A 57,671-nucleotide genomic window follows, 5' to 3' on the forward strand; every position below is an offset into this window, starting at 1 on the left:
CATCTGGTTCGAATTCCTGGAACCGATGCTGGGTCTGGACAAGCGCAAGGCGCACAACGTCGACGAGCAGCGCCGCAAGGACCGCGTCAAACAGAGCTTCGACAAAAAAAAGAAGTAAGCTCCATCACTTACATACTGGCAACGAAATTATTCCTATTCGTTGCCTTAGATCAACTTCAAAGGTAACCAGGTGGCTTTATAATGCCCGCCTGAAGTGCCACGCCCCACCAACTTGGCACTGAAGCATATGGGCGCCCTTGCATCACAGCTGGACATGAATAACGCCGTGGCCATGGCCTCGCCGGACGCGACCAAAGCCAATCTTGAGAACATCGACAAGAATGTGGAACAGGTCACCAAGGTATGGAACGCCTTCATGGGCTCCACGCTGACGGCGCGGGAAGCGGGAATCGCCAAGGCTTTCCAGGAGGCGCGCGCGCGCTACCTGGACGGCGTGGTCAAGCCCGCCATGGCGGCGATGCGGACCAACAACCTGGAGACGCTGCGCGCCATCCTGGTCGAGAAGGACGCCGCCACCTATGCGGATGTGTGCAAGAACATCGTCGACCTGACCGACCTCCAGCTCACCGTCGGGAAAGAGGAATACAACGCCGCCCAGGACCGCTATACCACCGTGCGCAGCGTGTCGCTCACGGCCATGATGCTGGGCCTGGCGCTCGCCGCCCTGTTCGGCTGGACCATCGTGCGCGGCATCACCCGTTCCCTGTCGATGGCCATGCACACCACGGACGCCGTCGCGGCCGGCGACCTGACCACCAAGATTGTACTGGAAGGGAAAGATGAAACAACGCGCGCCAGGCCAATGTGCTGGCCCAGGCCGCCTCGGGCGTGGCGATCCAGGGCGGCCAGGTGGTGTCGCAAGTGGTCGACACCATGAAAGGCATCAGCGAGTCGAGCCGGCAGATTTCGGACATCATCAGCGTGATCGACGGCATCGCATTCCAGACCAACATCCTGGCGCTCAACGCGGCAGTGGAGGCGGCGCGCGCGGGCGAACAAGGCCGTGGCTTCGCCGTCGTCGCCACCGAGGTGCGCAACCTGGCCGGACGCAGCGCCGAAGCGGCCAAGGAAATCAAGGAATTGATCAATGCCAGCGTGGAGCGGGTCGAGCAAGGCACCAGCCTGGTCGATCAGGCCGGCAGCACCATGGAGGAAGTGGTCACCGCGATCCAGCGGGTGACGGACATCATGGCCGAGATCAGTTCGGCCAGTGCCGAACAGAGCGCCGGCGTCACCCAGGTGGGCGAGGCCGTCACGCAAATGGATGAAAACACCCAGCAAAACGCGGCGCTGGTGGAGGAAATGGCGGCCGCCGCGTCGGCCTTGAACGGCCAGGCGGCGGAGCTGGTGCAAGCCGTGGCCGTGTTCCGGCTGCAGCCTGGCGCCGCCGCGCGGAGCCAGGCGCCGGTGCTTCTTAACGCTTGAGCTGCGACAGGTCGCGCACCGCGCCGCGATCAGCGGAGGTGGTCAGCGCGGCGTAGGCTTGCAGCGCTTGCGACACATAACGGTCACGGTTGACCGGCTGCCATGCCTTGTCACCCTTGGCTTCCATGGCCGCGCGGCGCGCGGCCAGGTCGGCATCGCTGATGCGCAGGTTGATTTTGCGGGCCGGGATGTCGATGTCGATCATGTCGCCCTCTTCCACCAGGCCGATGGCGCCGCCTTCAGCCGCTTCCGGCGAAGCATGGCCGATCACCAGGCCCGACGAACCGCCCGAAAAACGGCCATCCGTGAACAGTGCGCACGCCTTGCCCAGGCCCTTGGACTTGATGTACGAGGTCGGGTACAGCATTTCCTGCATGCCGGGGCCGCCCTTCGGACCTTCGTAGCGGATGATGACGACGTCGCCTTCATGCACGGTGTCGCCCAGGATGGCTTCCACCGCCGCGTCCTGGCTTTCGAACACGCGCGCCTTGCCGCTGAATACCAGAATGCTTTCGTCCACGCCGGCCGTCTTCACGATGCAGCCGTTTTCCGCCAGGTTACCGTACAACACGGCCAGGCCGCCGTCCTGCGAGTAGGCGTGCGCCTTGTCGCGGATGCAGCCGGTGGCGCGGTCCGTGTCCAGCGTGGCGTAGCGTTCCGATTGCGAGAACGCGACCTGGGTCGGCACGCCACCCGGGGCGGCGCGGAACAGCTCCCGCACGGCCGGGTCGTCGCTGACCTTGATGTCGTTGCGGGCGATGGAGTCGCCCATGGTCGGCGCGTGGATGGTCGGCAGCGACGTGTCGAGCAGGCCGGCGCGCGCCAGTTCGCCCAGGATGGAGACGATGCCGCCGGCGCGGTGCACGTCTTCGATATGGAATTTGTCCGTCATCGGCGCCACTTTGCACAGGCAAGGCACTTTGCGCGAAATGCGGTCGATGTCAGCCATGTCGAACGCCACGCCCGCTTCATGCGCGGCAGCCAGCAGGTGCAGCACGGTGTTGGTGGAGCCGCCCATGGAGACGTCCAGCGCCATCGCGTTTTCGAACGCGGCCTTGGTGGCGATCGAGCGTGGCAGCACGGAGGCGTCGTCCTGCTCGTAGTAGCGCTTGGCCAATTCGACGATCAAACGGCCGGCGCGCAGGAACAGTTGCTTGCGGTCGCCGTGGGTGGCGACGATGGTGCCGTTACCGGGCAGGGCCAGGCCCAGCGCCTCGGTCAGGCAGTTCATCGAGTTGGCGGTGAACATGCCGGAGCAGGAACCGCAGGTGGGGCAGGCGGAACGTTCGATCTCGGCCACGTCGGCGTCGCTGACGGTGCTGTCGCCGGCCTTGATCATGGCGTCCACCAGGTCCAGCTTGATGACTTTCTGCGCACCGTCCACCACTTTCAGTACCTTGCCCGCTTCCATCGGGCCGCCGGAGATGAACACCACCGGGATATTCAACCGCATGGCGGCCATCAGCATGCCGGGGGTGATCTTGTCGCAGTTGGAGATGCACACCATGGCGTCGGCGCAGTGGGCGTTGACCATGTATTCGACCGAGTCGGCGATCAGGTCGCGCGAGGGCAGCGAGTACAGCATGCCGCCGTGGCCCATGGCGATGCCGTCGTCCACGGCGATGGTGTTGAATTCCTTGGCCACGCCGCCGGCCGCTTCGATTTCGCGCGCCACCAGTTGGCCCAGGTCCTTCAGGTGCACGTGGCCGGGCACGAACTGCGTGAAGGAGTTCACCACGGCGACGATCGGCTTGTCGAAATCGCCATCCTTCATGCCGGTGGCGCGCCACAGGGCGCGCGCGCCTGCCATGTTACGTCCGTGGGTGGTGGTGCGTGAGCGGTATTGCGGCATGATGGATCTCCTGAGTGAATTCAATTGCAGTTGCTAAGGGCTCTCTAAGCCCAGCGTAGTAACGTAGGGTGCCTTGCGCCGGGGGGCCTGTCAAATATATGATGCACCTGTCTGTGAGTCGAAAAACATATCGAACCGTCTAAAACACTTAGAAACGCATATCAATGAGCCTGGAATTGCGGCAACTACGCTATTTCGTCACCGTGGCCGAGGAACTGCACTTCGGCAAGGCGGCGCTGCGCCTGCACATGACCCAGCCGCCGCTGTCGCAAACCATCCTGGCGCTGGAAGAATTGCTGGGCGCGCCCCTGTTCGAGCGCAACCGCCGCGGCGTGACGCTGACGGCAGCCGGCGCCGCCCTGCTGCCCGAGGCGCGCCGCATGCTGGCCCAGGCCCAGCAACTGCCTGATCTCGTGCAGCGGGCCGCCGCCGGCGAGGTGGGACGGCTGTCGCTGGCCTTCGTCTCGTCGGCCGACTATAGCGTGCTGCCGCCATTTTTGCGCGCCTACCGGGCCGCCTATCCGCAAGTGCAGATCAACCTGCAGGAAGCGACTTCCGACCTGCAACTGGACGACCTGCTGCACGGCCGCATCGACGCCGGCCTGCTGATCCCGCCCCTGCCCGACAAAAGCCGGGCCGAACTCGATTACCTGCCGGTGCTGAACGAACCCTTGATCCTGGCCGCGCCGGCCGGGCTGGATGCGCTCAAACATCCCGGCCCGGTGGCGCTGGCCGAGCTGCCGCCGCTGCCGCTCATCATCTTCCCGCGCGCCATCGCGCCGGCCCTGTACGACGCCGTGCTGTCCGTGTTCGGCGCGGCCGGCATCACGCCCGAGATCGGCCAGCAGGCGATCCAGATGCAGACCATCGTCAGCCTGGTATCGGCCGGCATGGGTCTGGCGCTGGTGCCGCAATCGGTGTCTAACCTGATGCGGCCCGGGGTAGAATACCGCTCGCTGCGCGACCCCACGCCGCTGGTCGAAACGGGACTGGCCTGGCGCCGCGACCACGTGTCGCCCGTGCTGCAAGGCTTTTTGGATTTACTACGAAAGAACACACCATGCTGATACACCCTATGCCCGATCCGGTCGCCGTTCATCTCGGCCCGGTCGCCGTCCACTGGTATGGCCTGATGTACGTGCTGGCGTTCGCGCTGTTCATCGCGCTGGGCCGGCTGCGCATCAAGCAGCCGCACATCGCCGCGCTGGGCTGGAAAAACGAAGACCTGGACGACATGCTGTTCTACGGCATGCTGGGCGTGGTGCTGGGCGGGCGCCTGGGCGAGGTGCTGTTCTACCGGCCCGCCTTCTTCTTCGCCAATCCGATCGAGATCCTGGAAGTGTGGCATGGCGGGATGTCGTTCCATGGCGGCTTCCTCGGTGTGATGGTGGCCATGTGGCTGTGGTCGCGCAAGGCCGGCCGCAACCTGATGGACGTGTATGACTTCATCGCGCCGATGGTGCCGCTTGGTTACGCGGCTGGCCGCCTGGGTAACTTCATCAACGCCGAACTGCCGGGCCGCGTGGTGGCCGATCCGTCGCTGCCATGGGCCATGATGTGGCCGGACACCAGCTACCCGCTGCTGCCCAATCCCGTGTTCCTGCAAGGCTTGCGCCACCCGTCGCCGCTGTACCAGATGCTGATCGACGGTATCCTCGTGTTCGCCATCCTGTGGCCGTACGCGCGCAAGGCCCGGCCGCAACTGGCGGTGGGCGCCATGTACACCCTGCTGTACGGCTGCGCGCGCTTCTTCACTGAATACTTCCGCACGCCGGACTGGGAAGTGAACTGGGGCGGCATCCCCATCACCTCGGGCCAGATGCTGTCGCTGCCGATGATCATCGGCGCGCTGCTGATCCTGATGTGGTCCTACAAGCGCAACGTGGTGATGGGCGCCACGCCCGCGGCCCGCAAGCCGGCCTGACAGATCAGCCCAACCTTCAGCGCAAACGTCAGCGCAAAGCCTTCCACAGCATGTAAGCGGCCAGGCAGTACAGCACGGCCGCGAACACCTTCTTGAGCGACTGCACCGGCAAGCGGTGCGCCGTGCGCGCGCCCAGCGGCGCGAGCGTCACGCTGGCCGTCGCGATCACGGCCAGCGCGGGCAGGTAGATGAAGCCCAGCGAATACTGGGGCAGCCCCGCCACATTCCAGCCGAAATAGATATTCGACAGCGTACCCGCCAGCGCGATGGGGAAGCCCAGCGCGGCGCTGGTGGCCACGGCGTTATGGATCTTCACGTTACACCAGCTCATGAACGGCACGGAGATGAAGCCGCCGCCCGCGCCCAGCAGGCCGGCCAGCACGCCGATCACCCCGCCGGCCGCGAACATGCCGGCGCTGCCGGGCAGTTCGCGGCCGGCGGCCGGTTTGCGGTTGAACAGCATCTGCGTGGCCGAGAACGAAATGAAGAGGGCGAACACCAGCGCCAGCGTGGGCGACGGCAACTGCTTGCCTATCCACGGCCCCACCCACGAGCCGACCAGGATGCCCGGCGCCAGCAAGGCCACGATGGGCCAGCGCACGGCCCCGTGCAGGTGATGGGCGCGCACCGACGATAACGAAGTAAACAATATGGTGCCTAACGAGGTGGCGATCGCCATGTGCACGATCACCTCGGGCGGGAAGCCCTTGGCGCTGAAGATCATGGTAATGAAGGGCACCAGGATCATGCCGCCACCAATGCCCAGCAGGCCGGCGCAAAAGCCGCCAAAGGCGCCCATGGCCAGCAAGGCCGCGATCAAAGTCCCATCCATCAGGCTTCCTTGTCCAGCAGCGCGACGATGGTCTTCCACTGGCCCGGCGTGACGGGCGTGATGGACAAGCGGCTGCCCTTCTGCAGCAGCACCATGTCTTCCAGCGCGGGGATGGTGCGCAACTCGGCCAGCGCCAGCAAGCGGGTTTTCTTCGTGGCGCGCACGTCGATGGAAATCCAGCGCGGCTGTTCCGGCGTGGCCTTGGGATCGTGGTATTTGCTGTGCGGGTCGAACTGGGTGGCGTCCGGATAGGGCGTGCCCACCACTTCTGCCAGGCCGGCGATGCCCGGCTGCGGGCAGCTGGAATGGTAGAACAGCACCCCATCGCCGGGTCGCATGGCGTCGCGCATGAAGTTGCGCGCCTGGTAGTTGCGCACGCCGAACCACGCCACCGTGTGCGCGGGCGCGGCCAGCACGTCATCGATACTGACTTCGTCCGGTTCGGATTTCATCAACCAGTATGCCATCGGAGCTTCCTCTCAAAACGTACGGACGTAAAAAAGCGGCTGCGCACACGACATGCTCGCAACCGCTTTTTCTGAATTCAAGCCCCGCCTGTGCCGTTCTGCCGGCATCCCGAACCTGATGGTTCAAGGTGGTCACAGTTAGTTCAATTTCGGGTTCGTCGGACTAGCGACGCTCACGCCCACCAAACAAAATCCCGCGACCGATGCACATAAATGGTTCAAGGAATATATGGCATTCGCGAACACTGCAGGGTGACACGGAGTTTACTCTCTTTACCCCGTTTTGGGGAAGGCGTTTCGCAAACTAAAATAAGGTTTCTTGCGGCGTCAGCGCGCTATCGAGCACCTGGTTCATGGCCGCGATCTTCTGCTGCACTTCCAGTATAGACAAGTCCGACAATGGTCCCTGCGGCGCTTTCACGGACAGGAATTCAGCCGCCACGCCCAGCGCCGCCATCACGGCGATCCGGTCGTTGCCCTTGACTTTGCCGGCGTCGCGGATGGCGCACATCTTCTTGTCCAGGAAGGCGGCCGCCTCGCTCAACGCACGCTCCTCGTCGGCCTTGCACATCAGCCGGTAGGACTGGCCCATGATCGTGACGTCCAGCTGCTTCATTGATTGTGCTCCTGGTCAGGCATCGCGCTGGCGGCGTCGGCGTCGGCGTCAGTTTCACCGGCGGCGTCGAGCGCGGGGATCTGTTCCAGCAGGGCCGAGACGCGGCTGTGCGCTTCGCTCAGGCGCTTCTGGTAACCGATGTTCTCCACCACCAATGCGGCGTTGGCTTGACGCAACTGGGCATTCTCGCGGCGCAGGGCCTGGGTCATCTCGGCCAACTGGTCGATTTTGTGGGAAAGTTCTTGGAATTCTGAAATCATCCCGTCACTATAGGATGGCTTGCGAAGCTGCGTCAACCGCTACACGGTAGAGAACACGCATATTTTTGAGGCAAGGCAGGAAAGGGAACAGACGGCAACACACGGGCCGGGGGCGGCATCGCTGACGCGCGCCGGCCCGGCCCGAAAAGTTGCTGTTTCAATCAGAGCCCGGGTGACCCACCCGGGGGCGTACTCAGGGATACACTCAGGCGTGCACCCCCACCAGCTGCACCGCGCTGCTGCCGCCCGTGAGCGACGCTTCCAGCAGGTCGGCGAAGGTGTGCAGACGGTCGGCCGTCCAGGTGGTGGCCATGTCGTACGGGCTGCTGCCATGGTCGGCCTGCGCGATCAGGTCGGCCATGGCGAGCGCCGCCACCAGCTTGCCCGAGGCGTCCACCAGATCCAGTTCGCTGACATTGACCTTGGCGTAATCGAGCACCGTGAACTGGGCATACGATTTGCCGCCGTCCACATAGTTGATCACCAGGTCGCTGCCGTCGATGTTGGCCTTGACGTGGTCGGCCGCGATGGCCACGGTGCTGAACAGCTTGTTGCCGGTGAACTTGAGCACGTCGTTACCGCCGGCCACTTCGTGCACCGTGTCCTTGCCGTCGCCCATCGACATCACATAGGTGTCCTTGCCGCTGCCGCCGTACAGCGCATCGTTGCCCATGCCGCTGTAGAAGGTGTCGTCGCCGTCGCCGCCGAACAGGCGGTTATTGCCCGCGTACTTGTAACCGAGCGCATAGGCCATGGCGCCGGCGAGGAAGAAGTCGGCACCCTGGAAATCGCTCAAGTGCAGGTTGACGCCCAGGTTCTTGGTCAGCCAGTCCACGCCGTCGCCGCTGGCGTTGGAGGCCGTCTTGAGCGCGCCGCCCAGCCACGACACGGCGTCCGACAAGGCCGTGCCCACGTCGGCGTCGGCCACCGCGTCCACCCCGGTGCTGATGCCGTTGATGGCCGTGTTCAAGCCGCTCTTGGCCGAATCCAGCGCCGATTTCAGCGGGGTGGCGATGTCGAAGTCGGCCGAGCCCACGCCGGCCGTCTTGGTCACGGCCGACAGGGCACTGTTGGCCGTGCTGTTCAAGCCGTCGACCAGTTTGCCGGCGTTGGCCGTGTCCTTGGCCAGTTCCGCCTTCATGCTGTCGGCCATGCCGCTCCACTGCTTGGCGATATCGTCGGTCATGCCGTTCAGGTATTTGCTGACGGCGTCGAAGCCCTTGCCGGCATCGGTCCAGGCGGCGTTGAGCGCGTTGGCCTTGCCCACCAGCAGATGGTCGATCACGCCCCAGCCCAGACCCATCATGGTGTCGTTGCCCTTGCCGCCGCCCACGTAGGAACCGGCGTTGGTGGCGAGGATGGTGTCGTCGCCGTCGCCGCCGACGATCACATTGCCCACCAGGTTCAGCTTGCCCAGGTCGCCGCTGGCCAGCGACTTGTATTGCGAGCGGATGAAGTTGGCGTTCATGGCCGCGCTGACCCAGTCGCCGGCCGACTCGTAGTCGTTCTCCACCACCGCCTCGGCCGCGTTGAACACGGTGATCTCGGCCAGGCCGATGATGGTGTCGTTGCCGGCGCCGCCAATGGCCACGTTGTTCTGGCCGGACGAGACGATCAGGTCGTCGCCGTTGCCGCCCATGCCGATGGTGGTGGTGCCGGCCAGGATCACGGTGTCGTTGCCGTCGCCGGCGTGCACGAAGTTCATGCCGGTGTCGATGCTGACTTTGGTGGAACTGGTCTGCACACTGTCGCCACCTTCCACGGCCTGGGTGGTGCTGCTGTTGTAGCTCAATTTGCTGCCGCTGTTGAGCACCACCAGGAAGTCGTCGCCGGCGTCCGACAGCACCACGTTGTGCTGGCCGTAGACCACGGCCGTATCGTTGCCGGCGCCGGTCCAGGCCAGGTTCAACTGCACGTTGCCCTTGGTGGTGCTGGCGGTGGTCAGGTCCGAGCCTTCCGGCTGGCTGGTGTTGGTGCTGGTGCCGTCGCCGCCCACACCGATCATCACCAGCGTGTCCTTGCCGCTGCCGCCGATGACGGCATTGTCCGCGCCCACCACCGTCACGACGTTATTACCGTCGCCCGTCACCAGCAGGTTGCCGTTGACGTTGACGTTCTTGGCGGCCGAACCGAACGACAGCGCCGTCAGCACGTCGTTGCCGCTGCCGCCTTCGATCACATTGCCCTTGCCGATCGCCGTGACGACGTTGTTGCCCTCGCCCGCCGCCACCACGTTGTAGGTGCCGGCCACGGTAACCACATCGTTGCCGCTGCCGGTGACGATGCCCGACTTGCTGCCAATGGCCGTCACCACATCGTTGCCGGCGCCCGTCAGCACCAGGTTGTTCACGCCCACGGCGGTGGCCACCGTGTCGGCGCTGCCGCCCACCAGCACATTGTTCTTGCCGAAGGCCGTCATGGCGTCATGGCCGGACTGGCCGCTGGCCGCGCCGCTCAGGCCAGCCTTGCCCACCAGGTCGGTGGCGGCCACGCCGGAGGCGAGCGCATCGACCAGGCCCACGGCGGTGGCCGCCGTTTCCTTGTAGTCGCCGCTGGCCAGCAGGTTGTTGGCACCCACCGCCGTCAGCGTGTCGGCGCCGGCATCGCCCCACAGCACGTTGCGCGCACCGAAAGCCGTCACCACGTCGTTGCCGGTGCCGCTCCACACCACGTTGTTGGCGCCGATGGCCGTCACCACGTCGCTGCCGCTGCCGGTGTAGACCACGTTGGTGGAGCCGACCGTGCTGACCACGTCGTTGCCGTCGCCGTGGGCCAGCGTGCTGCCGATGAAGGTGGCTGCGGCCTTGGTGACGGCGCCGCCGGCGGCGCTGGACAGCTTGCTGCTCACGTCCGCCAGGCCATCACCGAGGCCGGTGACGATGACGTTGACGGAGCCGGCCGCCGTCACCACGTTGTTACCGGCCGTGTTGACGACGATGTTATTGCCGCCCAGCGCGGTGGTGATGTTGTCGCCGCCATTGGCCAGCACGATGTTGTTGCCGCCAGCCGCCGTCACGATATCCTTGCCGGCGCCCGTGTAGACCACGTTGTTGCCGCCCACGGCCACCACCACATCATTGCCGGCGCCGCTGTTGATGCCGGCCGCCAGCTTGGCGGTGGCGTTGCTGATGGCCTTGGCCGCACCCGCGCTGGGCATGACATCGGCCAGCACTTTACCCAGGCCGCCGGTGGCCGCCTTGACCATGCCGCCCAGTTCCGTCAACACCACGTTGGTGCCGCCCAGCGTGACGACGGTGTCGCCGCCAACGGTGCTGGCCACCAGGTTGGCGGCCCCCAGGCCCAGCAGGGTATTGCCGCTGCCGTTGGCCAGCAGCGCGTTGTTCACGCCCAGCGCCGCTTCGATATTGCCGCCCTGGTTGCTGACCAGCGCATTGCTGTCGCCCAGCGCGGCCACCTTGTTGCCGGCGCCGCCAGTGTAGGCGATGTTGAGCAAGCCACCCAGCACCAGGTTGCTGTTGCCGCCATCGTCGATAACAACGTTGGCGCCGCCGCCGGCCACCAGGTTGTCGTTACCGTCATTGGCCGTGATAACGTTGGCGCCGCCCAGCGTGACGATGGTGTCGTTGCCCGTGCCGGCCGTGACCACGTTGGCGCCACCGGCGGCCAGTACGTTGTCGTTGCCGCCGCCGACGGTCAGCACGTTGGCGCCGCCGTACGCGGTGACCTGGTCGACACCGGCGCCGCCCTTGTAGACGTTGGCCGCACCGTTCAGCTTGGCCGTATTGTTGCCCGCGCCCCCGTCGATCACGTTGGCGCCGCCGTTGGCGGTGATCGCGTCGTTGCCGGCGCCGGCGTTGAGCGTGTTGCTGGCACCGTTCAAGGTGACGTTGTTATTGCCCTCGCCCACGTTGATGATATTGGCGCCGCCGTTGGCCGTCACCACATCCCAGCCCGTGCCGGTGGTCAGCTTGTTGGCCGCGCCGCCCAGGGTCACGTGGTTGTTGCCGTTGCCGGCCTGGACCTGGTTGGCGCCGCCGTTGGCGGTGATGGTGTCGTCACCCGCGCCGGCCGTGATGTTGTTGTTGCCGCCCTCGGCGTTGACGGTGTTGGTGCCCTCGCCCGCGTCGATCACGTTGCTGGCCGCCTTGACGGTGATGGTGTCGTCGCCGCCGTTGGTGTGGATCACGTTGCTGGCGCCGTCGGCCGTCACGTTGTCGGCATCCTTGCCGGTGTTGATGACGTTGGAGGCGCCGCCGGCGTGGACCACGTTCCAGCCGTCGCCCGCGTTGACCACGTTGGAAGCGCCATTGACGGTGATGTTATCGTTGCCGCCGTCGATGGAAACGTTGTTGGCGCCGCCGTTGGCGGTGACGGTGTTGTCGCCGCCATCGAGGTCGATCTGGTTCCAGCCGCCGTTGGCCGTGACGCGGTCGTTGCCGTTGCCGCCGTTGATGTGGTTGTAGGCGCTGTTGATGGACAGGCTGTTGTTGCCGTCGCCCAGGTCGACATCGGCCGCCGCGCCGGCCGCCACGGTCACCGAGTCGTTGCCGGCGCCGCCGCTGATCTTGTTGTAGGCGCCCACGTCGACACGGATGGTGTCGTCGCCATTGCCGCCGTCGATGCGGTTGTAGCCGCCCACCTTGACGACGATGGTGTCGTTGCCGTCGTCGCCGTACAGGTTGTTATAGGCACCGGCCGTGACGGTGATGGTGTCGTTGCCGCCGTCGCCGTGGATGATGTTGGCGCCCAGCGAACTGGCCGTGTAATTATTGTCGCCATTGCCCAGGCTTTTCTTGGTGTAGCCCAGTTCGCTGATCTTCTTGGCCACGTCCGCCATGTCGTTGCCGATCTCGTCGAACGCGTCACCGATGCTGGTGAGGTCGCTCCCCAGGTCCTTGACCGTGTCGCCCACCTTGTCGACCGCCTTTTCAATAGGCTTGACCACATGTTTTTTCAGCCAGCTGCCTACACTCATCTATTTCCCCTTGTAAGTGGTTTTATGACACTTGCATTGAATCAATAGAAGATGACATCTAACCAAACAATTCGATTACAGCGCTGTAATCGAACGCCGTGATTGACGGCGCCGGGGCCAGGCCGGACAATGCCGCACATGAAAGTTCTGCTAGTTGAAGATGAAAGCCGCATCGCCAGTTTCGTGTGCGCCGGCCTGCGCGAACACGGTTTCCTGGTCGAACATTGCGAAGATGGCAACATCGGCCATGACTACGCGCTCACCCGCGACTACGACGTGGTGCTGCTGGACGTGATGGTGCCCGGCCGCGACGGCCTGGCCATCCTGAAAGCCATGCGCCGCGAAGGGCGCGATACGCCCGTGATCCTGCTCACGGCGCGCAACGAGCTGGACGACCGCCTCACGGGCCTGAACCTGGGCGCCGACGATTACCTGGCCAAACCGTTCTATGTGGAGGAACTGCTGGCGCGCATCCATGCGCTGCTGCGCCGGGTCAACGGCGAACGGCAGAACATGGTGACGGTGGGGCCGGTGCGGCTGGACCGGCTGACCCGGGTGGCCGAGGTGGCTGGCCGCGCCGTGGAACTGACCAGCCGCGAATTCAACCTGATGGAATACCTGATGCGCTCGCCCGGCCGGGTCTATACCCGCACCCAGATCCTGGAACATGTGTGGGGCTACGATTTCGAGCCGCAAACCAATATGGTGGACGTGTGCATGCAGCGCCTGCGCAAAAAGCTGGAATTGCCCGAAGCGGTGGCGATCGAGGCTGTGCGCGGTGTCGGCTACCGCCTGCGCAAGCCGGACGCGACCGCGTGAGAGATGGCGATGGCGTCGGCGCGGGCGTGAGCGCGGGAGCTGGCACCGGGACGGACGCGGGCGTGCGCCGGTCGATGTTCCGCCTGCGCTCATTCCGCCTGCGCATCGCGTTGACGGCCACCGCCACCGCGCTGGCCGGCATCCTGGCGCTGTCTGTGGCCGCCAGCCTGACCATCGTCCACCGCCGCGCCACCATCATCGACCGCATGCTGTCGGCCCACCTGGCCGGACCCGGCTTCCAGGCCACGCCGCAGGCCCTGTGGCCGGCCACGGACGCCCAGCTCAACGCCAGCTTCAGCGCCTTCGCGCCGGACGGCACCACGGAAGCCTACGCCATCCTGCGGGTGGACGACGCCCGCCTCGGCCCGTTGTACCGTAGCCCAGGCTGGCCGCGCGAACTGGACGGCGCCGGGCTGCCGGATGGCGCCGGCCTGCACACGATGGACGGCGCCGGCCGCAGCTGGCGCATCGGCCAGGCCAGCTCCGGCCCGGTCACCATCTGGGTCGGGGTCAACCGCAACCTGTCGGACGCCCAGCTGCGCGCCAGCCTGACCCGCTTTGGCGTGGCCGTGCTGGTGCTGGCGGCCCTGATCGGCGCACTGGCCTGGTATCTGGCCGGCCGGGCCATGCGCCCGGTGCGGCATTTGACGGACGTGATCGTGGGGCTGGACGCCAACCAGCTGGACCAGCGCGTCTCGGCCGCCGAGGAGGACGTGGAATTCGCCCAGCTGGTGACCGTATTCAACGCCATGCTGGACCGGCTGCAGCGCAGCTTCCTGCAAGCGGCCCGCTTTTCCGGCGATGCCGCCCATGAATTGAAGACCCCGCTGGCCATCCTGCAGGGCGAGCTGGAACGCCACTTCGCCCGCGCCGGAGCCGGCGCCGACCCGGTGCTGGAACAGGGACTGGCCGACATGCTGGACGAAGTGCGCCGGCTGGACAGCATCGTGCGCAAATTGCTGCTGCTGGCGCGGGCCGACGCCGGTCAGCTGGCCATTCCCCTGTGCCCGCTCAATCTGCGCGCCACGCTGGACGAACTGGCCGAGGATATCAGCCTGCTGGACGTCGAGCGCCCGCTGCACCTGGCGCTGCCCGATCGCATCGGCGTGCGGGGCGATGCCGAGCTGCTGGGGCAGGTGCTGCAGAACCTGGTCAGCAACGCCGTCAAATACGGCTCGCCGGGCGGCTGGATCTCGCTGGCCGCCCGTGCCAAGGATGGCCATTGGGTGATCGACGTGGCCAACGCCTCCAACGGCATCGCGGCCGAACACCGGCTCCGCCTGTTCGACCGCTTCTACCGGGCCGACCAGGCCCACCAGCGCCGCGTGCCCGGCGTGGGGCTGGGTCTGTCGCTGGCGCGCGACATCGCCGTGGCCCACGGAGGCACGCTGGACTTGGCCGCGCCGGTGGCGGGCCAGGTCTGCTTCCGGCTCACCCTGCCCGCCGTTTGAGCGGGGCCGCGCAAACAGTTTGCCAAGTTTGTCTTGAAATAGCCCAACACCGTCCCTATAATTGGCACTCGTTAGCGAGGAGTGCTAACAACGATTTCCGCTGTTACAACGACAACAACAGCCTTTGTGATTCATTTAGCAATAACCCATTGATAGGAGTTTTGTATGAACCTTCGCCCCTTGAACGATCGCGTCATCGTCAAACGCCTGGACCAGGAAACCAAAACGGCATCTGGCCTGATCATCCCTGATGCGGCTGCTGAAAAACCGGACCAAGGCGAAGTGCTGGCCGTCGGCAATGGCAAGATTCTCGATGACGGCAAAGTGCGTCCGCTGGACGTCAAAGTCGGCGACCGCGTCCTGTTCGGCAAATACGCCGGCCAGACCGTCAAGATCGACGGCCAGGAACTGATGGTCATGCGCGAAGAAGACATCATGGCGATCGTCACCAAGTAATTGGTCACCGCCCCAATAAATTCCACGAAATTCAGGAGAAAACAACATGGCAGCTAAAGAAGTAATCTTCGGCGACGCAGCGCGCGCCAAAATGGTCGAAGGCGTCAACGTTCTGGCCAACGCAGTCAAAGTCACCCTGGGCCCGAAAGGCCGCAACGTGGTGCTGGAGCGCTCGTTCGGCGCCCCTACCGTGACCAAGGACGGCGTGTCGGTCGCCAAGGAAATCGAACTGAAAGACAAGCTGCAGAACATGGGCGCGCAAATGGTCAAGGAAGTCGCTTCCCGCACCAGCGACAACGCCGGTGACGGCACCACCACCGCGACCGTGCTGGCCCAGGCCATCGTGCGCGAAGGCATGAAGTTCGTGGCCGCCGGCATGAACCCGATGGACCTGAAGCGCGGTATCGACAAAGCTGTCGCCGCCACCGTCGAGCAGATCGCCGCCATCGCCCGTCCTTGCACCACCACCAAGGAAATCGCCCAGGTTGGTTCGATCTCGGCCAACTCGGATTCCTCGATCGGCGAGCGTATCGCTGAAGCGATGGAAAAAGTGGGCAAGGAAGGCGTCATCACCGTGGAAGACGGCAAGTCGCTGAACGACGAGCTGGACATCGTGGAAGGTATGCAGTTCGACCGCGGCTACCTGTCGCCATACTTCATCAACAACCAGGAAAAGCAAGTCGCCATCCTGGAAAACCCGTTCGTGCTGCTGTGCGACAAGAAGATCTCCAACATCCGCGACCTGCTGCCGGTACTGGAACAAGTTGCCAAGGCTGGCCGTCCACTGCTGATCATCGCTGAAGACATCGAAGGCGAAGCGCTGGCGACCCTGGTGGTCAACAACATCCGCGGCATCCTGAAGACCTGCGCCGTGAAAGCCCCAGGCTTCGGCGACCGTCGCAAAGCCATGCTGGAAGACATCGCCATCCTGACCGGTGGCCAGGTAGTGGCTGAAGAAGTTGGCCTGACCCTGGAAAAAATCTCGCTGGCCGAACTGGGCCAAGCCAAGCGCATCGAAGTGGGCAAGGAAAACACCATCGTCATCGACGGCGCTGGCGAAGCTGCCGGCATCGAAGGCCGCGTCAAGCAGATCCGCGTGCAGATCGAAGAAGCGACCTCGGACTACGACCGTGAAAAACTGCAAGAGCGCGTGGCCAAGCTGGCCGGCGGTGTTGCCGTGATCAAGGTTGGCGCTGCCACCGAAGTCGAAATGAAAGAGAAGAAAGCCCGCGTGGAAGACGCCCTGCACGCTACCCGCGCTGCTGTGGAAGAAGGCATTGTGCCAGGCGGCGGCGTTGCCCTGCTGCGTGCCCGCGCTGCCCTGAACGTGAAAGGCGACAACGCCGACCAGGAAGCCGGCATCAAGATCGTGCTGCGCGCCATGGAAGAGCCACTGCGCATGATCGTGCAGAACGCCGGTGAAGAAGCGTCGGTGGTCGTGGCCGCCGTGCTGGCTGGCAAAGGCAACTACGGCTACAACGCCGCCAACGGCACCTACGGCGACATGGTCGAAATGGGCGTGCTGGATCCAGCCAAAGTGACCCGCTCGGCACTGCAGAACGCCGCGTCGATCGCCGGCCTGATGCTGACCACCGACTGCATGGTTGCTGAAATCGCTGAAGACAAAGCAGCTGGCGGCATGGGCGGCATGGGCGGTATGGGTGGCATGGGCGGCATGGACGGCATGATGTAATCGCCGGCTCCCGGCATGCCGGGAGCACCGCAGCCCGCTGCGCGCAATACCCTGATCGGGGACGTAACACAATTGTTTATTGTGTTACGTCCCCGATTTCTTTTTGCGCGGGCACAAAAGCGGCGCGCTGCCGCGCCCTTATAGTGGACGCCAGCGGCGGCCGGACGCCGCGCGGAGGGAGCATGGAACACAGCAACGCGGCGCGCCCCACCATCGCCAGCCAGGACAAACAGTTGGCGTTCGAAGAACAGGCCCGCAAGCTGGGCCTGCGCCCGTGCGACCCGTGGGTGGGTGGCTACGTCGATTACGAATGGGATCATTTGCGGCTGGTGCTCGACCTTCTGCCGCTGCGGCTGGAAGGCTTGTCCGTGCTGGAATTCGGCTGCAACGTGGGCGCCTCGGCCATCCTGTTCGCCTACCTTGGCGCACGCGTGTGCGCCACCGACATCGCGGCCGACTGGGTCACGCTGGCGCGCCTGAACGCGGCGCGCTACGGCGTGGACGGCATCGACTTCATCCATGTGCCCGATTCCTGCCGGCTGCCGTTCGCGGACGGCCAGTTCCAGCTGATCGCCTGCAACAGCGTGCTCGAATATGTGGCCGCCGACGAGCAGCGCGCCGTGCAGCGCGAACTGGACCGCGTGCTGGCGCCCGGCGGCGCCATCCTGCTGACGGGCACCAGCAACCGCCTGTGGCCGCGCGAGGCGCACACGGGCAACTGGCTCATCAACTACCTGCCGCGCGCGTGCGACCGCCTGTGGGGCAAGCCGCTGCAGCGCGGCGTGTGGCCCTGGACGGCGCGCCACGGCTTCGGCCCCCACTACCGCAACCTGGATACGGCCAGCGCCGACAACTATTTCGCCCGTTCGCGGCGTGGCATGGGCACCTCGCCGCACCTGCTGCAGCCGCTGCTGTGGGTCGCCGCCGCGCTGGGCGTGGGGCCGGGATTGCTGGCCCAGCACATCTCCTGTCTGCTGTTGAAACAGCAAGCGCCCTGAACCCGCCGCATTGCCCGCAGGCGGGCTTTGCTTTAGTATGGCCGCTTTCAACCTGCACGCCGCCCCGCTCTCCCGTCCATGGCATTCCGCGCCCCACTTTCCCGCCGCACCACCATCGTCGCCGCGCTGACGGGCGCACTGACCGCGGGCGTGGGCAGCTACTGGCTGCTCCCGGCCGTGGCGGGCACGCCGCCGGCGCCAACGATGCCGGCCGCGTCGGCAACCGCCGCGACGGCACCGGCGCCGGCGCCGGCGCCCGCCCCCGCCACTGCCACTGCCAGCCCGGCGGCCGCTACGGCCACGCCGGCGGCGCCCGCGCACGCCAGCCGCAGCAAGGAGCAAGCCGCCGCCGCGCTGATGGCGCTACCCGAACTGCAAGCCTGGTCCGCGTTGCTGGAAAAGCAGTCGGGCGGCAAGACCCATGGCGCCCTGATCGAATACGATGCCGCCCTGCGCACCGTGCGCGGCAAGAGTTACTGGCAATTCAGCTTCGTGGAAAACAGCGAAGAGGCGGCGCTGCGCTGGGAAAGCTTCCTGCTGTCCACCACCGACGATGAAATCCTGGTGGAAGACCTGGCCAGCGACGAGCTGCTCAGCCTGGAACGGTGGCGCAAGGAAAAGCAGCCCGCCAACCGCAGCGGCGTCGACGGCTGAAAGGGCGCCAGCGCCCTGCCGCCACTCAGGCGGCCGAACGCGCGCCCGCCTGGCTGGCGCCGCTCACCTGCCCTATCCACGTCACCGTCAGCACCGTGATCCCGGCCGCGATCCAGCCGTTGATGCCGTAGCCGGCGATATGGCCGGCGCTGTCGGTCTGCAAGGTCAGCCCGCCCAGCAAGGCGCCCAGGCCGCTGCCCAGTTGCTGCAAGGCCGAGTTGACGCTGAGGAAGGCGCCGCGGCTGGATGGTTCCGGGATGGTCGTCATCAGCGCCTGCAGCGGGATATTGCGGCCCGATACGGACAACATGAAGAACGGGAAGAACGCCATCACGGCCAGCAAGGGCAACTGCGGCAAGTGCGTGATGAACAGGAAGCACAGCGCGGAGAACAGGGCCACGTAGCGGTACACCTGCGGCTTGCCGGCCCGGTCCGACCACACCCCGATCAGGCGCGCGGTGAACAGCGTAACGCAACCGCCAGCCAGGTAGACGTAGGTGATCTGCGCCGGTTCGATTCCCAGGTTCCCCACCAGCACGGGCGAGATGAAGGGGATGATCAGCATGCCCGCCATCATGTTCAGCACCGACAGCAGGAAGGCCCGCAGATGGCGCGGCACGCGGAACAGGCCGAACAGATTGGGCAGCACCTCGGCCAGCGGCGTATTTTGGCTCAGGTGCCCCCGCAACGACGGCAGCACGCCGCTGGCGGCCAGCCACACCAGCAGCGACAACAGCACCAGCAGATAGAACGGCGAGGCCCAGCCAAAGTGGGCCGCCAGCATGATGCCGGTGGGGACGCCCGCCACGGCCGCCATGCTGAACGAGGTCATCACGATCCCCATGGCCGCACCGCGGCGCTGGGCGGGAATCAGGTCGCCGATGATGGCCTGGCCGATGGCGCCCAGCACGCCGCCCGTGAGGCCCGCGAAGGCGCGCGACCACACCAGGGTGGCGAAGTCCGGCGCCAGCGCGCAGGCCAGGTTGGACAGCGTGATCAGCATGAACACCGTCAGCAGCAAGCGCTTGCGGTCGAAGCGGTCGATATAGGTGGCCGCCAGCAAGCCGGACAGCCCGGCGCACCAGGCATAGGCCGACACCGCGCCCGACACGGCCGCGGGTGAAATGGAGAAGGCCCGCATCAGCTGGGGCGCCAGCGGCATCATGACCATGTAGTCCATGATGACGGTGAATTGCGTGAGGGCCAGCAGCCACAGCACGTTGCGCTCGCGCGCGGGAGTCAGGATGGTTGTCACTTATTATTGTCCTTGGAAAGTGAGGGGACGCAGCTGTCAGTCCAGCGCCCCGATGTCGGCGAGGGCGCGGCGCAGGATGGCGCGCACCTGCTCCAGCCGGGCCGGGTCGGGCTGGCCATCGCGGGCGCGCGCATGGACCACATTGCGCAGTTCATGCATGAGGTTGCGGATATCGCCGCGCGCATCGCACGGTTCGCCCATGCGGGCCAGGATGGCGTCCACGAACTGGCGGTTCTCGGCCAGGAAAGCCTCACCTTCGGGGGTAATGGTGTGCAGTTTCTTGTTGCCGTCGGCCGTAGCCGACACATGGCCCATGTCCAGCAGCATGGACAGCAGCGGGTAGATGGCGCCGGGGCTGGGCGTGTAACCGCCGCCGGAGCGTTGCTCCAGTTCCTTGATGATCTCATAGCCATGACGCGGTTTTTCCGCGATCAGTTGCAGCACCACATAGCGCATGGCGCCGGCGTCGAACATCTTCGGCCCGCGCCCGTGGCCGCGCCCGCCGCCGTGGTGGCCGTGCATGAGCGAATGAAAACGATGGGAACCGTGCAGGAATCGGAACATGGGGAACTCCATAAGATATATCGGAATAAGATATATCGTAAACGTATTCCGGCAGAGTTCAAGCAAAAAATTGTAACCAAAGCAAAATCGGGGACGGACTCCGGTTTTCCCACATGGGAAAACCGGAGTCCGTCCCCGATTTTGCTGGTGAGCAGTGTTTTAGCTGTCGAGGTGGGAGATCAGCAGGCGGCGGGTTTCCGATTCGATGCCCTCGCCTTTGCGCTCCAGCACCAATTCGGCGTTCTGGGCGTCCAGTGAAATGCCCACCGACAGGATATCGATCAGCAGCAATTGCAGGATGCGCGAGATCATCGACAGGAAGGTCGTGCTGTCCTCGCTGTGGTCCACCGCCAGGCAAACCGTGGCCTTCTTGGCCAGCGGCGAGTTGCTGGCCGTGATGGCGATGACGTCGGCGCCGGCCGCGCGGGCCGTGTCCACTGCGTCCAGCAGGTCGGGCAGCTTGCCGGAATTGGAGATGGCGATCACCACGTCGCCCGCCTTCAGCAAGCCGGCCGCCAAGCCGAACAAATGCGAATCGCCATACGACGAGGTGGGAATGCGGAAGCGGAAGAACTTGTGCTGACCATCCAGCGCCACCACACGCGAATTGCCCATGGCGTAGAACTCGACCCGCTTGGCCTTGCTGATCAGGGCGATGGCGCGGTCCAGCGAGCGCACGTCCAGCTGGTCGCGGAATTTCAAGATGGCCGACACGGTGTTGTCGATCACCTTGGCGCTCAGGTCGTGCGTGCTGTCGCTCACCCGCACCTGGCTGTGGCGCACGGGGATGGCGCCCGTCAGGCTGCTGGCGAACTTGAGCTTGAAGTCGGCCAGGCCCAAAAAGCCCAGCGAACGGCAGAAGCGGATCACGGTCGGCTGGCTCACTTCGGCCAAACGGGCGATGTCGGCGATCGGTTCATTGAGCACCAGGCGCGGCTGCTCCAGCACCAGGCTGGCCACCCGCTGTTCGGCCGGCGTCAGTTCGTGCTGCAGGTGCTGCACGCGCTCCATCAGCGTGTTGGCGCCGCTGCGTCCGCGCAAGTGTTCGGACAGAATCGTGGCCACGCCGTAGAACGCGGGGTTGGGCGTGGTGATCACATAGGTCGGGATTTCCGACAAATAGCTGGTGAAACGGCCCTTGGCTTCGAAGCGGGCCCGGAACGGCGACGTCTTGAACCACTCGCCCATGCGCGGCACGATGCCGCCGCCGATGAACACGCCGCCGAACGCGCCCAGCGTGACGGCCAGGTTGGCGCTGGCGCCGCCCAGCATGGCGCAGAAGCATTCCAGCACTTCCAGGCACAGCGGGTCTTTGTCCGTCAGCGCGCCGGCAATGATTTCCTGGTTGGTCAGATCGCGCACTTGGCGGCCGTTGCGCTTGGCGATGGCGCGGTAGATGATTTCCATGCCGGGGCCGGAGATCAGGCGTTCGGTCGATACGTGCGACCAGGTTTGCCAGGCGTATTGCAGGATCGAATATTCGCGCTCGTCGGCCGGTGCGAAGTTGGTGTGGCCACCTTCACTGCCCAGCGTGACGAAGCCGTCCACGGTCGGAATCACGCCCGACACGCCGAGGCCCGTACCCGGTCCCAGCACGCCGATCACGGAATTGCTGGCCGGCGCGCCGCCGCCCACCTGCATCAAATCCGCCGGTTTGAGGCCGGGCAGCGACATGGCCAGCGCCGTGAAGTCGTTCACCACCAGCAGCGTGTGCAAGCCCAAGGCGCGGCGCACTTCGTCGGTGGAGAATTCCCAGTCGCGGTTGGTCATGCGCACCTGGTCGCCGCTGACGGGGTTGGCCACCGCCAGCGCCGCGTGGTTCAGCGTGATGTCGCCATGGGCCGACAAATAGGAGCGCAGCATGGCGACGATGTCGGGGAAGTCATCGCACTTGAGCACGCTGACGGCGCGAAACTCGCCGGGTGCCGTCTGCAGCGCGAAGCGGGCGTGGGTGGCGCCGATGTCGGCCAGCAGGCGGGGACCGTCGGCAAAAGCGGTGCGATTGATTTTCGGGTCAACTTCAGCTTGTTTCATTGTCGATACAGTCAATTCGTTGAGCGGCGGGTTTTGTTTGGATGTTAACGCGCCGGAAGGCGGCAAGCATACCCGAAATACTGTTCTTAAAGAAGTTGTTTCAAAATGACCATGACTAGGCATGGCGACGAAGACAGTGCGCTTGCACGGCGAGGCGCCACAACAACGCCATGGGCATTTTGAAACGACTTCCAAGAAGAAAACCCCGCACAAACTGGCTGTGCGGGGTTTGCTGTTGTCTAGCGGCTGGCGTCCGTTTGGGGCGCCAGGCCGAACCAGGCGCCATAGGCCGGCAAGCTGACCTGTTCGCCTTGCACCTGGCCGGGCAGGCCGTAGCCCTGCATCTGCTCGGCCCCGGCCACTTGCGGCAAGGTGAAGCTGACGGGGTCGCCGCCCAGGTTGAAGATGGCGACGATGCCGCGTTCGCCTTCCAGATCGCGCCGCAGCGCCAGCACCGGTTCCGGCGCGTCGAAGAAGGTGATGCCGCCACGGGTCAGCTGCGGCAGCGCGCGGCGCCAGGCGATGAACTTGCGGGTGTAAGCCAGCGACGATTCGGGATCGCTTTCCTGCACGGAGGCGGCGCGCGCAAGCTGGGGCGCCACCACGGGCAGCCATGGCTTGCCGCTGGTGAAGCCGCCATGCGCGGCCGCATCGTCGCTCCAGGCCATCGGCGTACGGCAGCCGTCACGGCCCTTGAATTCCGGCCAGAAGGTGATGCCGTACGGGTCTTGCAGCAGTTCGTAAGGCACGTCCGCTTCCGGGAAAGCCAGCTCGTCGCCCTGGTACAGGCAAGGCGTGCCCTTGAGCGAGAGCTGCATGGCGAGGATCATCTTGGCGAAGGCGACCGGCGCATCCGGGCCGCCCCAGCGGGTGGCCACGCGCTGCACGTCGTGGTTGCCCACCGACCAGGAGGCCCAGCCGCCCTTGACGCGCGCTTCGAACTGCTCGACCTGCTTGCGGATGTACTGGGCCGAGCAGGTCGGCACCAGCAGGTTGAAGCTGTAGGCCATGTGCAGCTTGTCGCCGTCGGCCGTGTAGTCGGCCATCACGGCCAGCGAATCGTCGGCCCCCACTTCACCGATGGCGACGGCGTTGTATTCGTTGAGCAGGCTGCGCAGCTTTTTCAGGAAGGCCAGGTTTTCCGGGCGGCTCTTGTCGTACACGTGGGCCTGCATGCCGTACGGGTTGACGTCGGACACGGTGGCCGTGTCGCGGTTGACGGCCGGCGGATTGCTGCGCAGTTGCGTGTCATGGAAATGGAAGTTGCAGGCGTCCAGGCGGATGCCGTCCACGCCGCGCTCCAGCCAGAAGCGCAGGCAATCGAGGTGGGCTTGCTGCACTTGCGGGTGGTGGAAATTCAGGTCGGGCTGGCTGACGAGGAAGTTGTGCATATAGTACTGGCGGCGGCGGCTGTCCCACTGCCAGGCCGAACCGCCGAACACGGACATCCAGTTGTTGGGCGGATTGCCGTCCGGCAGCGGATCGGCCCACACATACCAGTCAGCCTTGGGATTGTCGCGGCTGGCGCGGCTTTCCTTGAACCACGGATGTTCCTCGGCCGAGTGCGACATCACCTGGTCGATCATGATGCGCAAGCCCAGGCCGTGGGCCTTGGCGATCAGCGCGTCGAAGTCGGCCAAGGTGCCGAACAGGGGATCGACGTCGCAGTAGTCGGACACGTCGTAGCCGAAATCCTTCATCGGCGACTTGAAATACGGTGAAATCCAGACGATATCGACGCCCAGCGATGCGATATAGTCCAGCTTGGCCGTAATACCGGGCAAATCGCCCACGCCGTCGCCATTGGTATCGAGGAAGCTGCGGGGATACACTTGATAGATGATGGCTTCGCGCCACCACTGGCGTTGCTGATCGGCAGGCTGGGAGAGTTGTTTGGTCATGGCAGGGCCCGATGTTGAATTTGTAGACAATATACATTAGAAGTATGCATTTTTCAACGTGGAGACGGTTTTCGCAACATCAAGCAAAAACCAATTAAATCAATAACTTACAAAGTTAAATGGAAGCAGGAGCAGCAATGACTAGTAGTCAAACTACACAAATAAGATCACAGAACGAGGAATTGGAGGCTGGCAACGGCCCGATGCCGAAGCAAATCCCCTACATCATCGCCAACGAGGGTTGCGAGCGCTTCAGCTTCTACGGCATGCGCAACATCCTCACGCCCTTCCTGATCAGCACGCTGCTGCTGTTCCTGCCCCAGGCCGAGCGGGCCGGTGAAGCCAAGCATGTGTTCCACACCTTTGTGATCGGGGTCTATTTCTTCCCCCTGCTGGGTGGCTGGCTGGCCGACCGCCTGTTCGGCAAGTACAACACCATTTTCTGGATGAGCATGATCTACGTGGCCGGCCACGCCTGCCTCGCCATCTTCGAGAACAATCTGCAAGGCTTTTACACGGGCCTGTTCCTGATCGCGTTCGGTTCGGGCGGCATCAAGCCGCTGGTGGTGTCGTTCATGGGCGACCAGTTCGACCAGACCAACAAGAAGCGCGCCAAGGTAGTGTTTGACGCTTTCTACTGGATCATCAACTTCGGCTCCTTCTTCGCCTCGCTGTTGATGCCCATCTTCCTGCGCGATTTCGGTCCCGCCGTGGCGTTCGGCATTCCCGGCGTGCTGATGGCCATCGCCACCCTGGTGTTCTGGATGGGGAACAAGAAATACGTGCACGTGCCGCCGGCGCCAGCCGATCCCCATTCCGTGCTGCGGGTGGCGCGCACGGCGCTGCTGGCGCGCCAGCCCGGCCAGTCCCGCCCCGGCCTGACGGTGGCGGTGATGGGCGCGGCCGGCGCCGTCGCTTCGCTGTGCATGACGCCCCTGTGGGGCTTTGTGATCGCGGCCTGCCTGGCCGTGGTGCTGCTGCTGGCCTTTGGCGGCATGGGCACGGCCATGCAACTGGAACGGGCCCGTGGCGCCCACCCGGACGAGACCATCGAGGGCGTGCGCGCCGTGCTGCGCATCCTGATCGTGTTTTCGCTGGTCACGCCGTTCTGGTCGCTATTCGACCAGAAGGCCTCGACCTGGATCGTACAGGCCAACGACATGAGCAAGCCGGACTGGTTCCTGCCGGCGCAGATGCAGGCGCTCAACCCCATGCTGGTGATGCTGCTGATCCCGTTCAACAACTTGCTGCTGTATCCCATGCTGCGCCGCCTGGGCTGGGAACCGACCACGCTGCGCCGCATGACGGGCGGGATCGCCTTCTCGTCGCTGGCCTGGCTCGTGATCGGCGCCATCCAGTTGCAGATGGACGGCGGCACGGCCACCTCCATCGCGTGGCAGATCCTGCCCTACACCTTGCTGACGTTCGGTGAAGTGCTGGTGTCGACCTCGGGACTGGAATTCGCGTACAGCCAGGCGCCAGCGTCCATGAAGGGCACCATCATGAGCTTGTGGAGCCTGGCCGTCACCATCGGCAGCCTGTGGGTATTGATCGTCAACGCGGGCGTCAAGAACGATGGCATCACGGCCATGATCGCCACGACGGGCCTCAGCCCGATCGCGTTCCAGATGTTCTTCTTTGCCGCCTTCGCGCTGGCCGCATCCGCCCTGTTCGGCTGGTACGCGCGCAGCTACCGCATGGTGGACCACTACCGCAAGGCCTGAGCCTTACCTCCCGCCTTGGGCGGAAATCCGCATCCGGCACCACGCCGATGGCGGATTTCCGCCCTGAATGCTGATGGCACCCAAGCGACGCGCCATCGCGAGCCGATATAAATCAATACCTTAGCGTTCACGAAGGCGTCTCCTTGTGGCTGGCACAGAACCTGCAATTGCTTCTGGACACAACCACAACGGAGACCAGCATGTCCAAGTACCGCCTGATCGCGCTCGCCGCCGCCGTCCTCTGCACCGCCGCCCAGGCGGAAGATGTCGTCCGGCTCGGCAATCTCAAATTCGCCCACTATGGCGCCGTTTCCTACATCAAGGAAATCGCGCCCAAGTGCGGCATCAAAGTGGAAGAACACGTTTTCGCCAAAGGGCCGGATGTGATGCAAGCCATCCTGGCCGGTGAACTGGACGTGGGCGCCACCGCCTCCGAGGCCGCCATTTCCGGCCGCGCCAACGGAGCGCCCATCTACGTCGTCGCCGGTTTCGCCAAAGGCGGCGCGCGCCTGGTCGCGCGCCCCGATGTCGGCGTCAAGTCCATCAAGGATTTGAAGGGTAAAAAAGTCGGCGTGACGCGCGGCGGCATCCATGAAGTGCTGCTGGTGGCGGAGCTGGCCCAGCACGGCCTGACGGCCTCCGACCAGCCGGGCAAGGATGTGCAACTGGTGTACCTGGCGTTCGCCGATCTGAACCAGGCGCTGTTGGGCAAGAACCTGGACGCCATCATGCAAAGCGAACCGCAGTCGTCGCAAGCCATCAACAAGGGCTATGGCGTGGAGGTGATGAAGCCCTACGACACGCCGATCGGCGCGCCCGTGCGCACCATGGTCATGAGCGAGAAGTTCTACAAGGAGCACCGCGCCGTGGCGGCCAAGTTCATGAACTGCTTCGTGCAGTCCACCAAACTGTTCATCGACAACAAGGCCGTGGCCGAGAAATACGTGCGCGAAGTGATCTTCAAGAACCAGATCACCAAGGATGATTTCGAGGACGCCATCAGCAATTCGCCCTACAGCTACGACGTCACGGCCGAACATATCCAGGTCACCACCGACGTCATGGCCAAGACCGGCACCGGCAAGATGCGCACCCCGCCCGTGGCCAAGGACTGGGTCCGGACCGACTTGCTGGAAGCGGCCAAAAAAAGCCTCAACATTCAATAAGCGGGGGACACCATGAAACAACAACACTGGCGTGAACTCGCCGCCGGCATTGTGGTGCCGGTCCTTGTCGTCGCCCTGTGGCAGATCACCGCCATGCTGGGCTGGGTCAACCCGCAGGTGCTGCCGTCGCCGGCGGCCGTGGTGCACAAGTGGTTCGAATACCTGCTGCCCTTGCAGCCCTACGATCCGGCCGCCGGTTCCTGGCTGGCGTGGGCCGTTTCCGGTGAGCTGGTGGGCGACACCTTGAGCAGCATGTACCGTGTGGTGGTGGGCTTTGCGGTGGGCGCGGGACTGGCGCTGCCGCTGGGCCTCGTCATGGGGTCGAGCAAGCGCATGTACGCATGGCTCAATCCACTGATGCAGGTGCTGCGCCCCATCCCGCCGATCGCCTACATTCCGCTGGCGATTTTGTGGTTCGGGCTCGGTAACGCGCCGGCCGTGTTCCTGATCGCGCTGGGCGCTTTCTTCCCGGTGCTGATGAACACCATCGCCGGCGTGCGCCAGGTGGACGGCATCTACATCCGTGCCGCCCGCAACCTGGGCGTGGGCCAGCACACCATGTTCGTGCGCGTGATGCTGCCGGCCGCCGTGCCGTACATCCTGTCGGGTGTACGGATCGGCATCGGCACCGCCTTCATCGTCGTCATCGTGTCCGAGATGATCGCCGTGAACAACGGGCTGGGCTTCCGTATTCTGGAAGCGCGCGAGTACTTCTGGTCGGACAAGATCATCGCCGGCATGATCAGCATCGGCTTGCTGGGGCTGGCGATCGACGTGGCCATGAACAAATTGAACAACCATTTGCTGCGCTGGCACCGCGGCCTGGAGAACTAAGATGAGCGCATCCCATATCGCCGTACGCGGCGTCAACAAAGTGTTCCAGGCCGATGGCCGCGAAGTCGTCGCGCTGAAAAACATCGAACTCGATATCCCGCAAGGCCAGTTCGTGTGCCTGCTGGGGCCATCGGGCTGCGGCAAGTCCACCCTGCTCAACGCGGTGGCGGGCTTCTCGCTGCCCTCGTCGGGCACCATCCACGCGGACGGCAAGCTGGTGACAGGCCCCGGCCCGGAACGCGGCATGGTGTTCCAGGAATACGCGCTGTTCCCTTGGATGACGGTGGCGAAGAATATCGCCTTCGGCCAGGAGATCAAGGGCATGGGCCAGCGCGAGATCGACGCCAAGGTGGTGGAGCTGTTGAAGATGCTGTCGCTGCAGGACTTCGCGCAGCGCTATCCAAAAGACCTGTCGGGCGGCATGCGCCAGCGGGTGGCCATCGCCCGCGTGCTGGCACTCGATTCGCCCATCATGCTGATGGATGAACCGTTCGGCGCATTGGACGCGCTGACCCGGCGCAACCTGCAGGATGAGCTGCTACGCATCTGGTCGGAGCTGAAGAAGACCATCATCTTCGTCACCCACAGCATCGAGGAAGCGATCTACCTGGCCGACCGCATCATCGTCATGACCTACCGCCCCGGCACAGTCAAGCGCGACATGCTGGTGGACTTGCCACGGCTGCGCGACCCCGCCGCCGCCGAGTTCAACGCCCTCAAGCGCGAACTGGGGCAGCTGGTGATGGAGGAGCAGCAGCGCCACCACAACGACGAGATCCGCCTCGCCGCCGTGGATTGAGCCTGCCAGGGTCCGTCCCCACCGCCGGCGAGGGGACGGCCCCTTCGCTGGCAAGGGGACGGACCCTTCATCAGTTGACGTGGCCGTAGTCCGCGCCCCGTCATGTGGGTCCGTCCCCTGTTTCCGCGCTGCGGGCCCGCACGCGCCCACCCCGCAATACTGTACAGTACCAACCATGAAGCGCGCCCCCTCCTCCCTGCTGCTGATCCCGGCCCTGATCGCCGCCGCCTGCATCATGGCGGGCGCCTGGCTGCTGGGCACCCGTCACGCCCGCGCCGAGCTGCAGGACCAGGCCCAGCGCCAGCTGCAACTGATCGCCCCCGACCTGCAATCGGTGCTGCAAAAATTCGAAACCCTGCCCTTCGTACTGGGCTTCCAGCCCGACCTGATCCAGGCCCTGGCCCACCCGGACGACCCGCAAGCCATCGCCCGCCTGAACAGCACCCTGCACACCATCCAGCAGCAGGCCAAGGTGGGCGCCATCTACGTGATGAACCGCGACGGCCTCACGCTGGGCGCCAGCAACTGGGACCAGCCGCTGGGCTTCGTCGGCAAGAACTTCTCCTACCGCCCCTACTTCCACGCCGCCCTGCACGGCCAGGCGGGCCGCTTCTACGGCATTGGCACCAGCACCAGCGAGGCCGGCTACTTCATCGCCCAACCCGTCTACCGCGACGGCAGCGCGCGCGGCGCCGTGGCTGGCGTGGTGGCCGTCAAGATCAGCCTGGCCGAATTCGAACGGACCTGGCGCAGCAGCGCCGATCCCATCGTGCTGGCCGACCGCAGCGGCGTGATCTTCCTCAGCAACCGGCCGGACTGGATCTACCGCAGCCTGCGCCAGCTGGACGCGGCCACCGTGCAGGAATTGGCACGCACCCAGCAATACCTGGGCAAACCCATCGCACCGCTGCCCGCCAACGTCCTCGCGCCCATCGCGCCTGTCACGCAACCGGTCGGTGAACTGGGGTGGCAATTGATGCTGTTCCCCGGCCAGGACCGCGTGTCGCGCGCCGGCGCACAGTGGGCGCTGGCGGCGGCGCTGCTGCTGGCCTGCGCGGCCGCGTCCAGTTGGGCCATCCACCAGCGCCGCCGCCGGCTGGAGGAAGCCCAGGCTTCGCGCGCCGCGCTGCAACGGGCCGCGCTGCAACTGGAGGACCGCATCGCCGAGCGCACCGGCCAACTCAGCCAGACCAACGCCAGCCTGGAAGCGCGCTACGCCAAGCTGCAGGAAACGGAACAGCTGCTGCGTTCGACCCAGAATGAACTGATCCAGGCCGGCAAACTGGCCATGCTGGGCCAGATGGCGGCCGGCGTCACGCATGAACTGAACCAACCGCTGGCCGCCATCCGCGCCTTCGCGGATAACGCCCGCACCTTCCTGGAACGGGGCATGACGGTGCAAGCGGCCGGCAACCTGGGACACATCGCCGATGCCAGCGCGCGCATGGGCGCCATCATCAGCCAGCTCAAAGGCTTCGCACGCAAGGATGAAAGCGTGGCCACGGTGGACCTGGCGGCCTGCGTACGGGCCGCCTGCTTCCTGCTGCAAAGCGAATTCCGCCGGCTCGACGTTGCGCTGGAGGTGACGGCCGAGAATAACTGCTGCAAGGTGACCGGCGATGCCGTGCGCATCGAACAGGTGCTGATCAACCTGCTGCGCAACGCGCTCGACGCCGTGGAGGCGGGCGCGCCTGGCGCGCCGCGCCGCGTGAGCGTGGCGCTCGCGTGCGCGGGGGCGCACGGACCTGCGCACGACCATGTGCGCGAACATGCGTACGACCATGCATATGCCCTGGTGAGCATCAGCGACAGCGGCCCTGGCATACCGGAACAGGTGGTCGCCCACCTGTTCGAACCGTTTTTCACCACCAAGCCGTCCGGCAAGGGACTGGGGCTGGGACTGGCGATTTCGTCGTCCATCGTGCAGGCCATGAACGGCCAGCTCACGGCCCGCAACCTGCCGGACGGCGGCGCGCGTTTCGAACTGCGCCTGCCACTGTTGATAGAAGGAGAAATGTGAAGTGAGCGCGATGCAAGCGATCTTGATTGAAGATGAGGCGGCGCTGCGGCTGGCCACCAGCCAGACCCTGGAGCTGGGCGGCTTTACCGTGCAAGCTTGCGCCAGCGCGGAGGAAGCGCTGCCCCTGCTGCGGCCCGACTACGGCGGGGTGGTGGTGACGGACGTGCGCCTGCCGGGCCGCAGCGGACTGGAACTGCTGGAGCAGGTGGTGGCGCTGGACGCGGAACTGCCCGTCATCGTCGTCACCGGCCACGGCGACGTCAGCATGGCGGTGGCGGCCATGCGCGGCGGCGCCTACGACTTCATCGAAAAGCCATTCGCCGCCGAGCGCCTGCAGGAGACGGTGCGCCGCGCCCAGGAACGGCGCGCGCTGGTGCTGGAGAACCGCGCGCTGCGCACCCAGCGCGCCCTGCATCCCGACCTGCCGGACCTGGTGGGCCGCTCCGAGGCCATCGAGCGCGTGAAGACCATGATCCGCAACGTGGCGCCGGCCGCCGTCGATGTGCTGATCCACGGCCAGACCGGCACCGGCAAGGAAGTGGTGGCCCGGCTGCTGCACGCGGCCAGCGGCCGCAAGGGTCAGTTCGTGGCCATCAATTGCGGCGCCCTGCCCGAATCCGTGTTCGAGAGCGAGATCTTCGGCCACGAGGCGGGCGCCTTCACGGGCGCGCAAAAACGCCGCATCGGCAAGCTGGAATACGCCAACGGCGGCACCGTGTTCCTGGACGAAATCGAGAGCATGCCGATGGCGCTGCAAGTCAAGCTGCTGCGCGTGCTGCAGGAACGCCGGCTGGAACGGCTGGGCGGCAACGACAGCATCGCGCTCGATTGCCGCGTGGTGGCCGCCACCAAGACCGACCTACTGCAACTGGCGGCCCAGGGCCTGTTCCGCGAAGACCTGTACTACCGCATCGGCGTGGTCAGTTTGGAGCTGCCCCGCCTGCACGACCGGCCCGACGATATTCCGCTGCTGCTGGCCCATTTCGTACAGGACGCAGCGGCCCGCTTCCAGCGCCCCGTGCCCGTCTGGAGCGCGCAGCAGATGGCGCAGTGGCAGGCCGCCGACTGGCCTGGCAACGTACGCGAACTGCGCAACTTCGCGGAGCGGCTGGTGCTGGGGGTGGCGCCAATGCCGGCCAGTGGCGCGGCCATCGGCGCGGCGCCGTCCGATACCGCTGGCCCGCCGTGCGCGGCAGTGACCGGCTCCTCCCTGCCCCAGCAAGTCGACCAGTTCGAGCGCGAACTGATCGTGCGTGCGCTCGACGCAGTGGACGGTAACGTGTCGCTGGCCGCCGACCACCTGGCCGTGCCCCGCAAGACCCTGTACGACAAGCTCAAAAAGTACCAAATCGGCACGGGCAGGAAATAGCTGCGGCGCGGGAGTACTATCGAAGCCAATCTGGAAAAGCGCGATGCGTCATTTTCCTTTGATGAAGCGAAAACCAACGTCGCCGCACTAACGCAAGCGCTTGAAAGTGCTGGCTACCTCATTCGGGACGCGGACTATATTTTTTTGATCGATTGGTTGATGGCCTGCATTTGCCGCTCATTGCGTTCGCTGTAGCGGTTCGTCAGGTAGTCGGTGCGGCCACGCAGCAGCAGCGTCATTTTGAACAGTTCCTCCATGACATCGACCACCCGGTCGTAGTAGCCCGAGTGGCGCATGCGGCCGGCTTCGTCGAATTCCCTATACGCCATCGGAACAGACGACTGGTTCGGGATGGTGAACATGCGCATCCAGCGGCCAAGAAGGCGCAGCGTGTTGACCACATTAAAAGACTGCGAACCGCCGCATACCTGCATGACCGCCAGCGTGCGTCCCTGGCTTGGCCGTACCGCACCCTGTTCGAGCGGTATCCAGTCGATCTGGTTCTTCATCACCGCCGTCACGGCGCCATGACGCTCCGGGCTGCACCATACCTGGCCCTCGGACCACAGACAAAGCGCCCGAAGCTCCACCACCTTGGGATGATCCTCCGGCACGCTGCCAACCATCGGCAACTCCATCGGATTGAAGATTCTGACCTCGGCGCCCAAGTGCTCCAGGATGCGCGCCGCTTCCTCGGTCAGGAAACGGCTGAACGAGCGCTCGCGCAGGGAGCCGTATAGCATCAGGATGCGCGGCGGATGGTTCATGTCGCCAACGGGCGCCAGCTTGTCGATGGTCGGGATATCGAGCAGTTCCGTCTTGATGTTTGGCAGATCTGGGATGGTCATGGTTAAGCTCTTACTGTTTTACCGCTTCCGGTACGCGCTCAGGCGTGGTGCTTTCCGCAGCCGCCGCGCCTTGCACTGGGTATAGCCAGCAGAATACGGCGGTGGCCGTCGCCGCGCCCACTAGCTGGGCCAGAATGAAGCCAGGCGTATCGCCCGGACGAATGCCGGCAAAGGTATTGGTCGCGCTACGCGCCAGCGTCACGGCGGGATTGGCGAACGAGGTGGATGAGGTGAACCAGTACGCCGCGGTGATGTAGGCCGCTACGGCAAACGGCGTCACCGCCGGACGGCTGCGCGAGCAGCCGATGATCACCGCGATCAGGCCAAACGTGGCGACGCACTCGCTCCACCACTGCGCTGATCCGGTACGCACGTGCTCGGACGCCAGGAACAGCGGCTCGCCGAACATGGCGTGCGCCGCGGCCACGCCGGCAAACGCGCCGATTACCTGCACTGCGATGTAGGGCATCACTTCGCGGCCCGGCAGGTTGCGCTGCCATGCCTGGGACAGCGTGACCACCGGATTGAAATGGGCGCCCGATATCGTGCCGAACATCAGAATCAGCGCGATCAGGCCCGCGCCGGTCGCAATCGCATTCGCGAGCAGCGCGATCGCCACATTCCCCCCGGCCAGGCGCTCGGCCATGATGCCGGAACCAACCACCACCGCCAGCAGCATAGCCGTGCCCAGTCCCTCGGCCACAAGACGTCGTGCAAAAGTCATCGCGATTCTCCCAGATCAGGCTTGCAGCGTGGCGATGCGGTCCATCTCGGCTTTCATGCGGGCGCGGTCGTTTTTCAGTTCGTCCAGCGGCAGCGCCAGGAAGGCCTCAATGCGCGCGCGCAGCGTGCGATAGGCCAGCATGAACGCGAGATCGATTTCCTGGTCCGTGCCGGTGGCGTGGGCGGGGTCCTCAACGCCCCAGTGCGAGCGCAATACGGGGCCAAGGTAAGCCGGGCAGGTTTCGCCGGCGGCGTTGCCGCAAACGCTAATGACTATGTCCGGCGTCACCGGGAGGTTTTCCCAAGACTTGCTGAAATAGCCCTCGGTGGAGATGCCTTCGCGCTGCAGCAGCGCGATCGAGCGCGGATGGACATAACCGGCCGGCTTGCTGCCGGCGCTGATGGCACGCCAGCCCGCCGGCGCCAGGTGGTTGAAGGTGGCTTCGGCCAGGATCGAGCGGCAGGAGTTGCCAGTGCAAAGCATCAAAACGTTCATCGAGATTTCTCGCAAATTGGTCAAAATTACTGTGGGGCGGCGGCGCTCGCCGGGCCGCACGTAGCTGGCGCGCAAACGGCCACACCGGGCGAGCAGCTTTGGCCAGCGCAGCAGTTCTCGGTCAGGAAGGAAACCAGTCCGTTCATGGTGTCGAAATTGGCGCTGTAGATGACAAAACGCCCCTCCTGGCGGCTTCCGACCAGACCGGCATGACTGAGCTCCTTCAGGTGGAACGACAGCGACGACGGTGCGATATCAAGCTGCTCGCCGATCTTCGACGCCGCCAATCCCTCCGGGCCAACCTGTACCAGCAGGCGGAAAACGGCCAGACGGCTTTCCTGGGCGATGGCCGCCAGAGCGGCCAGAACATCTTTGGTTTCCATGGGACCGATCCAACACTTCAATAATTATCGAAATATGATATCGCATACGATACGACATTTCAAATATTATCGAAGTATCTTGCCAGCTTATGACGTCGGGCAGATTCCTTGTTCGCTCAACACGGCACGCGCTTTTCACGCAAACTAGTATCAAAACTACAGAATTTGGATTACCATATTCACGGAATTAACGGGCATTTGCAATATTTTTGTAGTCACACTACCAAATCAAGAGACGGAGAAGATCTGATGGGCGCATACCAGTATGGCGCGTGGCAACGCATGGCACACCTGACGGCGGGCGGCGCGCTCGCCCTCACCTGCCTGGCTGCGGCGGCCGCCGATACCGCCACCCTGGGCAGTTGTAATGGTCCATTCGCGACCGTGCTGCAACCGGCCGCCGCGACCGATGCCCGCGCCTACTGGTTCAATCGTCAGCTGCTGCGCTGGCCGGGTGCCGACGCCGGCGCCACCTTCAAACTTTACTACTCTTCCGCCGGCTTGCTGGACGCCACCGCTGGCGCCAAGGTCAGCGGCGCGGACGGCGCCATCACGCTGGAACGCGACGACGGCGCCTTGCCCGCCGACCTGGCGCAGCGCTTCAAGTTCGTCACCGCCGGCGCCACGCTGGCACTGCCGGCGGTCGATGCATCGCGCGTGGGCGACCTGCTGCGGCAGCAACTGGTGCTGGTGCAGGAAGGGCCAGACGGCATCGTGTGCGACGCCACCAGCGTGCAGATCGCCGGCGCGCTGGACGACCTGTACGCGACAGCCGGCGAAGTGGCCGACCTGGGCGTGACCGTGGCGCCCGGCCGTAGCACCTTCAAGCTGTGGGCGCCCACGGCGCGCCAGGCGGCCGTATGCGTCTACCCGAAAGGCAGTGGCGCAGCCAGCGCCATCGTCCCCATGGCGTTCGACGCGGCCACCGGCGTCTGGTCCGCCACCCGGCCGGCCGACCTGTCGGGCCAGTACTACCAGTACGCGGTGGACGTATTCGCGCCCGCCACAGGCATGGTGCGCAACCTCGTCACCGACCCGTATTCCATCAGCCTGACGACGGACTCCAAGCGCAGCTACATCGCCAGCCTCGATGCGGCCAGGTTGAAACCGGCCGGCTGGGAGCGCGACCGCCCGCCCAGCAAGGTGGCGGCGCAGCCAGATATGTCCGTCTACGAACTGCATGTGCGCGACTTTTCCATCAACGACAAGACGGTCAGCGCCGCCCATCGCGGCAAATACGCGGCATTCACGGAAACCGGATCGAACGGCATGAAACACTTGGCCGCGCTGAGCCGCGCCGGCATGACGGACGTCCACCTGCTGCCCGTGTTCGACATCGGCAGCGTGCCGGAACAAGGCTGCGTGACGCCCCATCCGTCCGGCGCGCCCGACAGCGATGCCCAGCAGGCGCTGATCAAGAGCAGCCAACTGACGGATTGCTACAACTGGGGCTACGATCCCTACCACTACAACGCGCCGGAAGGCAGCTACGCCACCGATCCGGCCGACGGCGCGCGCCGCGTGATCGAGTTCCGCCAGATGGTGATGGCGCTGCACAAGGCCGGCCTGCGGGTGGGCATGGACGTGGTCTACAACCACACCTATATCGCCGGCCAGAACGAGAAGTCGGTGCTGGACCGCGTGGTGCCCGGCTACTACCACCGCCTGGACGCGCAAGGGAAAATCGAACGGTCCACCTGTTGCGACAACACGGCCACGGAAAACCGGATGATGGCCAAGCTGATGATCGATTCGGTGGCCCAGTGGGCCGTGCAGTACAAGATCGACTCGTTCCGCTTCGACCTGATGGCGCACCAGCCGCGCGCCGCGATGGAGCAATTGCAGCGCCGCGCCGACGCGGCCACCGGCCGCCACGTCAACCTGATCGGCGAAGGCTGGAACTTCGGTGAAGTGGCCAATGGCGCGCGCTTCGTGCAGGCGTCCCAACTATCGCTCAACGGCAGCGGCATCGGCACCTTCAGCGACCGCGGGCGCGACGCCGTGCGCGGCGGCGGCGCGGGCGACTCCGGCCAGCAGCTGTTCAGCAGGCAGGGTTACATCAACGGCCTGGTCTACGATCCCAACGCGCAGGCCAGCCAGCAGGAGCACCAAGCCGCCGCCGAATTGCTGCATGCGGCCGATATGGTCAGGGCCGGACTGGCCGGCGCCATCCGCGACTACCCGCTGCCCATGGCCGACGGCACGACCCGCGAACTGCAGGCCATCGACTACGCGGGACAGCCGGCCGGCTACGCCAGCGAACCGGGTGAAGTGGTCAACTACGTGGAGAACCACGACAATCAGACCATGTACGACAACAACGTGTTCAAGCTGCCGCTGTCCACCAGCACGGCCGACCGGGCGCGCGTGCAGATGCTGGGGGCGGCCATCAACGCCTTCAGCCAGGGCGTGGCCTACTTCCACGCGGGCTACGACATCCTGCGTTCCAAATCGCTGGACCGCAACAGCTTCGAATCGGGCGACTGGTTCAACCGGCTGGACTGGACCTACCGCGACAATAATTACGGCGCGGGCCTGCCGCCGGCCGACGATAACGGCAAGGACTACGCGCTGCTCAAGCCCCTGCTGCGCAACGCCGCGCTGAAACCGGCGCCGGCCGACATCGCCTACGCGCGCGACGCCTTTCGCGACCTGCTGGCGATCCGCGCCAGCAGCACACTGTTCCGGCTGCGCACGGCCGACGATATCAAGCGCCGCCTGCGCTTCTACAACACGGGGGCGCAGCAGCTGCCGACCGTGATCGTGGCGCACCTGGACGGCGCCGGCTACGCGGGTGCGCGCTTCAAGTCGCTCACGTATCTGATCAACGTGGACAAGGTGGCCCACACGCTGGCCGTGCCGCAGGAACGGGGCCGCGCCTACGTGCTGCACCCGGTGCACCTGCGCGCCAGCGCGGCCGACCAGCGCCCCGCACGGGCGGCGCGCTTCGACAGCGCGACGGGCACATTTGCAGTTCCGCCACGCTGCGCCGTCGTTTTTGTCGAGAATTGACAAGATAGACAAACTTTCATGTTATCTTTTTGGCTTTCCAATTTAGCCAGAAAGAACACATGAAGCGTACGTCCCTGCCGCAGCCGCTGTTGTCGATGGCCCTGACGTCGGCCCTGAGTTTGCTACTCTTGTCGCTGACCGCCTGCGGTGGCGGCGACGCCGGCCCGCCCAAGAATGTCGCCCCCGTCGCCAATGCCGGCACGGGGCAAACGGTGGACGCGGGCACGCTGGTCAAACTCAATGGCAGCTACACGGACGCCAACCAGGACCTGGTGAGCTACACCTGGACCCTGGCCAAACCGGCCGGCAGCATGGCGTCCTTGCTCAATCCGAAAGTGGCCACGCCGGACTTCATCGCCGACGTGGCAGGCACTTACACGGTCACGCTGACCGTCAACGACGGGGAACTCAATAGCGCACCGGCCACCGTGTCGTTCACGGCGCAAGTGCCGGTGGCGGCCTTCGTCAAACTGTGGGATGGCGATACGTGCAGCACGTCGCGCCGCATCTACGTGGTGGACGGCCACCTGGTGACCACGCAAAGCGTGTCCAACAACTGCTCCGACAGCAACATCGTGTCCCTGTACGAGAGCTCGCCGGCCCGCAAGCTGTGCTCAACAGGCGGCATCGCGTCCCTGCCATGCAGCGAATCGACCGCGCAGGCGCTGATGACGAGCATCCAGGCCGACCTCGTGCACTTCCTGCGCAACGAACCGACCGTCGATCACACCATCAAGCAGGTCTACACCTACGGCCCTTGATCACTGGCCGATCAGCACCACCGCGTTGTGGGCCGGGAAGGTGACTTTGCCCCTGGCCACCACGGCGCTGGTGCCGGAGTAGTAGTCACGCACCCGCGCGCCGTTGGCGAACACGCCATGCACGTCGATGGCGGCCGGCTTGCCGGTCGGCTGTTCCAGCGCCACCACCACCTGGTCGCGCAGGCCGTCGCGCGCGAAGGTGCGCTTGAACACATAGGGGTGGGCCTGCAGTTGCTGGTGCACGCCCGCGCCCACCGCCACGTGGGCCTGGCGGAACTTGGCCAGCTTGCTCCAGTGGCTGCGCACGGCCGCCACGCTGTAGCCGTCACGCTTGGCGTCCGATGCCAGTTCGTCCCAGTTCATGTAGGAGCGCAGCTTGGCGTCGCCCTGGGCCTCGGCCGGATCGAGCCGGCGCGCCGTTTCGTCGCCGTAGTAGATCTGGGCCGCGCCGGGGGCCAGCAGCAACTTGTTGGCGCTTTCGAACGGCTTGGTGCGGGCCGGATCGAACGGCTGGTCGAAGTCGTGCGAGGCCAGGTAATTGAGCACCGTGTAGCCTTGCAGCTCGCCGTGCAGCCTGGCCGAATAGCTGCTGAACAGCGTCTCGTAATCCTGCTTCGCGTCCCACACCAGACCGAAGTTGATGATGCTGTCGAAGCCGCCGTCCTTGTAGTAGTTGACCTTGTTGCCGCCGCCCAGGTCGAACTGCTGGCCATGGGCGATGTTGTAGCCAAACAGCTCGGCCGTCATGAAGAACTTGTCGTCGCCGAGCTTGCGGGCCGGATTGGCGCGCTTCCATTCCTCGTAAGCCAGCGACGCCTCCTGGCCCAGTTCCTTCCAGGCGCCTACTTCCACGTGCTTGACGGTGTCAGCCCGGAAGCCGTCGAAACCATATTTGCGGACCCAGTCCGCGTGCCATTTGATCAGGTGGTAGCGCGGTGCGCGCGGGTAGCCGGTGCGGGCGAAGAACGCATCCAGCTCGGCCACCTCCCGTTCGTAGCGGCCCTCGGCCTTCCACTTGGCCACCAGCGCCGGCGGCAGCGCCACGTTGTCGTTACTTTCGGTGCGCACGTCGGGCAGGTTGGGCACCAGCGTGCACGAGATGGTGGTGGCCGGGTCCTTGTAGGTGCACACTGGTCCCGTGCGTACCCATTCCGGCGGCCACACGGGGTCCTGTTCCGTCACCGGGCCGGTCTGGTTCATCACCACATCCAGCAGTACGCGGATGCCGTGCGCGTGCGCCGTGTCCACCAGCGTGCGCATGTCCTGCTCCGTGCCCAGGTTGGCGTCCACGCTGGTCCAGTCGCGCGCCCAGTAGCCATGAAAGCCGTAGGACTTGCCCGTGCCTTCGTCCGTGCCGCCGTGGATCTGCTCCACGGGGGGCGTGATCCAGATCGCGTCCACGCCCAGGCTGTCGAAATAGCCTTCCTTGATCTTGGCCGTGACGCCGGCCAGGTCGCCGCCCATGTAGCCGCGCAGCGGCGCCGCGTCGCCCTGGCGGCCGTAGGCCAGGTCGTTGGCGTGGTCGCCGTTGTTGAAGCGGTCCGTCAGCAGGAAGTAGACGGTGGCGTTCTCCCACAGGAACGGCTTGGCGGCCGTGCGCGCCGGCCTGGCCGATGCGGCGGCGTGCGCCGGCCCGGCCAATGCGGCCGCGGCCCACACTTGCTGCGGCGCGGCCAGCGCGCCCAGCGCCAGCGCCAAGGTCATTGCGAGAGGAGTCTTCTTCATGCGGTCGGTTCCTGTGTGGTTGACGGAGTGGTTGAAAATCAGGTGATCACGCTGGGCGCGGCGCGACCCGTGTAGGCGCTGATGCCCGCCACATGCTCGGCGACGGCGATCAGGCCGGCCAGCGCCTGCTGCGTGGGGAGGTGGTGTTGCGCCGGGTCGGCCTCGTAACGTTCCAGGTAGACGCGCAAGGTGGCGCCCTCGGTGCCGGTGCCGGACAGGCGGAACACCACGCGCGAGCCGTCCGTCATCACGATGCGCACGCCCTGCTGGCGCGCCACCGTGCCGTCCACCGGGTCGGTGTAGCAGAAGTCGTCGGCCAGTTCCACCGCGTAGTCGCCCAGCCGCTGGCCAGCCAGCCCGCCCAGGCGCGCGCGCAAGGCGTCCATCAGTTCGGCGGCCGCGGCGCTGTCGATCGCTTCGTAATCGTGACGCGAATAATAGTTGCGGCCGAAACGGGCCCAGTGTTCCTGCACCAGCGCCGCCACGCCCTTGCCGCTGGCGGCCAGCAGGTTGAGCCAGAACAGCACGGCCCACAGGCCATCCTTTTCGCGCATGTGGTCCGAGCCTGTCCCGTAGCTCTCTTCGCCGCACAAGGTGACCTTGCCGGCGTCGAGCAGGTTGCCGAAGTACTTCCAGCCGGTGGGCGTCTCGAAACACGGCACGCCCAGCGCGAGCGCCACGCGGTCGGCCGCGCGCGAGGTCGGCATGGAGCGGGCCACGCCGCGGATGCCGGCCCGGTAGCCCGGCGCCACGGTGGCGTTGGCGGCCAGCACGGCCAGGCTGTCGGACGGCGTGACTTCGAAGCGGCGGCCGACGATCATGTTGCGGTCGCCGTCGCCATCGGAGGCGGCGCCGAAGTCGGGCGCGTGCTCGCCCGCCATCAGCGCGATCAGGCCGGCGGCGTTGACGGGATTGGGGTCGGGATGGTGGCCGCCAAAATCCTCCAGCGGCACGGCGTTGAGGACGGTGCCGGCCGGCGCACCCAGCATGCCTTCCAGGATCGCCTGCCCATACGGGCCGGTGACGGCGCTCATGGCGTCGAAGCGCATGGTGAAGCCGTCCGCGAACAGGGCGCGGATGGCGGCGAAATCGAACAGCCCTTCCATCAACTGCGCGTAGTCGGCCACGGAATCGATCACTTCCACCGTCATCTGTTCGATACGGGTGCTGCCCAGTTGATCGAGGTCCACGTCGGGCGCGTCGCTGGCGCGGTAGCGGTGCAGCGCCACGCTGTGCTGCCACACGGCCTCGGTCAGCGCTTCCGGCGCCGGGCCGCCGTTGGCGATGTTGTACTTGATGCCGAAGTCGCCATCCGGTCCGCCCGGATTGTGGCTGGCCGACAGGATGATGCCGCCGGCCGCGCCATGCTTGCGAATCACGCAACTGGCGGCCGGCGTGGACAGGATGCCACCCCGCCCCACCAGCACGCGCGCGTAGCCGTGGGCAGCGGCCAGCCGCAAGATGGTCTGCACGGCGGCACGGTTATAGTAGCGGCCATCGCCGCCCAGCACCAGCGTCTTGCCGGCGCAATCGCCCAGCGTGTCGAACAGGCTTTGCACGAAATTGTCGAGATAGGCGGGCTGCTGGAAGACCGTCACTTTTTTCCGTAAGCCCGAGGTGCCCGGCCGCTGGCCGGGATATGGCGTGGTCGCCACCGTCTGTATCGTCATGTTCGCTCCGCATTGGTTGGGGGACAGCGGGCGGGCCGGGCCGCCGGCGTCGCGCCGTGTTCTATCGCGCAGGCGAAGAACACGGCGCGCACATGCGTTGTCGCGCGGACAATATTAACGCACGACGCCCCCAGGCGGCGCTACTCAGGCGGCGGCCTTGATCGCAGCATCCTTGGCGGCGGTGGCTGCGCTGTCCTTGACGAACAGCGTCAGCACACCGGCCAGCACCATGCATGCGCCGCCCAACATCACGGTGTTGACCGTGTGGCCGGCGAAAAAGTGCTTGGTGATGGAGCCCAGCAGCAGGCCGCTGCAGATCTGCGGGATGACGATGAAGAAGTTGAACACACCCATGTAATAGCCCATGCGGTTGGCGGGCAAGGCGCCGGCCAGGATGGCGTAAGGCATGGTCAGGATGCTGGCCCACGCGATGCCCACGCCGATCATGGGCACGAACAGCAGGTTCAGGTTATGGATGGCGAAGATGCTGATCAAACTCACGCCGCCGATGGCCAGGCAGGTCATGTGCACGAACTTGCGGCTGGTGTAACGTGCGAACACGGGCAGGATGAAGGCGGCCAGCGCCGAGACGCCGCCATACACGGCGAACATGACGCCCACGTGGTTACCCGCTTCCTGGAACGCGGCCGATTGCGCGTCCACCGTGCCGAACACGTTTTCCGCGACGGCCGAGGTGGTGTAGATCCACATGGCGAACAGTGCGATCCAGGTGAAGAACTGCACCAAGGCCAGTTGCACCATGGTCTTGGGCATGCGGGCGAAGCCACCCAGGATTTCGGCCATGGCATGGCCCAGTCCCTTGCTGCGCGCGCGCTCGGCGCGGAACGCTTCCAGGTCGTCCGGCGGCGCTTCCTTGGCCGTCAGCACGGTCCACATCACCGAAAACAGGTAGATGGCGCCGCCGATGTAGAACGAGTAGCGTACGGTGTCGGGGATGGCGCCGTTGACGGGCACATTGCTCACACCCAGCAGGTCCGAGAAGATGGTGGGCAGCAGCGAGGCGATCACCCCGCCCAGGCCGATGAAGAAGGTCTGCATGGCGAAACCGGCTGTCTGCTGCGCGGGACCGAGCTTGTCGCCCACGAAGGCGCGGAACGGTTCCATCGACACGTTGATGGCGCCATCCATCAGCCACAGCACGGCAGCGGCCATCCACAGCGCGCTGGAATTGGGCATCAGGAACAGGGCGATCGAGGCCAGCACGGCGCCGACGAAGAAGAATGGCCGGCGCCGCCCCCAGAACGGGTGCCAGGTGTTGTCGCTCAGGTAGCCGATCACGGGCTGCACCAGCAGGCCGGTGACGGGCGCGGCCAGCCACAGGAAGGCCAGGTCGTCGGGATTGGCGCCCAGCGTGGAGAAGATGCGGCTGGTGTTGGCGTTCTGCAGCGCGAAGCCGAACTGGATGCCGAGAAAGCCAAAGCTCATGTTCCAGAGCTGCCAGAACGTCAGCCTGGGCTTATTGAAAGAAGGTTGCATGCCTGCGTGTCCCCGTTGTGCCGTCCGGTCTAAAGGCCGGATCGGACGATCAAAATACGAATTTGTAGCAAAGTAACACGCGTCTCAACAGGTGTCAATCGAAACAACTTCATAGTAAAATAAAGGACTTAGCCGCACACAGCACCGTGGTTCTGTAGTCAAATGTAGTCAAATAACAGAAACAAAAACCTGATTCGAATTCATCGAAACCTTACACATGACAAGCAAATATTACGTTGGCCTGGCCCTGCTGCTCGCCGCCAGCCCCGCCGTGCTGGCGCAGAACCTGGAGCGCCGTTTCGACCGCGCCACCCTGCGCGGCAATCAACTGGAGATCCGCACCAGCGACGGCCAGTACCTGATCAAGCCCTACTCCACCCGTATCGTGGAAACCACCTTCGTGCCGGCCGGGCAAAGCGTGGAGCTGGACTCGCACGCCGTGGTGCTGGCGCCCGCCCCGGTGACGGCCACACTGAAGAACAAGGGTAACACCGTCGAATACACGACGGGCGGCCTGTCCGTCACCATCACCCGCACACCATTCCAGATCGCCTATGCCTACAAGGGCCGGCCGCTGGTGGCGGAAAAACGCGGCTACGGCAAGACCGGCTACGGCGAACGCATCGAATTCGCGCTGGACGCCACCGAAGCCCTGTACGGCGCCGGCGCCCGCTCGGTGGGCATGAACCGGCGCGGCCACCGTTTCACCTTGTTCAATAAGGCGGACTACGGCTACAGCGACCATTCGGAGCTGATGAATTTCACCATGCCGCTGGCGCTGTCGTCCAAACGCTACCTGCTGCACTTCGATAATCCGCAAACGGGCTACCTCGACTTCGACAGCAAGGGCGACAACAGCCTGACCTACGAAACGGCCGGTGGACGCAAGACCTACCAGGTGGTGGCCGGCGACAGCTGGCAAGACATCATCGCCGACTACACCAGCCTGACGGGCCGCCAGCCCATGCCGCCGCGCTGGGCGTTCGGCAACTTCGCCATGCGCTTCGGCTATCACACGGAAGCGGAAGCGCGCGCCACGGTGGACAAGTTCATCGCCGACGATATCCCGGTGGACGCCATCGTGTTCGACCTGTACTGGTTCGGCAAGGACATCAAGGGCACCATGGGCAACCTGGCTTTTGACAAGGACAACTTCCCGCACCCGGCCCAGATGATCGCCGATTTCAAGGCCAAGGGCGTCAAGACGGTACTGATCACGGAGCCGTTCATCGTCGACTCGTCGTCGCGCTGGCAGGAGGCCGTACAGAAGCAGATCCTGGGGACGGACGCCAACGGCGCGCCGCTGGCCTATGACTTCTATTTCGGCCACACGGGCCTGATCGACATTTTCGGCCAGCCGGGGCGCGACTGGTTCTGGAACATCTACAAGGGCTTGCACGAGATGGGCGTGGCCGGCGTGTGGGGCGACCTGGGCGAACCGGAAGTGCATCCTGGCGCCATGCACCACGCCACCGGCACGGCGCAGCAGGTACACAACATCTACGGCCACCAGTGGGCCAGACTGGTGGCCGACGGCTACCGCCAGGACTATCCCGCCGAGCGTCCCTTCATCCTGATGCGGGCCGGTTACTCCGGTTCGCAACGCTTCGGCATGATTCCATGGTCGGGCGATGTGGACCGCAGCTGGGGCGGCTTGAAGTCGCAGCCGGAGATCGCGCTGCAGATGGGCATGCAGGGCCTGGCCTATATGCACTCGGACCTGGGCGGCTTCGCCAACCCCAACCTGGACAACGAGTTGTACACGCGCTGGCTGCAATACGGCGTGTTCCAGCCCGTGTTCCGCCCGCACGCGCAGGAGGAAGTGCCGTCCGAGCCGGTCTACCGCGACGCGCCCACCAAGGCGCTGGCGCGTGAAGCGATCCGGCTGCGCTACCGCATGCTGCCCTATAACTACACGCTGGCCTTCGACAACCACCAGCAAGGCTTGCCGCTGATGCGCCCGATGCTGTACGAGGAGCCGGATAACGAACAAGCGCGCGCGGTTGCCTCCACCTACCTGTGGGGCAAGGACTTGCTCGTCACGCCCGTCACCACCAAGGGCGCCAGCGAGCAGCCGGTGTGGTTCCCGGCCCACAGCGCGTGGTTCGACTTTTACACGGGTCAGCGCCAGGACGGCGGCGCGCGCCGCAACGTGAAGCTGGCGCCGGACCATATCCCCGTCTACGTGCGGGCCGGCGCCTTCATCCCATTGGCGCCTGTGGCGCAAACGACACGCGACTACTCGACCAAGGCCATCGAACTGCACTACTACCACGACCATACGGCCCGCGACGGCCAGGGCAAGCTGTATGACGACGATGGCGAGACGGCGCAAGCCTACGAACAGGGCAAGTACGAACTGCTGCACTTCGCCAGCAAGCTGCAGGGCCGCGAACTGACGCTGTCGCTGTCGTCGGAAACAGGGGCACACTACCAGCGTCCACAGCGCGCCATCGCGCTGCAGGTGCACAACGTGGGTGCCAAACCTGCCGCCGTGCGGCTTGATGGCCAACCGTTGGACTTCGCATGGGATGGCGCAGCGCGCCTGCTGACGGTTCAGCTGCCGGCCAGCGACCACGCGGCCAGCAAGGTATCCATCACGCTGGCGGCGGCCGACGCCCACTGACATTTCCGCAACACTTGGCATAATCGCCACACGCGGCAGCCTGACGTGTATATTAATACCCTTCGAACCACCCGGTTCGAAGGGTATTTTTTCATTTCAGGGAGACACGCGTGTCATCTACCTTCATCAAGGCGCTGCTGGCGGTAAGCGCCATCGCAGCCGCCAGCGGCGGCGCCTACGCGGCGCCGGCCGCCAAGCCTACCGTGGCCGAAGCCGAACGCTTCCTGGCCGACGCGGACGCCCGCCTCAATAAACTCAGCATCGAGCAGGCGCGCGGCGCCTGGGTCGGCGAGAACTTCATCACCGACGACACGGAAGCGATCAGCGCCTACTTCTCCGAGCGCTACCTGACGGCGTCCGGCGAACTCGCGCTGGCGGCACGCCGCTACAACGGCCTCAAACTCAAGCCCGAGTCGGCGCGCAAGCTCAAGCTGCTGCAACTGACGCTGATGTTCTCCGATCCGAAAGAACGCGAAGCCTACACGTCCAGCCAGACGGCCATGACGGGCGCCTACGGCAAGGGCAAATACTGCCCCAGGAACGCGGACGGCAGCACAGGCACCTGCATGGCGCTGGGCGAGATGGAAAAAGTATTGGCCGACAGCCGCGACCCGGCCCGCCTGAAGGAAATCTGGCTTGGCTGGCACGCGCAGTCGCCCGCCTACAAGCAACGCTACAGCCAGTATGTGGCACTGTCCAACAAGGGCGCCAAGGAAATGGGCTTCGCCGACACGGGCGCCCTGTGGCGCTCGCAGTACGACATGCCGCCCGATCAGTTCGCGGCCGAGATGGAACGCCTGTGGCAGCAGGTCAAACCGCTGTACGCGTCGCTGCACACCTACGCCCGCTACAAACTGCGCCAGACCTACGGCCCGGACGTGGTGCCGGCCAGCGGCCCGATTCCGGCCCACCTGTTCGGCAATATGTGGAGCCAGACCTGGGACAATATCTACCCGCTGCTCAAGCCGGCCGGTGAAACGGGCAGCTATGACCTGAGCCAGGTACTGGTCGAACGCAAGATCAGCCCCAAGGAAATGACGTCCGACGCGGAACGCTTCTACACCTCGCTGGGCATGCAGAAACTGCCGGCCAGCTTCTGGGAACGCTCGCTGCTGACCAAGCCGCGCGACCGCGAGGTGGTGTGCCATGCCTCCGCCTGGCCGATGGACGACAAGGACGACGTGCGCATCAAGATGTGCATCACGCCCACGGCCGAGGACTTCAGCACCATCCACCACGAACTGGGCCACGTCTACTACTACCTGGCCTACAACAAGCAGCCCTATTTGTTCCGTGCCGGCGCCAACGACGGCTTCCACGAAGCCATCGGCGACACGGTGGCGCTGTCCGTCACGCCCGACTACCTGAAGACCATCGGCCTGATGCCGCAGGAAGCCGTGGCCGACGCCGACATTGGCCAGTTGCTCAAGCGCGCGCTGGAAAAAGTGGCCTTCCTGCCATTCGGCTACTCGGTCGACAAGTGGCGCTGGGACGTCTACTCCGGCAAGACCAAGCCGGCCGACTACGACCAGCACTGGTGGGAGCTGCGTGAACAGTACATGGGCATGTCGCGTCCGGCCGCCATCAGCGCGGAAGGTTTCGACGCGGGCGCCAAGTACCACGTGGCGGCCGACGTGCCCTACGCGCGCTACTTCCTGGCCGATATGCTGCAGTTCCAGTTCCACCGCGCGCTGTGCCGCGAAGCCGGCTACACCGGTCCGCTGCACCGCTGCTCGGTGTACGGCAATCCCAAGGCCGGCGCCAAGCTGCAGCAGATGCTGGCCATGGGCGCCAGCAAGCCATGGCCGGAAGCGCTGAAAGCCATCTCGGGCGAGGACAAAATCGACGGCAACGCGCTGCTCGAATACTTCGCCCCGCTCAAGACCTGGCTCGATGCGCAGAACGCGCAGTTCGCAGCGGCCGAAAAACACTGACCGAAAAAAAACCTCGCCACTTGCATGGCGAGGTTTTTTTTTGCCGGCTTGCGCCGCCCGGAAGGTTTAGAACTTGTAGTTCGCGCCCATCAGGATGGTACGGCCATACTTCTGGTATTCCAGCTGCTGGCTGCGGACGCCGGTATAGGTCTCGTAGGCCGAATTGGTCAGGTTGTTCACCTGCAGCACCAGGCCCAGGCCCTTCATGCTGCCTTCCTTGAAGGTGTAGCCAACCTGGAAGTCGATCACGTTTTCACCCACCACATAGCGCAGCGAACGCTCGGCGGCGAAGTTGCTGATCTCACCCACGAAGTCCGAACGCTTGCGCTGGCTGATACGGGTTTCAAAGCCGTTCTTCTCGTAGTAGGCGGTCAGGTTGGTGACGCGCTTGGACAGGCCCGGCAGCGGAATATTGCTGCCGATGCTGCTGCTTGGATCTTCGATCTTGATGTCGCTGGTGCTGAAGGTGGCGCTCGCTTGCACACCAAAGCCGTCCAGTGATTTGGTCACCAGGTCCAGAGGCAGCGAGCCGGACAGCTCCAGGCCCTTCATCACACCGCCCTGGCCGTTGTAAGGCGCCGAGAACGGGCCGGTGGCGGTGTTGAGCGAACCTGGCACGCCCGTGCCGTACACATAACCGGCCGGGACGAACGACGAGAAATCGAAGTCCTTGGTCTGGGTGTAGATGTAGCTGGTCAGCTTCTTGTAGAAGCCGGCGGCGGCCAGGTAGGCCTTCTTGTCGAAGTACTTCTCATACGAGATGTCGAAGGCATTGGCGCGCCATGGATCCAGCTTGGCATTGCCGCCGTTGGCGGTCAGGCGCAGCAGGGTCTTGTCGTAGTCGAGCTCGAACGCCGAACGCAGCTGGTCCACGCGCGGACGGGCCAGTTGCTTGGCCACCGCAATGCGTACGGTCTGCTGGTGGTCGAAACCAAACGCCAGGTTCAGGCTCGGCAGCACGTCGGTGTAGGTCTTGCCCAGGTCCACATCCTTGATGACGCTGCCGGAAGCGCCGGAGGTGCCGGAAGCATCCAGGTAACGCGACTGCGACGACTGGTCGGTGCGCTGCACTTGCACGCCCACGTTACCGCGCACGCTCACGTCGCCCAGCTCGGCCTCGATGTTGGCTTTGACGAAGCTGGTGGTGACTTTTTCCTGCACGTCCCAAGCCTTGGTGATCAGGTAGGACAGATTGTCGACCGGATGGAACACCATGCCGCTGGCCACGACGCCGGGCACGTTCCAGGCCGGAATGGTGCCGACGCCGGCGAAGCCCAGGTCCACGGGCGAGTACTGCAGATTGGCGGGCACGCTGAACTGATCGCCGGCCAGCGTGATCGGACCTTCAGGTTGGCGCTTCTTCTTCGAGCGGTCGGCATAGTTGATGCCGATATCCACGCCGGAGAACAGTTTTTCCATCATGCCCGGCACCGGCAGGCTGGCCACCAGTTTGAAGCCCTTCAGCTCGTCTTCCACGTGGGGCGTCTTGCCGTAACCGGAGCCGTAGATCGTATTGCGCACGTACAGCTGCGTCGGGTCGCTGTAGTTCAGGCCGGGCTTGATGGTCGGGAAGGCGCCATTGGCATATTGCAGCGCCACGCTGTCGAGGAATTGGCTACCTGCCAGCGGATTGTGCTGCAGGTTGTTTTCCATGCTCAGTTCGTCGCGCTTGGCTTGCGAGTAGTTCACGTCGGCGAACAGCGACCAATCCTTGAACTTGATGGTGTTGCTCCAGCCGGCCGCATGGATTTCATCCTTGCGCTTGTTGTACATGCCACGCACCAGCGGGAACACGCCGGTGGCCGTGCCGCCGGCCAGACTGTTGCCATTGAACACGGGGTTGACGTAGTTCAGGCCAGGCGTGAAGCCGCCGTTGTAGTTACCCAGGTTGATTTCCAGCTGGTTGTTGGTTTGCTCTTGCTTGAACTCGGAAGCGTAGACGTCCAGGATACTGGTCCACTGCTTGGTCGGACGGTATTGCAGCACGCCCATGAAGCCATCGCGCTTGTTGGTGCCGCTGGTGGCCACGGCCTTGATGCCGTCGGTGATGTAAGTGCCTTTTGGAATACCTGGACGCGAATCGGTCTTCCATGGCTCGTACATGCCCGTCTCGTGGTCGAGGATGGGCGATTCCAGGTGGGCGAAGCCGAGCGCGATGCCGATGGTGCGGTCGGCGAACTGGTCGATGTAGCTGGCGCTGAAGCGGTTGCCGTTGGCCGAGGCGCCGGCGATGCTGCCCAGCGAGTTGTGTTCGCCACGTGCGTTCAACGCCACGGTACGGCCGCCGAACGACAGCGGACGCACGGTCTGCATGTCGATGGTGCCCGACAGACCCTGGCCGACCAGGCCGGCGTCCGGAGTCTTGTACACGACCACGCCGCTCATCAACTCGGATGGGTACTGGTCGAATTCCACGCTGCGGTTGTCGCCCGTACTCACTTGCTCGCGGCCGTTCAGCAAGGTGGTGGAGAAGTCCGGCGACAAGCCGCGCACGCTGATCACCTGGGCGCGGCCGGAGACGCGCTGGGCGGCCAGGCCGGGCAGGCGGGAAATGGATTCGGCGATGCTGACGTCGGGCAGCTTGCCTATGTCTTCCGCCGAAATGGCTTCGACGATGGAGGTGGCGTCTTTCTTGACCGAGATCGCGTCTTCGATGCCGCGGCGGATACCGGCTACGGTCACGGTCGCCATCGGCGCGGCGTCAGCCTGGGCGGCGGGCGCCGTTTGCGCGCTCGCCGGTTGTGCCAACGCGGCCACGAACAGGGCGCAGCCTGCCGCCACGGGACTCAGTTGAAATGCGACGCTGCTGCGCTTGTTTACGAACATACTCATGCTTAATGCTCCCCTCACTCGACACCAAATATATTTCCCGCCACCATCAACCTGAGCGCTCGCGCCAGCCAGTACGATTTCACGGGATCCTGGGAATTCAACGTTCTTTGACGTTCCAGAAAGAATTTTGTACTAAAACTAGATCGAGTGTCAATCGAAGTTCAGTTCAGCTACATCCTTACAACCCGCATAAAATCACACTCCCTATGAGAAATGCGGTAAGACGTTGTATTTCGGCTACAGCAAATGGCCGCAAGCCATGTAATCGAACTACAAAATCCAGGATAAACCCCACCCGAACGCCACCCCAATTGCCGCAAGCCCTGCCCTGCACCCAGCAGCGCCAGGCGAGCTAGCCCCTGCCAAGACGAAAAGCCGTGGCCAACCGGCCTCACCGAACTCAAACCATGTACCTTCACTAGAAATGACCCAAGACAATCCGGGCCAAAACTCCAGCTACGTTGCTAAGTACATGTTTTTAAATTATTATTTTACGAATACGAAAAACAAGGCACACTGTAGTTTGCCTACCAAATCCATGGAGATCGCGATGCGACGCTTGATCATGCTGGCCGCGCTGGCCGCACTACCCCCATCCCTGACATGGGCCCAGCCTGCGGATCATGGCATCGACCATCTGGAACCGCCATCGTGGTGGACCGGCATGCGCAGCCCGCAACTGGAACTGATGGTGCATGGACCACGGATCGCGGAACTGGAACCGGCGCTGCACTATCCGGGCGTACGCATCGCCCAGGTAACACGCACATCCAATGATAATTACATGTTCATTCAACTGAACATCACGCCCGGCACACTGCCCGGCAAGCTCACGCTGCAATTCCGCCAGCATGGCAAGACCGTGCTCAGCCACCCCTACACGCTACAGGCGCGCGCGGCCGGCTCGGCCGAACGGATCGGCTTTGGTGGCGCCGACGCCATCTATGAAGTAATGCCCGACCGCTACGCCAACGGCGACCCGGCCAACGACAACACGCCCGGCATGACGGAGCGCGCCAACCGCCAGGACGGCTCCGGCCGCCACGGCGGCGACCTGGCCGGCATGGCGGCCCACCTGGACTACGTGGCCGCCATGGGCTACACCATGCTGTGGCCCACGCCGCTGCTGGAAGCGAATATGCAGCAGGGCTCCTATCACGGCTACGCCAGCACCAACCACTACCGCATCGACCCGCGCTACGGCAGCAACGAGCAATACCGCGACTTCGTGGCGCAGGCGCGCACCCGCGGCATCGGTGTGATACAAGACGTGGTGCTCAACCACATCGGCGACCGCCACTGGTGGATGCGGGACTTGCCCAGCGAGGACTGGATCACCCACCAGGGCAAGTTCGTGCCCACCCAGCATCACCGGGTGGCCGTGCAGGACCCGTATGGCTCGCAGGCGGACCGGCGCGACTTCACCCAAGGCTGGTTCGTGGACACCATGCCCGACCTGAACCAGGCCAATCCCCACCTGGCCACCTACCTGATGCAAAACAGCATCTGGTGGATCGAGTACGCGGGCCTGGCCGGCCTGCGGGTGGACACCTACAGCTATTCGGACAGCGCCTTCCTGAGCGCCTGGTCGGCCCGCATCATGGGCGAATATCCGAAGCTGAACCTGGTGGGCGAGGAATGGAGCCCGCACATTCCCATCGTCGCCCGCTGGCAAGAGGGCAAGCGCAATTTCGACGGTTATGCGTCGCACATGCCGGGCATGATGGACTTCCCGCTCAACGACACGCTGCGCCGCGCGCTGGCCTCGGACGACGCCGATGGCGCCCAGTACAGCCTGACGAGCTTGTATGAAACCCTGTCGCAGGATTACCTGTACGCCGATCCGGGCAAGATGGTGCTATTCGAAGGCAACCACGACCTGCCCCGCATCTACAGCGACCTGCACGAGGACGACGCGCTGTTCCGCATGGCCATGGCTTACGTGCTGACGGCGCCCCGCATCCCCCAGTTCTACGCCGGCACGGAAGTGCTGATGACCAGTACCACCGGCCGCCGCGACGACGCTTCCTACCGGCGCGACTTCCCCGGCGGCTGGGCCGGCGACACGGTCAACGCCTTCACGGGCGCGGGTCTGACGCCCAGGCAACTGGCGGCCCAGGCGTTCCTGAAAAAGCTGCTGAACTGGCGCAAGGGCCAGCCCGTGATCCATCACGGCAAGACCATGCAGTTCGGACCAGAACAGAATACCTACGTGTTCTTCCGCTATGACGGCGCACGCAAAGTGATGGTGGCCTTCAACAAGAACCACAGCGACACCACACTGGCCACGGCCCGCTTCCAGGAAATGCTGGCCGGCGTGCATGGCGGCGACGACGTCATCAGCGGGCAGCATTACGCGCTGGGCGACACGCTGACCTTGCCGGCGCGCTCGGTACTGGTGCTGGCGTTGCGCTAACGCGGCACGCGCACCATCACACCCGGCTCAAGGCCCGCGACGGCGAAGGCCGCGCCGATGGCGCCGTCCCCTCGTTGAGCTTGAAGATGCTGACCGCCTCGTTCAAGCTGGCCGCCTGCTGCTGCAAGGCGTCGGCCGCGGCGGCGGCCTGCTCCACCAGCGCCGCGTTCTGCTGGGTCACATTGTCCATCTGGCTGATGGCCGTGCTGACCTGCTCGATACCCTCGCGCTGCTCGGCGCTGGCGGTGGCGATCTCGCCTATCATGGCCGTGACCTGGCGCACGCTGGTCACCACTTCCTCCATCGTCGTGCCAGCCTGTCCCACCAGACGGCTGCCCGCATCCACCCGCCCCACGGAATCGTTGATCAATTCCTTGATTTCCCTGGCCGCCGCCGCGCTGCGCTGGGCCAGGTTGCGCACTTCCGACGCCACCACCGCGAACCCCCGGCCCTGCTCGCCGGCGCGGGCCGCTTCCACCGCCGCGTTCAAGGCCAGGATATTGGTCTGGAACGCGATACCGTCGATCACGCCGATGATGTCGACGATCTTGCGCGACGATTCATTGATCGAACCCATGGTCTGCACCATCTGCTCGACCGCCTCGCCGCCGCGCTGGGCCACGCTGGAGGCCGCGTCGGCCAAGCGGCTGGCTTCGCTGGCATTGTCGTTATTGTGCTTGACGGTGGTGCTCAGTTCGACCATGGAGGCGGCCGTCTGTTGCAGCGAACTGGCCTGCTCCTCCGTACGGCTCGACAAATCCAGGTTGCCGCTGGCGATTTCCACTGTGGCCTGATGGATGGTGTCCGTGCCATGACGCACCTGGCCGACGATGCGCGCCAGACTGTCCTGCATGGCCTTGAGTGCCCGCAGCAGGTCGCCGATCTCGTCCATGGTGCTGGCCCGCACCTCGCTGCGCAAGTCGCCCGCCGCCACCGTCTGGGCCATGCCCACGGCCGCCCCCAACGGCACGGTAATGCTGCGGATCAGCCAGCGTACGGTGATGAAACCCACCACCACCGTCACCAGCAGCGTGGCCAGCATCACGGTGATGGCGCTGCGGTATTCGCGCTCATTGCCCTGCGCCATTTCCGTCGTCAAACGGCGCGATTCGGTGCCGATGAAGGCGACGATGTCGTTGATCTTGGCCGTAGGTACCCGGTCTATGCCCTTGACCAGCTTGTCGACCACGTGCGCGCTGTCAGGATTGGCCGCATCAAATTGCTTGAGCGCTTCCAGGTATTTCCCCTGCAACTCGGTGTGGGTGAGCAAGGCTTGATCGACCAGCGGCGTGTGCAATTGCAACCGGTCCATCATGGCCTTCAGCTTGCCCAGCTCAACCCGGGTCGCTTCGCTGCTCTTGACGAAGGCTTTGGAATATTTGTCGAAGGCAGCCGGGTCGTTGCCACGCAACAGGATGTCCTTCCACTCCTGCACCTGGATCTTGAATTGCAGCTGCGCGCTGCGGGCCGTGTCCACCGCTTCGCTGAGCATGTCGGAACGGGCCATGGCCTCGGCGCTGCGGGTATTGCTGTTATTTAAGGCGCGCCAGCCGCCGCCGGCCACCACCAGCAGCGCGGCCAGGAAGAAGGCGCCCAACAAGGCCAGCCGCAGTCCGATTTTCAAATTAGCGAGTTTCATGTCGCTCCCTTCATCAAAATGAATCTTGGGTGAAATTCGGACCGGCGGCGGCTGGGGCGGTCCAAGGTTGCATGTGCAATAGTTACATCATGCGCTTCCGTACGGAAAAATCAAGCAAAGCCGGCGTTGCCGAAGTCAAGCCGGTACACATTGGAAGGCACGGCGGGCGTCAGCTCGGCGCAGCGCTCAAATTGCAAACCCAGCTTGCGCAGCAGCGCATTGGAAGCGACGTTGTCCGGCCCGGTGATGGCCAGCAAGGCGGGCAGGCGCAGCGTATCGCGCGCATGGGCCACCACGGCGCTGGCGGCCTCGAAGGCATAGCCCTGGCCCCAGTAAGCGGGCCGCAACGCATAGCCGATATCGACGCCGGGCAGGCTGTCGCGCTTGATGAGGCCGCACAGCCCCAACGGCGCGCCATCGTCCTTGCGCTCGACCAGATACAGGGAGTGGCCCAGGCGGCGCTGCATGTCGCACGGCCCCTGCTCGATGGCGGCGCGGGCCGCCGCCACGGTGTGGATATTCTTGTCGCCGATATGGCGCAGCCAGGACGGCTCGTTGACCAGCGCCAGGTAGAACGGCGCATCGTCCGCGGCGAGCGTGCGCAGGCGCAGGCGGGGCGTGTCGAGCACGATCATGGGTTTATTCAGGCCAGTGGGCGCGGTCGTTGAGCAACTGGCACATCACATAGGCATCCACGTAGCCCAGTTGCGGATGGCGGTAGGCGCCGGGCAGCGTGCCGGCCACCTGGAAGCCCAGCCGTTTCCACAGCAGCACGGCCGCCACATTGGAGCTGATCACGAAATCAAGCTGCACCGACAGGTAGCCGGCCTGGCGCGCCGCGCGCAGGCAATCGGCGCCCAGCAGCTTGCCCACGCCGATCCCCTGCGCGGCCGGGCTGACGACGAAGAAAGCGCTGGCCACATGGGCGCCCCGCCCCGGCTGGGCCGGCTGCAGCCGGTACATGCCCAGCAGGCGTTCGCCGTTCAGGATCGCCACGTGGCTGGCCACGCCGGGGCCGAACCAGTAGGCCAGGCAAGCCTCGCGCGTGATGTCGGCGGGGAAATACAAAGTGTCGCCGCTGGCGACCAGTTCTTCCTGCACCGCCCACATGGCGTCAAAATCAGCCGCTGTGGCGGGACGTATGGCGATTTCTTTCAAGACAGCTCCAACAGGTTGCCCAGCAATTTTTTTGATAGCCGATTGTCATGTATTTTGATCGTCAAGTCCAGCGTGCGGCTGCAAGCGGAACCCGGTGCGCGCCGGCCGCCCCGGCAAGTCCAGCGTGGCCACCGCGCGCGGCGTGCTGCTGATCACCTTGCCGCGCCGCATCACCAGGCGCCGGCCCGCCCGCAGGCGGATCGCCTCCACCGGATTGGCCGCGTCCAGCAGCACGAGGTCGGCGTGGCAGCCCGGCTCCAGGCCGTAGCCCTGCAAGCCCAGGATGCGGGCCGGCGCGGCCGTGACGGCCTCGAAACAGGCGCGCATGGCTTGCTGGCCCGTCATCTGGGCCACGTGCAAGCCCATGTGGGCCACTTCCAGCATGTCGCCCGAACCGAGGCTGTACCACGGGTCCATCACGCAATCGTGGCCGAACGCCACCTCGATCCCGGCCGCCAGCAGTTCCGGCACCCGCGTCATGCCGCGCCGCTTGGGATAGCTGTCGTGGCGGCCCTGCAGCGTGATGTTGATGAGCGGATTGGCCACCGCCGCCACGCCGGCCTCGCGGATCAGGGGCAGCAGCTTGCTCACGTAGTAATTGTCCATCGAATGCATGGAGGTCAGGTGCGAACCGGTGACCCGCCCTTGCAGGCCCAGCCGGTTGGTTTCGTAGGCCAGCGTTTCGATGTGGCGCGAGTGCGGGTCGTCCGATTCGTCGCAATGCATGTCCACCCGCAAGCCCTTGCCGGCCGCGAATTCGCACAGGATGCGTACCGACTCGGCGCCTTCGGCCATGGTGCGCTCGAAGTGGGGAATGCCACCCACCACGTCCACCCCCATGGCGATGGCGCGCTTGAGGTTGGCCAGCGCCGTGGGGCTGCGCAGCAAGCCATCCTGGGGGAAGGCCACCAGTTGCAGGTCCAGGTAGGGCGCTACCTGGTGCTTCACGTCGAGCAGCGCTTCCACCGCCAGCAGGCGGTCGTCGCAAATGTCGACATGGCTGCGGATGGCCAGCAAACCCTTGGCCACGGCCCAGTCGCAATATTGCAACGCGCGGGCTACCAGTGCCTCCTGGGTCAGGTGCGGTTTCAGCTCCCCCCACAGCGCGATGCCTTCCAGCAACGTGCCGGACTCGTTTACGCGCGGCAAGCCATAACTGAGGGTGGCGTCCATGTGGAAATGGGCGTCCACGAACGGCGGTGCGAGCAGGTCGCCGCCGGCGTCGATCTCGTGCCGCCCGCGCGGCGCCAGGGATGGGCCGATGGCGGCGATGCGGCCATCGGCGATGGCCAGGTCGATGCCCTGGCGGCCATCCGGCAGGCTGGCATTGCGTATGACAGTATCAAAAGGCACATCCATAGGCGGCTCCCGGCCAGCTTACTTCTTCCAGTAGGAAAATTCGGTCTCGTAACAGACCGTCTCGATGTCGGCGATACGCTCCTGCATCGCGCTTTGCGCGTCCAGGATGGCCTGATTGTAGACAGAGGGGCCAATTTCACGCAAACAATAATCGAGCAGCAGGCGCGCCTTGAGCTCGCCCACCTCCTCGTCCATGTTCTCCGCACAATAGCGCTGGATGGAGGACAGCAGGCGTTGCTCCACGTCCTTGTTCAATTTGATCGTCATGTTGTTTCACCTGGAAAAGGTTATTGTTGCAGTGCATTAATTTACTGGGCGATATCGCCCTGTTGTATCGCACGGATGGCGGAAAAAATAACTTTCCAAGCCCGTCAATCGCCGCTAGAATGCATTTATTGCAGCGCATCATAAATCCACGGTCGCGGCCCTTGCGGTGCGCCAGGCCAGCATTTTAATCGTCCCAGGAGAAGCCATGTTTTCGATCCCAGAACAGTTTTCCGCAGCTACGAAATCCCAGCTTGA

The 57,671-nt window shown here is 64.7% G+C and carries 45 protein-coding genes, 1 other RNA gene and 1 pseudogene (2 of these 47 running past the window's edge); 23 read left to right on the forward strand and 24 right to left on the reverse strand.

From position 1 onward, the window contains the following. From H3H39_RS05770 to H3H39_RS27770, 3 genes and pseudogenes are all read left to right on the forward strand, one after another. A protein-coding gene (locus H3H39_RS05770) for a TIGR04438 family Trp-rich protein (RefSeq protein WP_182152386.1) crosses the window boundary here: on the forward strand, window positions 1-118 show its 3' portion. It extends 110 nt beyond the left edge of the window; the window shows 118 of its 228 coding nt (coding positions 111-228); the start codon falls outside the window, past its left edge; its stop codon occupies window positions 116-118. Window positions 119-292: 174 nt separating this feature from the next. Further along, window positions 293-898, forward strand: a complete 606-nt coding sequence (locus H3H39_RS28325) for a Tar ligand binding domain-containing protein (protein ID WP_375540406.1) — start codon at window positions 293-295, stop codon at window positions 896-898. Continuing rightward, window positions 805-1,446: pseudogene (locus H3H39_RS27770) on the forward strand (methyl-accepting chemotaxis protein); the annotation flags it as partial. The gene H3H39_RS28325 and the pseudogene H3H39_RS27770, both read left to right, overlap by 94 nt. Here H3H39_RS27770 and ilvD read toward each other — a convergent pair. Further along, window positions 1,436-3,298: a dihydroxy-acid dehydratase gene (gene ilvD, locus H3H39_RS05785; protein WP_182152389.1), complete on the reverse strand. Its 1,863-nt coding sequence runs from the start codon at window positions 3,296-3,298 to the stop codon at window positions 1,436-1,438. The pseudogene H3H39_RS27770 and the gene ilvD sit on opposite strands and share 11 nt — an antisense overlap. A 164-nt stretch (window positions 3,299-3,462) precedes the next feature. Here ilvD and H3H39_RS05790 point away from each other — a divergent pair, with 164 nt between their 5' ends. Together H3H39_RS05790 and lgt are read left to right on the forward strand one after the other, a co-directional pair. Beyond that, window positions 3,463-4,365 (forward strand): LysR family transcriptional regulator, encoded by a 903-nt coding sequence (locus tag H3H39_RS05790; protein WP_182152390.1) that lies wholly within the window; start codon window positions 3,463-3,465, stop codon window positions 4,363-4,365. Then, window positions 4,359-5,222, forward strand: coding sequence for a prolipoprotein diacylglyceryl transferase (lgt, locus tag H3H39_RS05795; protein WP_182152391.1), 864 nt, complete (start codon window positions 4,359-4,361; stop codon window positions 5,220-5,222). The genes H3H39_RS05790 and lgt overlap by 7 nt, the downstream gene beginning before the upstream one ends. Window positions 5,223-5,250: 28 nt before the next feature. On the opposite strand, the gene H3H39_RS05800 is transcribed toward lgt, so the two are convergent. The 6 genes from H3H39_RS05800 to H3H39_RS05825 form a co-directional block, all read right to left on the reverse strand. Further along, window positions 5,251-6,054, reverse strand: a complete 804-nt coding sequence (locus tag H3H39_RS05800) for a sulfite exporter TauE/SafE family protein (protein WP_182152392.1) — start codon at window positions 6,052-6,054, stop codon at window positions 5,251-5,253. Then, window positions 6,054-6,521 carry an EVE domain-containing protein gene (locus H3H39_RS05805; protein WP_182152393.1) on the reverse strand — a complete coding sequence of 156 codons (468 nt, stop codon included), beginning with the start codon at window positions 6,519-6,521 and terminating at the stop codon, window positions 6,054-6,056. Before H3H39_RS05805 ends, H3H39_RS05800 begins: the two co-directional genes overlap by 1 nt. 77 nt (window positions 6,522-6,598) lie before the next feature. Beyond that, window positions 6,599-6,778: non-coding RNA, 6S RNA (gene ssrS / locus H3H39_RS05810), on the reverse strand. Between the two features lie 47 nt (window positions 6,779-6,825). Further along, a complete protein-coding gene (locus tag H3H39_RS05815; protein WP_182152394.1) occupies window positions 6,826-7,137 on the reverse strand; it encodes a cell division protein ZapA in 312 nt (103 codons plus the stop codon). After that, window positions 7,134-7,397: a hypothetical protein gene (locus tag H3H39_RS05820; protein ID WP_182152395.1), complete on the reverse strand. Its 264-nt coding sequence runs from the start codon at window positions 7,395-7,397 to the stop codon at window positions 7,134-7,136. The genes H3H39_RS05815 and H3H39_RS05820 overlap by 4 nt, the downstream gene beginning before the upstream one ends. A 205-nt stretch (window positions 7,398-7,602) precedes the next feature. Further along, window positions 7,603-12,333 carry a beta strand repeat-containing protein gene (locus tag H3H39_RS05825; RefSeq protein ID WP_182152396.1) on the reverse strand — a complete coding sequence of 1,577 codons (4,731 nt, stop codon included), beginning with the start codon at window positions 12,331-12,333 and terminating at the stop codon, window positions 7,603-7,605. Window positions 12,334-12,471: 138 nt separating this feature from the next. Here H3H39_RS05825 and H3H39_RS05830 point away from each other — a divergent pair, with 138 nt between their 5' ends. The 6 genes from H3H39_RS05830 (at window position 12,472) to H3H39_RS05855 (ending at window position 18,404) form a co-directional block, all read left to right on the forward strand. Next, window positions 12,472-13,152: a response regulator transcription factor gene (locus tag H3H39_RS05830; protein WP_182152397.1), complete on the forward strand. Its 681-nt coding sequence runs from the start codon at window positions 12,472-12,474 to the stop codon at window positions 13,150-13,152. Beyond that, a complete protein-coding gene (locus H3H39_RS05835) occupies window positions 13,149-14,603 on the forward strand; it encodes a sensor histidine kinase (protein ID WP_311196860.1) in 1,455 nt (484 codons plus the stop codon). The genes H3H39_RS05830 and H3H39_RS05835 overlap by 4 nt, the downstream gene beginning before the upstream one ends. A 165-nt stretch (window positions 14,604-14,768) precedes the next feature. Continuing rightward, window positions 14,769-15,059, forward strand: coding sequence for a co-chaperone GroES (gene groES / locus H3H39_RS05840; RefSeq protein WP_161015212.1), 291 nt, complete (start codon window positions 14,769-14,771; stop codon window positions 15,057-15,059). A 46-nt stretch (window positions 15,060-15,105) separates the two neighbouring features. Beyond that, window positions 15,106-16,752: a chaperonin GroEL gene (groL, locus tag H3H39_RS05845; RefSeq protein ID WP_182152398.1), complete on the forward strand. Its 1,647-nt coding sequence runs from the start codon at window positions 15,106-15,108 to the stop codon at window positions 16,750-16,752. Between the two features lie 182 nt (window positions 16,753-16,934). Beyond that, window positions 16,935-17,750 (forward strand): class I SAM-dependent methyltransferase, encoded by an 816-nt coding sequence (locus H3H39_RS05850; protein ID WP_182152399.1) that lies wholly within the window; start codon window positions 16,935-16,937, stop codon window positions 17,748-17,750. Window positions 17,751-17,828: 78 nt separating this feature from the next. Further along, window positions 17,829-18,404, forward strand: coding sequence for a hypothetical protein (locus H3H39_RS05855; protein ID WP_229217882.1), 576 nt, complete (start codon window positions 17,829-17,831; stop codon window positions 18,402-18,404). A gap of 25 nt (window positions 18,405-18,429) precedes the next feature. Here H3H39_RS05855 and H3H39_RS05860 read toward each other — a convergent pair whose 3' ends face one another. The 4 genes from H3H39_RS05860 to H3H39_RS05875 all read right to left on the reverse strand — a co-directional run bounded on the left by H3H39_RS05860 (window position 18,430) and on the right by H3H39_RS05875 (window position 24,158). Beyond that, window positions 18,430-19,659: an MFS transporter gene (locus H3H39_RS05860; protein WP_182152400.1), complete on the reverse strand. Its 1,230-nt coding sequence runs from the start codon at window positions 19,657-19,659 to the stop codon at window positions 18,430-18,432. Window positions 19,660-19,695: 36 nt separating this feature from the next. Next, window positions 19,696-20,223 (reverse strand): PadR family transcriptional regulator, encoded by a 528-nt coding sequence (locus tag H3H39_RS05865; RefSeq protein ID WP_182152401.1) that lies wholly within the window; start codon window positions 20,221-20,223, stop codon window positions 19,696-19,698. Between the two features lie 159 nt (window positions 20,224-20,382). After that, window positions 20,383-22,257: a glucokinase gene (locus H3H39_RS05870; RefSeq protein ID WP_182152402.1), complete on the reverse strand. Its 1,875-nt coding sequence runs from the start codon at window positions 22,255-22,257 to the stop codon at window positions 20,383-20,385. 239 nt (window positions 22,258-22,496) lie between these two features. Beyond that, window positions 22,497-24,158: an alpha-amylase family glycosyl hydrolase gene (locus H3H39_RS05875; RefSeq protein WP_182152403.1), complete on the reverse strand. Its 1,662-nt coding sequence runs from the start codon at window positions 24,156-24,158 to the stop codon at window positions 22,497-22,499. Between the two features lie 203 nt (window positions 24,159-24,361). On the opposite strand from H3H39_RS05875, the gene H3H39_RS05880 reads away from it, so the two are divergent. From H3H39_RS05880 to H3H39_RS05905, 6 genes are all read left to right on the forward strand, one after another. Beyond that, window positions 24,362-25,882 (forward strand): POT-type proton-dependent oligopeptide transporter, encoded by a 1,521-nt coding sequence (locus tag H3H39_RS05880; RefSeq protein ID WP_182152404.1) that lies wholly within the window; start codon window positions 24,362-24,364, stop codon window positions 25,880-25,882. A gap of 200 nt (window positions 25,883-26,082) precedes the next feature. Beyond that, the gene (locus tag H3H39_RS05885; protein ID WP_182152405.1) at window positions 26,083-27,048 is read left to right on the forward strand and encodes an ABC transporter substrate-binding protein; all 966 of its coding nucleotides are present in this window, start codon (window positions 26,083-26,085) and stop codon (window positions 27,046-27,048) included. Between the two features lie 12 nt (window positions 27,049-27,060). Next, window positions 27,061-27,882: an ABC transporter permease gene (locus tag H3H39_RS05890; protein ID WP_182152406.1), complete on the forward strand. Its 822-nt coding sequence runs from the start codon at window positions 27,061-27,063 to the stop codon at window positions 27,880-27,882. A gap of 1 nt (window position 27,883) precedes the next feature. Beyond that, window positions 27,884-28,681 carry an ABC transporter ATP-binding protein gene (locus H3H39_RS05895; protein ID WP_182152407.1) on the forward strand — a complete coding sequence of 266 codons (798 nt, stop codon included), beginning with the start codon at window positions 27,884-27,886 and terminating at the stop codon, window positions 28,679-28,681. Window positions 28,682-28,856: 175 nt separating this feature from the next. After that, window positions 28,857-30,701: a sensor histidine kinase gene (locus H3H39_RS05900; protein ID WP_182152408.1), complete on the forward strand. Its 1,845-nt coding sequence runs from the start codon at window positions 28,857-28,859 to the stop codon at window positions 30,699-30,701. Between the two features lie 10 nt (window positions 30,702-30,711). Continuing rightward, window positions 30,712-32,070 carry a sigma-54-dependent transcriptional regulator gene (locus tag H3H39_RS05905; protein WP_182152562.1) on the forward strand — a complete coding sequence of 453 codons (1,359 nt, stop codon included), beginning with the start codon at window positions 30,712-30,714 and terminating at the stop codon, window positions 32,068-32,070. Window positions 32,071-32,204: 134 nt separating this feature from the next. Here the strand turns inward: H3H39_RS05905 and arsH are convergent, their stop codons facing one another. The 4 genes from arsH to H3H39_RS05925 are packed head-to-tail and all read right to left on the reverse strand — an operon-like array spanning window position 32,205 to window position 34,520. Continuing rightward, a complete protein-coding gene (gene arsH, locus H3H39_RS05910; RefSeq protein WP_182152409.1) occupies window positions 32,205-32,918 on the reverse strand; it encodes an arsenical resistance protein ArsH in 714 nt (237 codons plus the stop codon). Window positions 32,919-32,928: 10 nt separating this feature from the next. Then, a complete protein-coding gene (locus H3H39_RS05915; protein WP_182152410.1) occupies window positions 32,929-33,642 on the reverse strand; it encodes an aquaporin in 714 nt (237 codons plus the stop codon). A 15-nt stretch (window positions 33,643-33,657) separates the two neighbouring features. Continuing rightward, window positions 33,658-34,137, reverse strand: coding sequence for an arsenate reductase ArsC (locus H3H39_RS05920; protein WP_182152411.1), 480 nt, complete (start codon window positions 34,135-34,137; stop codon window positions 33,658-33,660). A 26-nt stretch (window positions 34,138-34,163) separates the two neighbouring features. Continuing rightward, complete coding sequence (locus tag H3H39_RS05925; protein ID WP_182152412.1) at window positions 34,164-34,520, reverse strand: ArsR/SmtB family transcription factor; 357 nt, start codon at window positions 34,518-34,520, stop codon at window positions 34,164-34,166. A 249-nt stretch (window positions 34,521-34,769) separates the two neighbouring features. Here H3H39_RS05925 and H3H39_RS05930 point away from each other — a divergent pair, with 249 nt between their 5' ends. Both H3H39_RS05930 and H3H39_RS05935 read left to right on the forward strand, forming a co-directional pair. Next, window positions 34,770-37,532: an alpha-1,6-glucosidase domain-containing protein gene (locus tag H3H39_RS05930; protein ID WP_182152413.1), complete on the forward strand. Its 2,763-nt coding sequence runs from the start codon at window positions 34,770-34,772 to the stop codon at window positions 37,530-37,532. A 59-nt stretch (window positions 37,533-37,591) separates the two neighbouring features. Continuing rightward, on the forward strand, window positions 37,592-38,293 hold the full coding sequence (locus H3H39_RS05935) for a PKD domain-containing protein (RefSeq protein ID WP_182152414.1): 702 nt from the start codon (window positions 37,592-37,594) through the stop codon (window positions 38,291-38,293). Here the strand turns inward: H3H39_RS05935 and H3H39_RS05940 are convergent, their stop codons facing one another. From H3H39_RS05940 to H3H39_RS05950, 3 genes are all read right to left on the reverse strand, one after another. Continuing rightward, the gene (locus H3H39_RS05940) at window positions 38,294-40,018 is read right to left on the reverse strand and encodes an alpha-amylase family glycosyl hydrolase (protein ID WP_182152415.1); all 1,725 of its coding nucleotides are present in this window, start codon (window positions 40,016-40,018) and stop codon (window positions 38,294-38,296) included. It lies immediately after the preceding gene. A 38-nt stretch (window positions 40,019-40,056) separates the two neighbouring features. Further along, window positions 40,057-41,688, reverse strand: coding sequence for an alpha-D-glucose phosphate-specific phosphoglucomutase (locus H3H39_RS05945; protein WP_182152416.1), 1,632 nt, complete (start codon window positions 41,686-41,688; stop codon window positions 40,057-40,059). A gap of 144 nt (window positions 41,689-41,832) precedes the next feature. Further along, on the reverse strand, window positions 41,833-43,185 hold the full coding sequence (locus tag H3H39_RS05950) for an MFS transporter (protein ID WP_182152417.1): 1,353 nt from the start codon (window positions 43,183-43,185) through the stop codon (window positions 41,833-41,835). Window positions 43,186-43,402: 217 nt separating this feature from the next. Here H3H39_RS05950 and H3H39_RS05955 point away from each other — a divergent pair, with 217 nt between their 5' ends. Together H3H39_RS05955 and H3H39_RS05960 are read left to right on the forward strand one after the other, a co-directional pair. After that, complete coding sequence (locus H3H39_RS05955) at window positions 43,403-45,811, forward strand: glycoside hydrolase family 31 protein (protein WP_182152418.1); 2,409 nt, start codon at window positions 43,403-43,405, stop codon at window positions 45,809-45,811. 110 nt (window positions 45,812-45,921) lie between these two features. Next, window positions 45,922-47,745: a M2 family metallopeptidase gene (locus H3H39_RS05960; RefSeq protein WP_182152419.1), complete on the forward strand. Its 1,824-nt coding sequence runs from the start codon at window positions 45,922-45,924 to the stop codon at window positions 47,743-47,745. A gap of 66 nt (window positions 47,746-47,811) precedes the next feature. Here the strand turns inward: H3H39_RS05960 and H3H39_RS05965 are convergent, their stop codons facing one another. Then, the gene (locus tag H3H39_RS05965; protein WP_220461440.1) at window positions 47,812-50,577 is read right to left on the reverse strand and encodes a TonB-dependent receptor; all 2,766 of its coding nucleotides are present in this window, start codon (window positions 50,575-50,577) and stop codon (window positions 47,812-47,814) included. Between the two features lie 550 nt (window positions 50,578-51,127). On the opposite strand from H3H39_RS05965, the gene H3H39_RS05970 reads away from it, so the two are divergent. Continuing rightward, entirely contained in the window at window positions 51,128-52,993 is a 1,866-nt protein-coding gene (locus tag H3H39_RS05970; protein ID WP_182152420.1) for a glycoside hydrolase family 13 protein, read from the forward strand. A gap of 16 nt (window positions 52,994-53,009) precedes the next feature. On the opposite strand, the gene H3H39_RS05975 is transcribed toward H3H39_RS05970, so the two are convergent. From H3H39_RS05975 to H3H39_RS05995, 5 genes are all read right to left on the reverse strand, one after another. Continuing rightward, window positions 53,010-54,632, reverse strand: coding sequence for a methyl-accepting chemotaxis protein (locus H3H39_RS05975; protein ID WP_182152421.1), 1,623 nt, complete (start codon window positions 54,630-54,632; stop codon window positions 53,010-53,012). Between the two features lie 110 nt (window positions 54,633-54,742). Continuing rightward, window positions 54,743-55,267: a GNAT family N-acetyltransferase gene (locus tag H3H39_RS05980; RefSeq protein WP_182152422.1), complete on the reverse strand. Its 525-nt coding sequence runs from the start codon at window positions 55,265-55,267 to the stop codon at window positions 54,743-54,745. Between the two features lie 4 nt (window positions 55,268-55,271). Continuing rightward, window positions 55,272-55,790 carry a GNAT family N-acetyltransferase gene (locus H3H39_RS05985; protein ID WP_182152423.1) on the reverse strand — a complete coding sequence of 173 codons (519 nt, stop codon included), beginning with the start codon at window positions 55,788-55,790 and terminating at the stop codon, window positions 55,272-55,274. A 45-nt stretch (window positions 55,791-55,835) separates the two neighbouring features. Further along, complete coding sequence (locus H3H39_RS05990) at window positions 55,836-57,149, reverse strand: amidohydrolase family protein (protein ID WP_182152424.1); 1,314 nt, start codon at window positions 57,147-57,149, stop codon at window positions 55,836-55,838. Between the two features lie 18 nt (window positions 57,150-57,167). Further along, the gene (locus H3H39_RS05995; protein ID WP_182152425.1) at window positions 57,168-57,416 is read right to left on the reverse strand and encodes a DUF2164 domain-containing protein; all 249 of its coding nucleotides are present in this window, start codon (window positions 57,414-57,416) and stop codon (window positions 57,168-57,170) included. A 205-nt stretch (window positions 57,417-57,621) separates the two neighbouring features. Here H3H39_RS05995 and H3H39_RS06000 point away from each other — a divergent pair, with 205 nt between their 5' ends. Beyond that, window positions 57,622-57,671, forward strand: partial view of a phasin family protein gene (locus H3H39_RS06000; protein ID WP_182152426.1) — the start only. It continues 601 nt past the right edge of the window; 50 of the gene's 651 nt are visible here — the first part of the coding sequence; the start codon lies at window positions 57,622-57,624; its stop codon lies beyond the right edge, outside the window.

This window comes from Rugamonas apoptosis (assembly GCF_014042355.1).
GTDB classification, from domain to species: domain Bacteria; phylum Pseudomonadota; class Gammaproteobacteria; order Burkholderiales; family Burkholderiaceae_D; genus Rugamonas; species Rugamonas apoptosis.

Bases quoted from the DNA above. Each gene is read 5' to 3' on its own strand.
- H3H39_RS28325 (WP_375540406.1), top strand. From the start codon at position 293: ATGGCCTCGCCGGACGCGACCAAAGCCAATCTTGAGAACATCGACAAG.
- ilvD (WP_182152389.1), bottom strand. From the start codon at position 3,298: ATGCCGCAATACCGCTCACGCACCACCACCCACGGACGTAACATGGCA.
- H3H39_RS05790 (WP_182152390.1), top strand. From the start codon at position 3,463: ATGAGCCTGGAATTGCGGCAACTACGCTATTTCGTCACCGTGGCCGAG.
- lgt (WP_182152391.1), top strand. From the start codon at position 4,359: ATGCTGATACACCCTATGCCCGATCCGGTCGCCGTTCATCTCGGCCCG.
- H3H39_RS05800 (WP_182152392.1), bottom strand. From the start codon at position 6,054: ATGGATGGGACTTTGATCGCGGCCTTGCTGGCCATGGGCGCCTTTGGC.
- H3H39_RS05805 (WP_182152393.1), bottom strand. From the start codon at position 6,521: ATGGCATACTGGTTGATGAAATCCGAACCGGACGAAGTCAGTATCGAT.
- H3H39_RS05815 (WP_182152394.1), bottom strand. From the start codon at position 7,137: ATGAAGCAGCTGGACGTCACGATCATGGGCCAGTCCTACCGGCTGATG.
- H3H39_RS05820 (WP_182152395.1), bottom strand. From the start codon at position 7,397: ATGATTTCAGAATTCCAAGAACTTTCCCACAAAATCGACCAGTTGGCC.
- H3H39_RS05825 (WP_182152396.1), bottom strand. From the start codon at position 12,333: ATGAGTGTAGGCAGCTGGCTGAAAAAACATGTGGTCAAGCCTATTGAA.
- H3H39_RS05830 (WP_182152397.1), top strand. From the start codon at position 12,472: ATGAAAGTTCTGCTAGTTGAAGATGAAAGCCGCATCGCCAGTTTCGTG.
- groES (WP_161015212.1), top strand. From the start codon at position 14,769: ATGAACCTTCGCCCCTTGAACGATCGCGTCATCGTCAAACGCCTGGAC.
- groL (WP_182152398.1), top strand. From the start codon at position 15,106: ATGGCAGCTAAAGAAGTAATCTTCGGCGACGCAGCGCGCGCCAAAATG.
- H3H39_RS05850 (WP_182152399.1), top strand. From the start codon at position 16,935: ATGGAACACAGCAACGCGGCGCGCCCCACCATCGCCAGCCAGGACAAA.
- H3H39_RS05855 (WP_229217882.1), top strand. From the start codon at position 17,829: ATGGCATTCCGCGCCCCACTTTCCCGCCGCACCACCATCGTCGCCGCG.
- H3H39_RS05865 (WP_182152401.1), bottom strand. From the start codon at position 20,223: ATGTTCCGATTCCTGCACGGTTCCCATCGTTTTCATTCGCTCATGCAC.
- H3H39_RS05870 (WP_182152402.1), bottom strand. From the start codon at position 22,257: ATGAAACAAGCTGAAGTTGACCCGAAAATCAATCGCACCGCTTTTGCC.
- H3H39_RS05875 (WP_182152403.1), bottom strand. From the start codon at position 24,158: ATGACCAAACAACTCTCCCAGCCTGCCGATCAGCAACGCCAGTGGTGG.
- H3H39_RS05880 (WP_182152404.1), top strand. From the start codon at position 24,362: ATGCCGAAGCAAATCCCCTACATCATCGCCAACGAGGGTTGCGAGCGC.
- H3H39_RS05885 (WP_182152405.1), top strand. From the start codon at position 26,083: ATGTCCAAGTACCGCCTGATCGCGCTCGCCGCCGCCGTCCTCTGCACC.
- H3H39_RS05890 (WP_182152406.1), top strand. From the start codon at position 27,061: ATGAAACAACAACACTGGCGTGAACTCGCCGCCGGCATTGTGGTGCCG.
- H3H39_RS05895 (WP_182152407.1), top strand. From the start codon at position 27,884: ATGAGCGCATCCCATATCGCCGTACGCGGCGTCAACAAAGTGTTCCAG.
- H3H39_RS05900 (WP_182152408.1), top strand. From the start codon at position 28,857: ATGAAGCGCGCCCCCTCCTCCCTGCTGCTGATCCCGGCCCTGATCGCC.
- H3H39_RS05905 (WP_182152562.1), top strand. From the start codon at position 30,712: ATGCAAGCGATCTTGATTGAAGATGAGGCGGCGCTGCGGCTGGCCACC.
- arsH (WP_182152409.1), bottom strand. From the start codon at position 32,918: ATGACCATCCCAGATCTGCCAAACATCAAGACGGAACTGCTCGATATC.
- H3H39_RS05915 (WP_182152410.1), bottom strand. From the start codon at position 33,642: ATGACTTTTGCACGACGTCTTGTGGCCGAGGGACTGGGCACGGCTATG.
- H3H39_RS05920 (WP_182152411.1), bottom strand. From the start codon at position 34,137: ATGAACGTTTTGATGCTTTGCACTGGCAACTCCTGCCGCTCGATCCTG.
- H3H39_RS05925 (WP_182152412.1), bottom strand. From the start codon at position 34,520: ATGGAAACCAAAGATGTTCTGGCCGCTCTGGCGGCCATCGCCCAGGAA.
- H3H39_RS05930 (WP_182152413.1), top strand. From the start codon at position 34,770: ATGGGCGCATACCAGTATGGCGCGTGGCAACGCATGGCACACCTGACG.
- H3H39_RS05935 (WP_182152414.1), top strand. From the start codon at position 37,592: ATGAAGCGTACGTCCCTGCCGCAGCCGCTGTTGTCGATGGCCCTGACG.
- H3H39_RS05940 (WP_182152415.1), bottom strand. From the start codon at position 40,018: ATGAAGAAGACTCCTCTCGCAATGACCTTGGCGCTGGCGCTGGGCGCG.
- H3H39_RS05945 (WP_182152416.1), bottom strand. From the start codon at position 41,688: ATGACGATACAGACGGTGGCGACCACGCCATATCCCGGCCAGCGGCCG.
- H3H39_RS05950 (WP_182152417.1), bottom strand. From the start codon at position 43,185: ATGCAACCTTCTTTCAATAAGCCCAGGCTGACGTTCTGGCAGCTCTGG.
- H3H39_RS05955 (WP_182152418.1), top strand. From the start codon at position 43,403: ATGACAAGCAAATATTACGTTGGCCTGGCCCTGCTGCTCGCCGCCAGC.
- H3H39_RS05965 (WP_220461440.1), bottom strand. From the start codon at position 50,577: ATGAGTATGTTCGTAAACAAGCGCAGCAGCGTCGCATTTCAACTGAGT.
- H3H39_RS05970 (WP_182152420.1), top strand. From the start codon at position 51,128: ATGCGACGCTTGATCATGCTGGCCGCGCTGGCCGCACTACCCCCATCC.
- H3H39_RS05975 (WP_182152421.1), bottom strand. From the start codon at position 54,632: ATGAAACTCGCTAATTTGAAAATCGGACTGCGGCTGGCCTTGTTGGGC.
- H3H39_RS05980 (WP_182152422.1), bottom strand. From the start codon at position 55,267: ATGATCGTGCTCGACACGCCCCGCCTGCGCCTGCGCACGCTCGCCGCG.
- H3H39_RS05990 (WP_182152424.1), bottom strand. From the start codon at position 57,149: ATGGATGTGCCTTTTGATACTGTCATACGCAATGCCAGCCTGCCGGAT.
- H3H39_RS05995 (WP_182152425.1), bottom strand. From the start codon at position 57,416: ATGACGATCAAATTGAACAAGGACGTGGAGCAACGCCTGCTGTCCTCC.